This is a genomic window from Pontimicrobium sp. MEBiC06410, assembly GCF_053601615.1.
This window is the reverse complement of the sequence record NZ_JBSHNT010000153.1, coordinates 57,672-110,861: the sequence shown is the minus strand read 5'-3', so window position 1 is coordinate 110,861 and position 53,190 is coordinate 57,672. Positions and strand designations below refer to the sequence as shown.

Below are 53,190 nucleotides of genomic sequence, written 5' to 3'. Positions count from 1 at the left end.
ATCTGACCCTCCAGATCTGTAAAACTGATCGAAGTCTAGGAATAGACCAACGGCTCCAGTGGTATCAAAAACTGGTGAGGTTAGCGTTTCTATTAATTGTGTACCATTTCCATTGGCATCACTATCAACAAAAGCTCCAGCCGTACCATCAAGGTCGTTAAAACCGCCTTGTTGTCCAGAGGCCCAAGAGTCTCCTGTGGCTGCCCCTTCATCTGTAATGGTCCAAGAAGCAGGGATTTCTGTATCAAAATTTTCTTGCAAGTAAGTTTGCGCGCTAAGCGAAAAGCTAAATGAAAGTAAAATTAACAGTAAGGTAATCTTTTTCATTATATTAAGGTTTATTTTGGTTTTTAATGTTCTAAAACTAAAAAAAAACCCATGGCTAAACAGTTAAATGTTTTAATTATAGATTAAATACATTTTTTAACGACAAAAGGACGTGTAATTAATTAAAATACCTAACAATTGTTAGTTTAATGTAAATTTATTACTCCTATCTGTTAAATAGGGATATGTTAAGGTGCAGGATTAGGTTTATTTTGGTGTATTGTATTTATTTTTTCTAGAAGGTTATTGGTTAACTCGATATTAATACTATCTATGTTTTCTTTTAATTGCGCTATCGAGGTTGCTCCTATTATATTACTGGTAATAAAAGGTCTCTGATTTACAAAGGCTAATGCCATTTGTGCTAAAGATAAATTATTGTCTTCTGCTAATTGTAAATACTGTTTTGTAGCTTTTGTGGCTTGCTCACTACTATATCTAGCAAATCTTGGAAACAATTTTAAACGTGCATTGTCGCTAGCTGTATTATTTATATACTTACCAGATAATACGCCAAAAGCCATAGGAGAATAGGCTAGTAAACCAATATTCTCCCTAATGGCAATTTCTGCCATATCTCCTTCAAAAACTCTATTAAGTAATGAATAAGCATTTTGTATGGTAATTGGTCTAGCTAACTTATTGTATTTAGACTCTTCTAAATAACGCATTGTACCCCATGCTTTTTCATTAGATAGCCCTATGTTACGTATTTTTCCTGTTTTAATAGCATTATCTAAGGTGTGCAGTACTTCGTTAAAATTATCTTGCCAAGCATCATTAGGGTTATGGTTGTAGTCTCTAACACCAAAGGTGTTAGTTTGACGTTCTGGCCAATGCAACTGATATAAATCTATATAGTCTGTTTGTAGTCTTTTTAATTCTAAATCTATAGCTTCATTAATTGCAGAAGGGCTAAATCCTGTTGTACGAATATGTGCTGTGTAATCTCCAGGGCCAGCTATTTTTGATGCTATTACGACTTTATCTCTGTGTCCTGTTTTTTTTAACCAAGTTCCAATAATTTTACTTGTACGCCCAGAGGTTTCTGCTGTTGCTGGAACAGGATATAACTCCGCTGTGTCTATAAAGTTAACACCATTGTTAAAAGCATAATCTAATTGTTCATGTCCTTCGGCTTCTGTATTCTGGTTACCCCATGTCATAGAGCCTAAGCATATTTTGCTAACTTTTATATCTGTGTTTGGTAGTGTTGTATATTTCATTATTGAGGTAAAATTATTTAACTTGTGTTAGTTCTATTACATCTTATTTAAAAGCTTAGAAAGCTCATCTAATTTTGGTGTTAAAATAACTTCAATTCTTCTGTTTTTTGCTTTTCCTTCTGGTGTGTCATTAGAGGCGATAGGGGCAAATTCTCCTCTTCCTGCTGCGGTTAAATTATCGGCATTTATTTTAGCGTTTTCTTGTAAAATTTTAACAATAGCTGTTGCTCGTTTAGTAGATAAATCCCAGTTTCCAGAGAGCTGTCCAGAGCCTTTAAAAGGAGCATTATCGGTATGCCCTTCAATTAAAACTGCTATTTCTGGGTTCTCCGCTAGTACGGTTCCTAATTGCTTAACTGCTTTTTTACCTTCTGTACCAACAGCCCAACTACCAGAATTAAATAATAATTTATTTTCCATAGAAACGTATACTTTTCCATTGCGTTGCTCTACAGTAAGGCCTTTGCCTTCAAAATCTGTTAATGCTTTAGAGATTGCATTTTTTAAATCTGTCATTGCAGCATCTTTAGACGCGATAACACTTTCTAGTTCTGCAACGCGCTGCGAACGGTCTTCTAATTGTTTCTTTAAAGCTTCTAATCTAGAATTTTCTGCTGCTAGTGCTTGTTCTTTTGCTTCTAATTGTGCTAATAATTCTCTGTTCTTTTTTGTGTTAGCTGCAATTGCAGAAGAACTATTAGATTCTAAAGCATCATAAGAGGCTTTAAGGTTCTCTAATTTAGATTTTGTAGCATTGTAATCGTTTTGTAATTGATCTCGTTTTGCTACCGCATTTGCATACTCTTGTTTAAGCTTGGCTAATTCGTTTTCTGTTTCGTTTTTAGCTTGTAATAAAGCTTCGTTTTCGTCTTGTAAATTTCTATTTTCCTTTTTTAAATCTACATATTTATCTTCTAATTCTTTATAAACTTTAGGAGATACACATGCGGTTAAACTAGTTATAACTAATGCTATGGCAAGTATTTTTTTCATTTGTATATTTTTTTCTATTTGGGGTTTAATCTTCTAGTTCTAGTAATATAGGGCAATGATCACTATGTTTAGCTTCTGTTAATATTACTGCTCGTTTTATTTTATCTTGTAATGGTTTTGTAACCATGGCATAATCTAAGCGCCATCCTTTGTTATTGGCTCTAGCATTGGCACGATAACTCCACCAGCTATACTCTACGCGTTCTGGGTTTAAATACCTGAAAGAATCAATTAATCCACTGTTTATAAAATTTCCAAGCCATTCACGCTCTTCTGGTAAAAAACCAGATACGCCTTTCATTTTTGGATTGTGAATGTCTATAGCTTCATGACAAATATTATAATCTCCACAAACAACTAAGTTGGGTATTTCTTCTCTTAAATTGTTTACATAGTCTAGTATTTGGTCCATGTAATTAAACTTAAAGGTTAGTCTGTCTAAGTTTGTTCCAGAAGGTAAATACATACTCATTATAGAGACCCCATTAAAATCGGCACGAATATTTCTGCCTTCAAAATCCATGGTTTCTATTCCTGTTCCGTATTCTACATGGTTGGGCTCTATTTTACTTAAAATAGCCACGCCGCTATATCCTTTTTTTTGTGCACTATACCAATAGTTGTATTTGTAACCAGCAGCTTCAAAAAGAGACAAGTCTAATTGTTCTTTCATTGCCTTGGTTTCTTGCAAACAAATAACATCTGGGTTAGCGCCTTTTAGCCACTCTATAAAACCCTTTTTTAATGCAGCTCGTATACCATTTACGTTGTATGAGATTATTTTCATGTTAGTTTTGAAGTAATTTTAGCTAAAATAAATAATGCTTTACATTTACACTATTAAATTAAAACAGTTTTAACGAAAACTATTAACAAAATATATTTGAAAGTTTTTAGTTAACCATAGTATATTACATGCTTTATTGTATTTAATGAAAGAGAATTATCATCCTAATTAAAGTAGAAAAGGATGAAAATAAAGACTTAAGAGTCCTAAATGAAATTTATAATTACACTTTTTATATTGCTTATAAGTGTTTCTGTTTTTGCTCAAGAACAAGATTCTAATTATAAGCGTAAAACAGTTGCAGTATCTTCTAGTATTGTTATAGACAGTGTAAGTATAAACCCTAATAATTTTTCTATAGAACGTAAAGATAAAACTGTTATAGATTCTACATTTTACACTGTAGATTTTGCAAAAGCAATAGTTTCTTTTAAGAAGTCCATTGCAACAGATTCTATTGTTATAAACTATTTAAAGTACCCTAAATTTCTTACTAAAACCTATCAGCAATTTGATGAAGCAGTTATTGTTGAAAACAATGATAAGCTTAATAAAATATATAAAATATCCAGACCAAATGTAGAAAAAGAGTTCGCTCCTTTTGATGGATTAACGACTTCTGGTAGTATTTCTAGAGGAGTAACCATTGGTAATAATCAAAATTCGGTATTAAATAGTGAGCTCGATTTACAAATTACGGGGCAATTAAATGATAAAGTTTCGCTTAGGGCTTCTATACAAGATGCTAATATTCCTTTGCAAGAGAGTGGTTATTCTCAAAAACTAGATGAATTCGATCAAGTGTTTATTGAGGTATTTAGCGATAAATGGAATATTAGAGCAGGAGATATAGATTTAGAAAACAAGAATTCTTACTTTGCTAGTTTTTCTAAACGTGTACAAGGATTGTCATTACGTGCTAATTTAGGTGATGAAGATGCTAGTACTAATTTATTTGCTTCAGGAGCGTTAGTAAGAGGGCAGTTTACCACGAGTCAATTTACAGCACAAGAAGGTAACCAAGGCCCGTATAAATTACAAGGAACAAATGGAGAATTGTTCGTGTTAATTGTTTCTGGTAGTGAAACAGTTTATGTAAACGGTATTGTTTTAGAACGAGGTGAAAGTGAAGATTATATAATAGATTATAATGCTGGTGAGATTATTTTTAATTCAACATTTCCTATCACCTCCGAAATGCGTATTACTGTAGATTATCAATTTAGTGATAGAAATTACTCTAGATTAGTAGCTTATGGAGGAGGAAATTATACGAGTGATAAACTAAAAATTGGAGCTACAGTATATTCTGAAAATGATGCGAAAAACAATCCGTTACAACAAAACTTATCTACGGAACAAGTTGAAATATTAAGTAATGCCGGAGACGATACTACACAAATGGTAGGAGATTCTAGTGTAGAAGAAACCTTTAATGAAAACAGAATTTTATACAAAAAGGAAATTATTAATGGCGTTGAAGCATTTGTGTTTTCTAACAATCCTGATGATACTTTATTTAGTGTGCGTTTTACCAAAGTGGGAGATAATGTAGGAGATTATGTTTTAAGTAGTATAAATGCAATTAATAACATATACGAATATGTACCACCAATTGCTGGCGTACCTCAGGGAAACTTTGCGCCCATAGTACAACTAGTAGCACCAACCAAATTGCAAATAGCTGTTGTTAATGGAAGCTATACACCTACTGAAAAAACAGCTATTAACTTTGAAATAGCTGGGAGTAAAAATGATTTAAACCTATTTTCAGATTTAAATGATGATGATAACGATGGTTACGCCATAAAACTTAATGCAGAACAAGCACTTATTAAAAAAGATAGTCTTTGGAATTTGAGCACTTTCGTAGATGGCGATTATATAAATAGAGATTTTAGAAATATTGAAGGACTTTATAATCCTGAATTTAATAGAGATTGGAATTTAGAGCCACCAGTAAGTGGTACTCAAATTGTTGAAAACTTAGGAGATCAAGCATTGTTAACCTCTGGCGTTAAACTATTTCATGCTAAAAAAGGTATTGCAAGTTATAAATTTGAACATTTAAATTATTCTGAAGGGTTTAACGGTAATAAACATAATGTTTTGGCAAATTTGTTATTTAATAAGTTTGTTGTTCGTTCGCAATCAAGTTACTTAAAAGCTAATTCTACATTAAATACATCTACGTTTTTACGTTCGTCTAACACTGCAATATATAATTTAAGTAAAAGCTGGGTAGGTGCTAGGTTTGCTACAGAAAATAATGAACAAAAGGAAAAAACAACAGGAGATTTAACAGCATTATCACAAAAATTTAATGCGTACGAAGGGTTTTTTGGAGTAGGGGATAGTACCAAAATATTTGGTGAAGTTGGTTATAAATATCGCGTAAACGATAGTGTAAGAAATAACCAATTACAACGAGTAAACACTTCTAACACATATTATTTAAAATCTAGATTAATTAAAAATGACCGTTCTAACTTAGCGTTATATGTTAACTATAGAACTTTAGATAATGCTATTGAAGAAGAAACAGATGAGCAGTCACTTAATTCTAGACTACAATACAATCAGCGTTTTTTTAAGAATTTTATACAATGGAATACCGTATACGAAACTAATTCTGGAACTTTGCCACAACAAGACTTTACATACGTAGAAGTCGAGCCAGGACAAGGTGCCTATGTTTGGTTTGACTATAATGGAAATGGAATACAAGAAATTGAAGAATTTGAAATTGCACAGTTTCAAGATCAAGGAAGTTATATACGTGTTTTACTACCTAATCAAGTATTTATAAAAACACATCAAAACAGACTAAGCCAAACATTAACCCTTAATCCATCGGATTGGATTAATTCTAATAGTAAAAGTAAGCGCTTTTGGTCTCATTTTTACAACCAAAGCTCGTATTTAATAGATAGGAAGATAAAAAGAGAAGGCAATACGTTTAATATAAACCCTTTTGAAAAAGATGAAGAAAACCAATTAGGGCTTCAGCTTAATTTTAGAAATGTGCTCTTTTTTAATAGAGGGAAACAGCATTACACTACGTCTTATACATATTTAAACAACGAATCTAGAAATGTACTCACTGTTGGTTTTATTGCAAACGCTTTAAAAAGTCACCAATTAAACTTTAATCATAAATTAGGAGCAAGTTGGTTGGTAAATATGCTTGCCAATTTAGACCAAAATAAAAGTGAGAGTGAAAATTTTTCTACTAAAAACTTTAAAATAAACGAGCAAAGTTTAAACCCTAAGCTATCTTATTTATTAAATGATAATACACGTTTTGATATCTTTTATCAATACACAAATAAAACCAATACCATTGGAGGCTTAGAAACCTTAAAGCAACAAAAATACGGTACATCTTTTGCTTTTTCAAAAAATCAAAAAACGGCAATATCTGGAGAGTTTAATGTGTTTTCTAATACATTTACAGGCAATGCAAATTCACCTGTAGGTTACCAAATGTTAGAAGGGTTACAGTCTGGTAAAAACCTAACTTGGAGTTTGTTAGCACAGAAAAAGCTGACTAAATTTTTAGACCTTAACTTAAATTACCAAGGAAGAAAAACAGAAACTAGTAAAACCATACATACAGGAAACGTACAGCTTAAAGCATATTTCTAACTTTTTTATGAATTTTTAACGCAACCTTTTTCAAGTTAATGTATCTTTATTTAGAATAATTCTTAATAATTAAAATAAAATCAACTTATGAAAAAATATTCATTAGTGTTTATTGTAGCACTTTTATCATTATTTAGTGCTACGGCTCAAGACACTAAAACTGAACCAGAAACAATAACTATAACAGACAAAAAGCACGAAGTAAGGCTAGGTGCTATTAAACTTCTAGCAGGACCAATTTTTGAAGGTGTTTACGAATATGTTCAAGACAGTAATAGAGGTTTTGGTGCAGCTATCCTTTTAAATTTAAATTCAGATAACGAATACCCTGAGAATTATTCTTTAACTCCTTTCTATAGAATGTATTTTCAAACTAAAGAAGATTACGGAGCAAAAGGCTTTTTTGTAGAAGGATTCACTTCATTTTTTGGAGGAAAAAATTATCAGGTTGATTATATTGAAGACGATAGCGGTAGTTTTAGAGAAAAAGACGAGAGTTTTTTCGATATTTCTATAGGGTTAGCATTAGGTAAAAAATGGATTAATTCTGCAGGCTTTGTTTTTGAAATTAAGTTAGGAGGCGGTAGAAACCTATTAAATGGTAGTGAATTTGAAGCTATTGTTAAAGGTGATTTTTACATAGGATATCGTTTTTAATTAAGTAACGAATACTTATATAAAGCAAAAAACGCCTAAACAATTATTGTTTAGGCGTTTTTTTAAGTTATTTGATTTCGTTACCATTTTTGTCAAAAAAATGATATTCTAAATATGTGTAAGCATCTCTAGGTATAATTTTGACCCATTTTTTGTGTTCAAAAAACCATTTTGAACGTATAGATGGAAAACCTTTTGTTAAAAAGGCTGCTATAAAAGGGTGCGTGTTTAAAGATATCTTTTTATAGTCTTTTTTAAATAATTGTTCGAGCTGTTGAGTAATTTTTTCTACCAATACAATTGGTGCTTCAACCTCACTTCCATTTTCTCCATTAGGGTTTTCCTCACGGGTTTTAATGTTCATTTCAGGTCTTACTCTTTGTCTCGTAATTTGAATCAATCCAAACTTACTTGGAGGTAATATTTTGTGTTTGGCTCTATCATCTTTCATTTCTTCACGAAGATGATTAAAGAGTTTTTTTCTATTTTCAGCATTAGTTAAATCTATAAAATCTACTACTATAATACCGCCCATATCTCTAAGGCGAAGCTGTCTTGCGACTTCTGTAGCAGAAATTAAATTAACTTCCATAGCTGTATCTTCTTGCGAGTTAGATTTATTAGACCTATTCCCACTATTTACATCAATAACATGTAGTGCTTCAGTATGCTCTATTACTAAATAGGCACCTTTTGCCATAGAAACAGTTTTTCCAAAAGCTGTTTTTATTTGTCTTTCTATTCCAAATTTTTCAAAAAGCGGAATTTTAGATTGATGTAGTTTTACTATTGACTCTTTCTTTGGTGCAATATTTTGCACATACTCTTTAATTTGAATATAAAGCTCTTCATCGTTTACGTGAATACCAGTAAACGAGTCGTTAAAAATATCTCTTAATATAGAAGAGGCTTTATTTAATTCACCTAAAACTTTTGTAGGGTGATGAGCTTTATGCAATTTTTTACACATTGCGGTCCAACGACCTAGCAAATTTTGTAAATCTTTGTCTAACTCAGCAACTTTTTTGCCTTTGGCTACTGTTCGTATAATTACGCCGAAACCTTTTGGTGTAATGCTTTTTACTAAAAGCTTTAGTCTGTCTTTTTCAGCTCTATCTTCTATTTTTTGTGAAACAGAAATACGGTCTGAAAAAGGAACTAATACAATATATCTACCAGCTATAGAAAGCTCAGAGCTTATTCTAGGGCCTTTGGTAGAAATAGGTTCCTTTACAATTTGTACTAACATTGATTGATTTGATTTTAAGATATCGGCAATTTTGCCATCTTTATCAATATCTTTTTCAAATGGGTAGTCTTTTAAAGAAAAGTCATTTAATTTACCTGTGCTTACACGTTTTGTGAATTTTAAAAGAGTCGATATTTTTGGTCCTAAATCGTGATAATGCAAAAATGCATCCTTCTCGTAACCTACATTAACAAATGCAGCATTTAGGCCAGGAACCGCTTTTCTAATTTTGGCAATAAACACATCACCAACAGAAAAGTTGTTACTATCTTCATCCTTATGCAATTCAATAAGTTTTCCATCTTTTAATAAGGCAAAATCAACAGCTTGTGAACTAGATCGAATAATTAATTCTCTATCCATTTCGTTAATTTTTATCCATACAATTAAGTACAGATGGATTATACATTATTTTTTATCTACTAATTGCATCGCAATTACCAGATAGAATACCTTAATTAACCTTGGTAGTTTAAGATTAACTTTTTACTAAGGTATTTCACAGGATTTTCTAAATCCGGTGAGCTTAACAAATACGCAAGGTTTTACGTATTAATACATTAAACTCAATTTCAAAGAACATTGTTTTTAACAAACCAAAAAAGTAGTTTAAAAAACTACTTTTTTGAATTATTTTTTCTTTTTGTGACGATTAGCGCGTCTTCTCTTTTTACGCTTATGCGTTGCAACCTTGTGTCTCTTTCTTTTTTTACCACTTGGCATAAGATGTCGGTTTTTAAATTAATAATTCGTTTTAATACTTTTTACTTTACGTCTACATTGGTTTTTACACCTTCTACAAATACTTTTGCAGGTTTAAATGCAGGGATATTGTGTGCTGGGATCTTAATTGTTGTGTTTTTAGAAATATTTCTACCAGTCTTTTCGGCTCTAGTTTTAATTATAAAACTACCAAAACCTCTTAGATATACATTGTCTCCGCTCTCTAAAGATGTTTTTACTTCTTCCATGAACGTTTCAACCGTTGCTTGCACATCTCCTTTTTCAATTCCTAATTTCTCAGAAATTTTTGACACTAAATCAGCTTTAGTCATTCTCTTTACCTTTTATTTGTGTTACTATTAATTTTAAGGGTGGGCAAATATAGGAATTTAATATTCAATATTTCAAACCTAATTCATTAAAATTTAATACAATAAACGATTACTTTTGTTATTCGTATTTTTTTTAAAAATGAATTTATCTAAAACTTTAACAAGCTGGTATTCAGTTAATAAGCGAGATTTGCCTTGGCGAAATACGCAAAACCCTTATTATATTTGGCTTTCAGAAATCATTTTACAACAAACTCAAGTTAAACAAGGACTGCCATATTACAACGCATTTACCGCTAAATTTCCAACAATTTACGATTTAGCTAACGCAGATGAAAGTGTTGTTTTAAAATTATGGCAAGGTCTAGGTTATTACTCTAGAGCTAGAAATTTACATGCCTCAGCAAAATATATTGTTTTTGAGTTAGGAGGTGTGTTTCCTAATACTTATAGTGAGATTATAAAATTAAAAGGAGTAGGTGATTATACGGCGAGTGCAATTGCATCCATTTGTTTTAATGAAGCTACAGCAGTTGTAGATGGTAATGTGTACAGAGGTTTGTCTCGTTATTATGGTATAGAAACACCCATTAATACAGGAAAAGGTTTTAAAGAGTTTAAAGCTATAGCTCAAGATTTAATAGATAAAGAAAACCCTGCAGTGTTTAACCAGGCTATTATGGAGTTTGGTGCAAGACAGTGTAAGCCTAAAAATCCAGATTGTACTGTATGCCCAATAAATAAAGGGTGTGTTGCGTTTAGAGAAAATAAAATAGGTGTTTTACCTGTTAAGCTAAAAACAGTAAAAGTAAAAAAGAAGTATTTTAACTTTATAGTAATCATTTCTAAAAATAAAAAAACAGTAGTAGAGCAAAGAGAAGGAAAAGGTATCTGGCAAAACTTATACCAGTTTCCTCTAATAGAAACAGCTGTATCATGTGCAGATATAACCCCAAAACTAAAAGATTTAGAGGTTTTAAGTAATAAAAGCTATGAGGTGTCTTTATATAATGAGCAAGATATAGTACATAAATTATCTCATCAACATTTATATACTAAATTCTGGATAGTTTCTGTAAATGAAGATGTTAAAGAAGGCGTTTTATATAAGGATATTAGAGAGTATCCTGTCCCTATTTTAATAGGCGATTTTATTGAAAGCTTTAATTTTTAAAAGGAGTATGGTTAAACAATACTTTTTTTTTATTAAATTTAAAATTATGAATTGCAAAAGTATAGCTTTGCAAAGCTTAAACAAAAACGAATAATTTATGTCAGGAACATTAAATAAAGTAATGCTTATTGGGCATTTAGGAGATGAAGTAAAAATGCATTATTTTGAAGGAGGAGGTTGTGTAGGTCGTTTCCCTCTAGCAACAAATGAAACATATACAAACAAACAAACTAATGAACGTATTACTAATACAGAATGGCATAATATAGTATTAAGAAATAAAGCTGCCGAAATTTGTGAAAAGTATTTAAGCAAAGGCGATAAAGTTTATATAGAAGGACGTTTAAAAACAAGAAAATGGCAAGACGATTCAGGTAACGATCGTTATTCTACAGAAATCCAAGCAACAGATTTTACGTTTTTAACTACTAAAAAAGAGAGTGGAGCAATGCCCGTTACTCCAGAGCAAAAAACAGAGACACCTAAAGTAGATAATGCAAATGCTTCTACAGAAAATGATGATTTACCCTTTTAATATAATTAATAATTAAAATAGAATTCCTTGGATCCTGAACCCGCCAGCTTAACACTATTAATTTTATCTATAGATGTGTCTGTAGTTTCATGTTTTGCATTACTTATAGTGCTGCTTATTTGTTCTGCATTAATATCTGGAGCAGAAGTTGCTTTATTCTCTTTAACACGAACCGATTTAGAAGATGAGACATTAGAAGGGTCTAAAAAAATTGAAATTATATCTAAACTACTAGAGCGACCTAAAAAATTATTGGCAACCATTTTAGTAGCTAATAATTTTATAAATGTTGGCATTGTTATTCTCTTTGCCTATATAGGAAATATTATTTTCGAGAAGATTACTACAGCATGGGTAAAGTTTACCTTAGAAGTTGTAGTTGTTACTTTTTTAATATTACTTTTTGGAGAAATCTTACCAAAAATATATGCTAGTAGAAATAATATAAAGTTTGCTATGCTAATGGCATATCCATTAAAGATTTTAGATGTTGTTTTTTCGCCAATAAGTCTACCTATGCGCAAAATAACGTTAGGTATTCATAATAAACTAGGAAAGCAAAAATCTAATTTAAGCGTAGATCAACTCTCTCAAGCTTTAGAGCTAACAAGTGAAGAAGATACAACACAAGAAGAACAAAAAATTTTAAAAAGTATCGTGTCTTTTGGTAATACAGATACCAAGCAAGTTATGCGACCTCGCCTAGATATTTTTGCATTAAACATAGAACAAAAATATTCCGAAATAATAAAAGAGATAACAACCAAGGGCTATTCTAGAATACCAGTATACCAAGATAATATAGATACTATAAAAGGTATTTTGTACGTTAAAGACGTATTGCCACATATAGATAAGAAAAATATGGATTGGACAACACTGTTACGTGCGCCATTTTTTGTTCCAGAAAATAAAAAGCTAGATGATTTAATGGCTGAGTTTCAGGAGAAAAAAGTACACTTGGCAGTAGTAGTAGATGAATATGGAGGAACATCTGGAATAGTGTCTTTAGAAGACGTTATAGAAGAAATTGTTGGAGATATAAGTGATGAGTTCGATGATGAAGATGTTGTTTATTCTAAATTAGATAATAAAAATTATGTTTTTGAAGGAAAAACAACATTAAAAGATTTTTATAGAGTTATTGAGTTAGAAGAAGATAGTGTTTTTGAAGACAATAAAGGAGAAGCAGAGACATTAGCTGGATTTGTTTTAGAAATATCTGGAAGTTTCCCTAAGGCTAATAGCAAAGTAAATTTTGAAAACTATGTTTTTACAATAGAAGCTTTAGATAAAAGAAGAATAAAACGACTAAAGATAACTTTGCCTTAATTGTGTAAATTATAATTTGCATAGAAAATTAAAAACAGGTTTAAAATTTTTACAAATACAGAATATATTTTATGATTAAAAAAAGTAGTGTTATATCTATAGGTTTAATTGCAATGTTGTTACTGTTTAGTAGCTGTAATGAAGAGACAACACCTAAACCTAATGCATATTTAAGATTAGAATATCCTGAGGCAAAATACAAAACAGAGGATATTGCTAAAATGCCATTTACTTTCGATCGTAATACCCTTGGAGAAAATTTAAGAACAAAAACATTAAAAGCAGCAACTACAAGTTACGGTGTAACCGTAGAATACCCTAAATTAAAAGGCTCTATATATTTAACCTATAAAGCTGTAGAAAATAATCCAGAGCATTTAAGAACGTTTTTAAGAGACGCTCAAAACTTTACGCAAGAGCACACACAAAAAGCAGATGAAATAGTAGAGCAGCCCTATGAAAATACCGAACGAAAAGTGTTTGGTATGTTTTACGAAGTAGGCGGTAACGCAGCTTCGCAATCGCAATTTTATGTTACCGATAGTATTAATCATTTTTTGGTAGGTTCTTTATACTTCTATGCAAAACCAAATTACGATTCTATTTTGCCAGCTGCAGATTATTTACAGAAGGATATAAAGCAGATTATGGAGTCTATAAAGTGGAAGAATTTATCTACTTCTAACTAAGCAATACAGGTTATTAAAAGATTAAAATTAAATGTTCCCTTTTAGGTGTATATAAGTAGTTTTTATGTCTTTATAATCTGTTAATCTGTAATTGCAAGTTAACTATATATCACCTCTAAAGGCACTAATAATGCATAAACGATATATTATATAAGAGTTATAATAATTGCTATTATTTCTTTTAAAACATGCGTATATACATTTTTGTTTAAATCCCTCATTAGTTACAAATTATAAGCGCTTATGCCTTATAATTTCTATAATTATTATAACTTGCGTGTATGCACTAGTTACCTGCAAGCGAACCCAGCCGCACAGTCAAGCACATTTCATTTTGCTCGTGCCTCACAAAATAAAAAGAGCTTGTCTTTTCCCAACGCTTAATCTGAATAAAAAACAAAATTAAATTAGGAATTATAAAATATGTCCGTAAATTTGTCCGTGTACGTAAAAACGTCCGTGAATAATTATGGCAACAATTAATTTTTATTTAGACAAGGCTGACAAAAAAGGGTTCGCACCAATTCATCTACGAATCAACTGCAACGGAAGTCAAGTTAAAATTTCAACTGGACAAAAAATAAAACCGAAAAACTTCGATAAATCAAAACAAAAAGCAATTGGATTATCTGTAGAATCACACGAAATCAATCATTATTTGGATTTTTTAAAAGAACGAGCTGACGAACTTCTGCACCATTCCAACAAAAAGACTTTTATTCAAGACGAAGTTAAAAGTGTCTTAAATGAACACATAGAAAATTATAAAGAAAATAGCAATGTAAATATCGTAAAAGAACAGGTTTCGCTTTACGGAAAACCATTCACTTTTGTTGATTTATTTGCAGGAGCTGGTGGTTTTAGTGAGGGATTTTTACAAGCTGAACATAATAACAAATTCTTTGATTTTGTAGTAGCTAACGATATAAACGAAAACTGCGAACTCACTCACGTTGTTCGTTACAATCATCAATTGGGTTTAGATGCCAAATTTCTCAAACAAGATATTACTGAACCAGACTTTTTAGACAATTTATTGGAAAAAATAGATGGTCGAAAAATAGACGTTGTTTGTGGTGGTCCACCTTGTCAAAGTTTTAGCCTTGCAGGAAAAAGAAAGAAATTCGACAAAAAAGACGACTTATTTTCTCATTATTTAGAAGTCATTAAGGTTTTACAGCCGAAATACTTCATAATGGAAAATGTAAAAGGCATTTTAACAAAAGAAAGCGGTAAGATTAAAGAACTTATAATAAAAGAGATAAACTCTATTGTTGACATCAAAGAGATTCCTTCACTTACATCATTTATAAAAAAGGTGCGAGATGAATCAAATTCTTTTCTATTTGACAGCATTATAAAACGTGTTGAACTTGAAAAGTTACTCGAAAAAGATAAAGAAAGCGGAAAAGCTGATTTTATCAATTTTGTAGAAAGTAGATTTAGAAAACTAACACCAAAAATTGCAGATTACAAAACCAGTAAAACGGACGAGAACATAAATACTATTCGCCACGGCTTTAACCTTTTAGCGCGAGCGAAAGAATGGGGAAAACTGAAACGTGACATTATAAAAGAAAAAGACTTTTGCAATATTGATAGTGATAATTTTGAAAATGCTTTTACTGATTTCCTAACAGAAATCAGTTCAGAAAATGTTATATCGAAAATTGAAAATGCTTTCAAAATTTTAAAAGTTCCAAATACTTATAAAAAAGATTGTGATGATATCATTACTGCGTTAAAAATCTATACAACTTCTTTTGATGAGTCAATAGAGATATTAAAATCGCATTGCAACAAATCACAGAAAAAGGAATTAGAAACTATTCTTGAAAGTATTAGACTTTATAAAATAGAAAAACCTTTTGTAGCTAACGCCTCAAATTATGGTGTTCCACAAAATAGAGAAAGAGTGCTTTTCATTGGTTGTCGTAAAGACCAAAAATATATTTCTGAAATTCCTGCAACCGTTTCTGAAGAAGAAAAGGTTACCATTTTTGAAGCTTTGTATGATTTAGATTTTATTGGTAACAATCAAGAAGCTCACCGATACGAATTAGTTGATATTTCAACTCAATACAATGGAACCGCAAAGAAAATGGCTAAACTTTTAAAGAAAAGAAAAATTGATGGTAAGCCAATTTCTAAAGGTGGAAAATCTTTTGCAGAATGGTCAAGAAAAGGTAGATTAATTGAACGTTTCAAACCTCAAACAAAGCCTTTTTACGTAAGGAATACAGAAGCACTTGAAAATGGAGAAAAGTATTTCGACATACTCAATAATCACAAAACAAGTAATCAAAACGAAACTGTTGTTGAAAGACTTGGAGTTATTTTAAAAAATGGAGATTATAAAAAAGCGCAACCAGAATTAGAAAAATTAGGTCTTTCGACAAACAAGCGAAATTATAATGTTTTAAAACCAGATGAACAAAGTTCTACAATAATGACCATCGCAGATGATTATATTCATTACAATTCGCCAAGGTCTTTAACAGTTAGAGAAATGGCACGTTTACAGTCTTTTGACGACTCTTTTGTATTTCAAGGGAAACGTTCAACAGGAGGAAATAATAGAAAAACGGAAGTGCCACAATACACTTTAGTTGGTAACGCTGTTCCACCTTTATTAGCAAGAGCAGTCGCAAGTGAAATTTTAAAACATATCAAGTGAGAAAACTTACAGACGAAGAACAAGAAAAAATAAAATTACTGACCAAAAACCAAGTTTCTCTTACTTTAATTGAGCCAACCGAAACCGGATTGAAAAAATCCATTATGGATGCGACTGGTTCTGTTCGTAGTTATTTGAAAAGTGAGAACATTCACGATTATGAATTGCAGAATCAAGGTACAGAGAGCAAAGTAATGATTCCAGCAATTATTCATACTGGTTTTAAGACTGTAAAATCAAAAGCATCTCTATATCGTCCTTCAACTAAAAATGGAGACCCAAGAATTTGGTTTTATGGTTTAACAAAAGTTTCCGACCCAAACGATATTATTGCAATCACATATTATAATGATAGTTTTCAAGTTTTTAACTTGACAAAATTGAATGTGACTGAATTAATAAATTCACCCATAATTAATCCATTCCAAGAATTGATTTCTTCTATAAATTTCGAAGAAAGCGAAATTTCGATTGAGTTGCTGAACAAACTTAAAATCATATCAAAGAAAGGGTTTGTGAAGTCCGAAGTAAATTCTGATACGGGAATTGGAAGAACTATAGAATCATTACTTGGTATTGAAATGAATTCGTCCAAAGCGCCTGACTATAAAGGAATTGAATTAAAATCTTTTAGAGATAAAAGAAATAACAGGAAAGGTTTATTTGGTAAAACCCCAAATTGGAATTTAAGTAAATTTAAATCAAGAGTTGAAATATTGGATACTTTTGGGTATTGGGAAAGCGGAATTTTTCGTCTCTATAATACTATGAGAGGAACTGGAAGAAATGCCCAAGGTCTTATGTTGAGAATAGAATATAATAAGGACTGGTTATTGGAAAACTCTGATAGACCAGAGATAGGAGATTTTCTGGTATGGGAACTTGAAACACTTCGTAAAGCATTATTGAAAAAACATAAAGAAACTTTTTGGATAAAAGCGGAAAGTAAAATTGAAAACAATAATGAATATTTCCATTTTAAAGAGGTTGAACATACTAAAAATCCTATGGTGGATAAATTTGAAATCCTCGTTGAGACTGGAGCAATAACAATGGATTACCCTATTAAAAGAATGCCTGATGGTAAAGTTATTGATAAAGGTTGTAATTTTAAGCTTAATTCGAATTGTTTGGACTTATTATTTCCGCCAAGTGCAAACTATGACTTGACAGCATAATGGAATTGCCAACGCTAGCAAGTTTGCGGAAAAACGCCAGCCAGGTAACAATGTGTATAAAACATAGCTAGTAAAGGCTTTACCAAAGGTTTGTGCTTCTTTACTAAGTCCGCCAAATTTTTAATTTGGTTATATTTAGAAAAAAATAAACATAAAAATTAAAAATTCGGCTCTGTGTTAATCCGAAAAGTTAGTGTCGTTTTATACGCTAGGTTTCATACACTAGACCGTTACCTACAATATGAAAAAAACATTGCTATTCATCATACTAATCGGAATTACGAATTCTGTTTTCGCTCAATCAAGTGAGGAAAAAGTGGAAGAATTTTTTGAATTAATACAATGCAAAACACTTTTAGAACAAGGATTTAATGGAATTGAAAGTGCAATAAACGAAAACAAAGAAATTTTATTCAAGGAATATGAACTTGATTTTGAAAATAAAGAGGATGTTCTAGAATTTGACAACTTTTTAAATGAAGTTATTGAATTAATAAAAGGCGAAACCTATGTTTATATTTCAGATAAATACACGAGAAATTACTCAAATAAACAAGTACAGAATTTTATCAATTTAGCTAAAGACAAAAAGTCAGAAAAAAATATTTTGGTCGAGTCAAATTTTAAAATAGAACTTGATTCTATCCTTCAACATCAAGGAGTTAATTTGCAAAATGATATTCATCTAACACTAACAAAAATAAGAGCTAAATACAGACCTCTAATTCTAAAAATTATTGAAAACGGAACAGAAAAAAATATTTCAGAATTAGAATTGGATTTTTTATTGAACACTAATGATTTACAAAAACCTAATGTTTCAATCTTAAGCAAATCCAGCGCAGAAATAAGTTTACCTAAAAACTTTGACTTTGACTCTGTGATTTCACTAACAATTAAGTTAGATGACGAAATTTATATAATTGATAGATATAATATGAATTTACCTGAAATTGTACGGGAAGTTTCAAGTCCATTGACAAAGGCTGGATTTGAAGATTTGGAATTTTGGACTTTAACTATCGACGAAAATAATATTAGTCTAAAAATCAAAGCTGAAGTGAATATCGGGAGATAAATACTGTAGGTAACATTGTATATAAAAAATAGCGCGAGCCATTGCTAACACAAAGGTTCGGGCATTTTTGGAAAGTCGCCAAATTTTTAAATTTGACGATTTCCAAGTAAAAAGATAAATAGTAAAATTTAAAAATTCGGCTTGTGTTTCATCCGAAAAGTTATTGCTTATTTTCAGCGCTACTTTTCATATACGGAGCCGTTGGCAATAATTTGAGAAATGACGAAATACATTCAAATTTTATTAACCCTATTGACATTATCTGCTTGCGGACAAAATGCAACTGAAATGAAAACACCAGAAAATGCGAATGAAAAATTTTCGGAATTCATTGCAAAGAAAAAGTTTGTTGAACAACCATATCCGAGTTTCTATTCTGGAATTGCAGACGAAAAAATGCGACCAATTTTCACGGAAAAAATAAACAAAGTTGCGATTGATTTTAAGAATGTTGCAGAATCTGAAAAACCGACTGATAAAAAGTATCAAGAAAAAATCGGAATTGGACTTTCGAGGTTTGCGGATATTTATCTGGAATTAGATAGAGAGGATAGAGAGAGAGTTTGTCTGTATTTTGAGGAATTAATGGATATTGTTGGACTGGAAAATTCGAATGGTCAACTCAATAAATTTATGTACGGTTTTGACCCAATGGAAAAGCCAAAAGAAAAAAAGTGGACTGATTCGCACGGAAACGCCTTTATCGAAAAAGGAACTGAAATTTCAATAATACCAGCGAAGTGCAATAAAACAGGAAAAAAATATAAGGTTTTTCTTTACAACAAAACCACGGAAAATATTGGAATTATAAAAGACTTAATTATTAAACCAAGGGAATTTAAAGTATTCAACGTTTTAGATACAGATACTCTTAAATTAGATAATGGAGTTAAGTTCATGTTCGGAGAAACATATGGGCTTGAAGTTGAGGACAAAAAATCGCAAGTTAGTGGACTTGGAGGAAAATATTTGACTGATTATGGCGTGCCGAATGAAATTGATTTTGCTTTTGTCATAGTTCCAGTCGGAAAAGGAGATTAAAAATAAAAACTATTGCCGACACCGTATATAATTTATAGCTAGTTCTAGCCAGCTTACGAAAATCCTTGCAGATTTTCTATTCGGTTTGTATTTGCTAAATTAGGTGCTTAAAACACGCACAAACCATATACAAATACATTGGCAATAATTAAAAAGAATGACAAATAATAGACATAAAATTGCTTTAATAGGTTTTTTAATAATGTTTCTAAATGTTTTTGGACAAGAAACTGAATTAGGATATAAAACAGAAAACCATAAAATATCTTCACAAGATAAAGATGAATATATACTAAAAGTAACTTTTCCAAGAAATTACAGTTCAGATAAAAAGTACAAAACACTTTACTATTTGGATGCGTATTGGCTAACCGAAATTACTCTTGGCTCATATACTATACTAGATTTTTGTGATTATGTTGAAAATGTTGTTTTTGTGGGAATTTCATTAAATGGTAATGAAAAAGATTGGCATAAACAAAGAGATATGGACTTTACCCCTTCACCATTTAAAAATTTAGGACTTTTAGAAGATTTAAAAAAATCAAACCCAGAAAACAACATTAAAATTACTCTCAAAACAGGAGGTGGGCATCAACTAACTGAAGAAAATACAGGAGGAGCAAATTTATTTTTGAACTTTCTAGAAAATGAAGTAATTGAATTTATAGAAAAAAAATATCCTAATTTGAATAAGCGAAGAGGGTTACTTGGGCATTCTTTCGGAGGGCTTTTTGGGTTTTATGCTTTACAAAATCGTCCCGAATTATTCCAAGACTTACTATTAATATCTGCATCACTATCATGGAATTCGTTCGAATTAGTTGATAAAGGAAATTTTTCAAAATTGGAAAAATCAAAAAGTGAAATAAAACTTTATCATAGTTATGGTGGAGAAGAAATAAATGGAATAAAAACCTCAAACAATAATTTAAGTAAAATTATTACAAAATTAGAGCTTGAAAACTTGAATTATAAATTTGATCCAATTAAAAATACTAATCATCACTCAGTTTTATCAAGAGCAATTTATGATGGATTATTGTATTTATATCGAAAATAACTATTACCAACAATTTGTATAGTTAATTGTTCGTTTTCTTTCGCTAACTTAGTTCTAGCAATGTAACTAACCGTATAGGAACACGTTTTGTGTTATTCAAAAAAAACACTTAATCTATCTATGAACTATCAAACATTCCAACCCAATACAGATTTAGAATCTCTTGTAAGTTGTTATTGGACTTTGGAAGTTCCTGCCGAAAACGATTCGAAAAGACAACGAATTATACCCGATGGTTGTATAGAAATGGCATTTATTTTAGGAGACGATATAAAGCGTTATACTTCGCAAAATAGATTTATACTGCAACCCCGAGCAATGGTTCTTGGACAAACGATTGAGCCATTTTATATAGAACCAACAGGCTATGTAAACACTTTTGCAATTAGTTTTTATCCTTATGGTTTTGCCAATTTTGTTACTATGCCTATTAAAAATTTAGCAAATAAAGAAACACCGTTAGAATTATTGTTTGGAGTGCATACCGCAAACCAATTGGAGGAAAAAATTATTGAGGCAGCTAATACTAGCGAGCGAATAGAAATAATTGAAAATTTTCTTTTAGATAAGTTAAATGAAAAAACGACAATAGATAATATTGTAAAAGCTACTATTGATGCCCTTTTAGCAACAAAAGGCAGTGCTTCTATAAGCGAAATTCTTAAAGAAGATTTATCAAAGCGGAGGCAACTAGAAAGAAATTTTAAAAAACAAATTGGTGTTAGTCCAAAACAGTTGGGTAAAGTAATCCGATTACAAACTGCATTAAAAATGTTGCTGAACAAAAAGGCGGATAATCTGACCCAAATTGCATACCAAAGTAAATATTTTGACCAAGCCCATTTTATAAAAGACTTTAAGGAGTTTACTGGTATTAACCCAAAAGACTTTATAGGTAATGAAAATATGACGCTTTCTACTCTTTTCTATAGATAGCCTTTTGTGTCGCATTTTTACAATTTTGGTATTTGATCGTAATCTAAATTTGTCTTGTCAATACAAACAGGACAATAATGAAAAAATCCATATTTTGTACAGCCTTAATTCTTTCTCTTAGCATTACAGCTTGTAATAACCAAAACAAATCTAAAACCGATACTATTTCGGTAGAATCCAATATTAATCAAAAAACAAAAGAAATGAAAAGTCATATTTCAATTTTTGAAATTCCTGCAACAGATATTTCAAGCGCAGTAAATTTTTATGAAGCAATTTTGGACATTAACATTGAGAAAATGACAATGCCTGAAATGGAAATGGGAATATTTCCTTATGAAGAACAGGTAGTTACAGGAGTTATTATTAGAGCAGAAGGCTATAAACCTTCATCTAACGGTGTTACTATATATTTAAACGGTGGAGCTAACCTTCAAATTATTCTTGATAAAGTTGAGAAAAATGGAGGGAAAATAATTGTTCCAAAGTCACTTCACGCAGATGAAAGTGGTTATTACGCACTATTTATTGACTCAGAAGGGAATAAAATTGGGCTGCATTCTCCAAACTAAACAGAGAAAAGAACGAACGCATAACAACGTATGTAATTCATAGCTAGTTAGTTGTTTAATTGTAATTAAGACATATTTAGAAAGTCGCCAAATTTAAAAACCTGGCTTGTGGCAAATCCGAAAATAATTTTCTAATTTACACGTTACAAGCCATATATAAGGCTGTTGGCATACATTACAATAAAAGAATCATATTTTTTAAGAATGAATTATTCATACTTAAAAACATCTAGAAATACAACGTAAGTTTTAAGGAAGATCTACGGAAATTTTTCCATTTAAAACATCACCATTTCTTAGAACAGTATTACAGAATATTATAGTAAGGATTTGGTTATTATTCTCAACAAACACCTCGGTTTCAGGTGTAGAACTGTTTCCAATCAATACTTGATTTGTAGATTTTGTTAACTCTCTTTCTAAGTAAGAAATGTCAAACATGTAATCTACACCAAAATATTGAGCTGTAATCGGGTTTCCATTATCCAACTCATTAAAACTCACTTCAAATATATTTGGCCAATTTCCAAATCTAATCCCTACATTTCCTTCATCACAGCAAATTGGTTCTAATAATTCTGGATTAGATGCGGTATACCACGTACCATTAATACTGTAATAATTATCCTGTACATATGAACAAGGAAAACTAGAAGTAGTAAATTCTTCCCAATCATCTTCTTTACTATCACCATTTCTTGTAAATGCCGTATAATAATAAGTAGTATTTGGCTCTAATCCATCCATGAAGTGGTTAAAATTATAGAATCCATTATAATAATCAACTTCACCTTCAAGTTCAATTATTTGATCATTACTTGAATCATTTGGATCTCCAGTTCTGAGAATAAAACCTACTTTGTAAGTATCAGGTTCAGAGAAAGTTACTTGAGAATGATCAATAAATCCATTCATAGTTATGGAGTTCGTTGTTCTATAAGTTGCATAAGATCTTACATTAGGAGCATCATAAACTTGGGTATCCTGAGTATCATCATTTGACGAATCAGAACTGTCATCACTACATGAACAAAAAGCAAAAGCGATAAATAAAAAGGAAAATATTTTATTCATTTTAAAAGATTAAAATTAGTGTTGTCAAATCTAAATAAATTAAAAAACATATGCCAACAGTGTGTATAATTAATTTTGGTCGTTGCCTATTTTGAAAATTCCTTCGGAATTTTCTCGCATTCGTTTTTGTTTACTAAATTAGTTGTTGAAACACGCAACTAACTATACATAATAGCCCTCGTCGGGTTGGCTTTTATTAAGACAAAGATGAATGAAAAATAAATTAAGGAAAATTAAAGTGAATGATGAAACTTATTTATGAAAACGAGGACATCATCATTTAACTGAATTTAAACACTCTGAATGTGTTGAAAAGGTGACTATATATCTTGAAGGATTCAAAAAATCACCGCTTCTGTTATCATTTAGAGAAGAAGATAATATAATCGTAGAAACTGATATTGAAAAAGAGAAATGGTATGTTGGATATCCTGATGAAGGTGTGACTTGGCTATCTAAGCCCAGAGCTGATAAGAAACCACAAACTGAACACATTGAAGTTAATTTGAATCGACCTGCGGTAATAGCTGAACTCATTAGATATTTTAATTTGAATGGATGAAAGTCCAAAGAAAGTTCTAAACCATTTGTTGAAGAAAATGCTCTGAAAATTCTTGAAACAATAGATTTACCTCAGGGAATTAATTAAAAATAACGAAAAGCTAACAATGGTTATAATTAATACGGGTTTTGGTGCTTATCCCAAAGTTTAGTGCTTTTAAACCAAATCCGCCAAATCTTTTGATTTGGCTTTAAAATGAAAAAGATAAAACAAAATAAAAAGTTTTGGCTAAGTGCTTATTTGAAAATTTAGTTTATTCAAACCCCGTACTACGCATAGCCAAACCGTTACCTGTAAACTGAAAAACTATGTTCCAAAATCATATAACAGTTAAAAACCGACACAAGAAGTTTATAAAAACAGTATGTGAAACCGAAACAGTTTACGTACTGAAAAATAAAAAAGGATTTGCAACTTCAAGTTCAGTCCATTATGATGACGAAGATGGAGAGCCTGTTGGAATGATTTGTTTTTGGGCTGAAAAGGCAAGAGCAAAGTCTTGCGTAAAAGGCAGGTGGAAAAATTATGAGTCGACTGAAATATCTCTATCTGAATTTATGGAAAACTGGTGTGTTAGAATGGAAAATGACGGACTTTTAATTGGAACACAATTTGACCAAAATATGTTCGGATTTGAAGCAGAACCTTTGGAATTAATAGTAGACTTATCGACTGAATTAAAATCAATCGGAAAGGATTTGAATTTTCGAAAGTTTAATGGGATTGAGGACTTAGAAACTCAAGTCAAAGAAATAATGGAATGATAAAAAGCCAGCAGATAATACTGGTAACCGTTGTACATGTCTATAATTTTCTACAAGTCTCTTTTAAGAGAATTCTGTCTTTTTTAAAGTACATTAAGTTAAATTTTAGATTCTTTAAAAGATGCTTATACGCTGTAAAAACAAGTTGTTTTGTTTAATAATTTGGAACTTGTAACAAAATACAGGACAAAAGAAAAGACATAGGGCACAATTACAACAAAAAAAGGATTCGTTTTTCGAATCCTTTTTTGTTCACAAAGTATATTTTTAATTAAGCCTTTTCAACTTTAGTACAACATGCTTTTTTGCAATCTTTAGCACATGCTTTTTTCTCTGCTTCCGTTTTGTTTTTACAACATTCTTTTTTGCAATCGGTTTTACATTCTTTTTTAGAAAAAGCATCTACAGTTTTCATGTCCTTTACTTTATAAGTGTCTGCAACACTAGTAACAGTTTTTTCCAAAGAAACAGGTGTTACTTTTGCGTTGTCATACTCGACCATTGCTAGTTGTCTGTCGAAATCTACAACCGCAGACTTTACACCTTCCATTTTAGCCATTTTCTTTTCAATAGTCTTAGCGCACCCCATAGCGCACGTCATACCTTCAATTTTAAATTCGGCTTTAGCATAAGTTGCATTAGGGTCTAAAGTTGCTTTTTTAGTTTCTACCTTAACGTTAGTTTCAACAGTTTTAACTTCAGGTTGAGTTGCTTCATTTTTACAGTTAAAAGTAACTAAAGTTAATATTGCAATGGCTAATATGTTTTTTAATGCTTTCATAAATTATTGTTTTTATTCTATAGTATGGTTACAATAGAATTTAATTATTAAAATATAGATTACAAAATTAATAATTATATCTATTTATTGCGTTAATAATTCCATTTTTGCATAACTAAACGAGTCATCATGCCTAACAAAAATTATAAATGGGGGTATTTACTGTTGCTTTCGCTAATTTGGGGAACTTCTTTTATACTCATAAAAAAATCTTTATTAGGTTTAACTGCATATCAATTAGGAGCCTTAAGAGTAATAATAACTGGGTTGTTTTTGTTAGTTATTGGTTATAGACGAATTAAAACAATTAGTAAAAAAGATTGGAAATGGATTACTATTTCTGGTTTTATAGCTTCTTTTTTTCCTGCTTTTTTCTTTGCTATTGCCGAAACCGAAATAGATAGCGCTATAGCCTCTATTTTAAACTCGTTAGTACCGTTAAACACAATATTAATGGGGCTTGCTATCTTTAAAATAGGGACAAGTAAACGGCAGATATTAGGAGTTATTATTGGTTTTATTGGTACTGCTATTTTAATATTAAAAGGCGCAAATTTAAATCCTAATCAAAATTATTTATATGCTGGTTTTGTTATAGTTTCTACATTAATGTATGCTATTAATGTAAATATTATTAAGCGTTATTTACAAGATGTAAAACCATTAACTATAGCAGTTGGTAATTTTATGCCTATTATGGTTCCTGCATTTATAGTATTAATATTTACTGGTTTTTTTACTGAAGTAACCCTTGGTAATGAGAATTTAAAAATAGCGTTATTATATGTTACTATTTTATCTTTGTTTGGTACAGCTTTAGCAAAAGTATTATTTAATAGGTTGGTGCAAATTTCTACACCTGTATTTGCTTCTTCTGTAACTTACATAATGCCTGTTGTAGCTTTAGGTTGGGGGCTTATAGATGGAGAAGAATTTAGTGTATTACAAGGTTTTGCAACGCTAATTATTTTAATAGGTGTGTATTTAGCTAATAAAAAGTAAAAGATAAAAAAAACCGAAGTGATAAACTTCGGTTTTTTTATAGATATAAATTTATTTATAGATTAATTAAAATCTTCTTCGGTTACACCTTCGTTGATTTTAACATCGGTAGATTGTAAAGTAATAACTTGTGGACCTACTGTTATTTTTTGAGTGTAAGGAAATTTAATGCCATCTACAGATTTGTAATCGGATACATTTTCTATAGTAGTCATGGATTGTCCTTGTGCCTCTGATGTAGACTCAGATTGTACTAATAAACCATTTTCTACACTGTAGTATCTATAAGATACATCCTCTCCTTCTGTTACTTTTATTTTGTATACATCAACACCATCAATAGTAGTTGAACTTTCTAATGAAATGTTAGACTCATTATAATATAATTCTGGAAATAACCCTTTTGTAGATTTTTGTTTATCTAATTCTTTTTCACTCATTGGTACTTTACGTCCCATTTGTTCTTGGTATCCATTAGCGCCATCAAACTTACGCTTCATTAATGTGCCCATACCTTCGGCAACCATTTCCATAGAAATTTTATTTGGTGCCATAGCTTTAATTATTGCTTTTGGAGAGAATGGTGCGCCTGCAATTGTAACGTCTGCATTTGTTAATACTGTTTTAACAGTTTTTAATTTCGCTTCTCCACCTACAGCTTTAATATAGTCACTTATTACAGTTTGTGCAGTTACTCCTTTAGGAATAGGTTTAGAATATACAGGTTTGTCTACAGGCTTAGCGTATTTGTCGTAGTATTTAATTGGAATTCCTGTTTTTTCAAGGTTTTCTAATACATCACTACCTTTACCAACTACAACTATTCTTGCATTTTCTGAGGTAAAGTATTTATTTGCAGCACGTTTTACATCGTCTGCAGTTACTGCATTAACCTTTTTAAGATAAGTTGTATAGAAATCCTCAGGTAAATTATTCTTTTTAATATTTAAAGCGTAGCGAGCTATTGTTTCTGGGCGCTCTAGTGCTAACACAAAGCTACCAACATATTTTGCTTTTGCGTTATTAAGATCTTTTACTGAAACAGTTTCAGTTTTAATTCTGTTAACTTCTTTTAATATTTCAACAACTGCACTGTCTGTTACGGTATTTCTTACTTTAGCAAAAGCATTAAATCTTGCTGCTCCATATTTGTCTGTACCTAAACTAGAATAAGATCCGTAAGTATAGGCTTTGTCTTCACGAAGGTTTAAAAATAAATAACCTTCACCACCACCACCTAAAATATAGTTAGCAATTTTTGCTCCAAAAAAATCTTCATCATTCATTTTTAAGGGCACATTGTTTGTTAAGGATATATTAGATTGTACCGCATTTGGCATGTCTACAAAATTAATTTGCGTGTATTTTACATTTGCTTTTGGAGGTAAAACAGTTGTTTGTACTTCTACCATAGTATCCCAGCTAGCAAAATATTTTTTTATTTGCTTTTTAACAGTTCTAAAATCTACATCACCTACAACAACCAAATAAGCATTTTTAGGAGTAAAATATCTTCTGTAATAGCTTACAACATCTTTTAATGTAATATTTTGTAATGTCTCTTCTGTTACGAATTCACCATTTGCATGTTTAACTCCAAATGATAATGCTCTTCCAACTCTACCAGCTACAACATCTGAACTTTTAGCGCTAGATTTAATGTTTTCTAAAACTTTATCTTTTTCTTTTTGAAACTCTTCTTCAGTTAATAATGGGTTTATTGCGGCATCAGCCATAAGCTCTAAAATACGCTCAGAGTATTTAGTTAGAGAAGAAGCAGAAGCACTTTGCGAACTAAATCCTAGTCTAGCACCTAAAAAGTCAATTTCTTCATTAAATTCATCTTTAGAAATATTAGTAGTTCCATTCCCTAGCATGGCTCCTAGAATACTGGAAACTCCAGCGATATCTCCTTCTACAATTGGTTTATTATCTATAGTAAGGCTGTAAGAAACTCGAGGTAATTTATGATTTTCTACAACTAATACCTTAAGTCCGTTTTTAAGTTCGAATTCTCCTGGCTTTTCTAAGGTAATTGTTGGTGCTGGTCCAGGTTTAGGTTGTTTTGACCTATCAACTTGTGCCGAGGCAGAAATTGATAATAAAAACAATACTATTACTGCAGTTATTTTAGTCTTCATTTGTACGTTTTTAATATTTTTAATTTTCATCTTTTTTAGGTAAATATTCTAAAATAAGACGTTGATTTGGATTTAAATACTTTTTAGCAACTGCTTGCATTTCTTCTCTTGTAATAGATCTGTAAATGTCAATTTGATTGTTAATTAAGTTTACATCTCCATATAACATATAGTAACGTGCTAATGAATTAGCAATGCCTTCAATACTAGAATTAGAGTTCACGAATTGGTTTTCAAACTTGTTTTGAAGTTTTTGATAGTCTTTTTCAGAAATTAATTCATTTTGAACTTTAACTACTTCTTCGTCCATTTCTTTAACTAAATCATCTAAACTAACCTCTCCATGAGGTAAAGCAAATAATGCATAAGTACCATAATCTTCTTGGCTAAGATTAACAGCGGCTACTTGTAAAGCCATTTTTTTATCATCTACTAGTTTTTTATACAGTTTAGAGGTTTTACCATCACTTAAATAACTAGATATCATGTCTAAAACATAAGCATCTCGTTCTTTAAAAGAGGGTGTTCTATATGCAGCTATAACTGCTGGGATTTGAATATTATTATCATAAGCTTTTGCTCTAATAGGTTCTGTAATTGGGTCTTCTTTTGGGAAATTTCTAACAATATCTTTTCCTCTAGGAATTGGCCCAAAATAATCTTTAATCATTTTTTTAACAGCAGGAACATCAATATCTCCAGCAACTACAAGAACAGCATTATTTGGAACGTAGAATTTTTTGTTAAATGCCTGGAATTCTTCTAATGTAGCAGCATCTAAGTGTTCCATTTTACCAATTGTAGTGCCTTTATATGGATGCTTCTTAAACATGTATTGCTTAATTTCGGCTATAATATTACCGTAAGGTCTATTATCTACATTTTGGCGTTTTTCTTCTTTTACAACTTCATTTTGAGTGTCTACACCAATTTGATTGATAATTGGGTGCATTAATCGTTCTGATTCTAACCATAGCCCTAATTCTACATTATTAGAAGGAAATACTTCGTAATAATAAGTTCTATCATCTGTAGTATTCGCATTGTTATTTCCTCCATTAGAGGATACTATAGAAAACCATTTACCGCGTTCTATGTTTTTTGTGCCTTCAAACAATAAGTGCTCAAAAAAGTGAGCAAAGCCTGTGCGTTCTGGGTTTTCATCTTTAGCGCCAACGTGATACATTACCGAGGTTGTTACAACTGGAGCTGAATTATCCTGATGCAAAATAACGTGCATACCGTTATCTAAATCATACTCTTCAAACTTAACTTCTTGCGCAGTAGCTGTAAATCCAGCCAATAGCAAAGCCGCTAATGAGAATAAATTTTTTTTCATTTTGAGATTGTTTTTTATGATCATATTTCAAGTATGTCTGTAATAGTTATAAAATGTTACAGACTTAAGTAACAAAAATAACAATCACAAACGGTTTTATGCTAGTTAATACGCTAAAAATTAACATAAAATTACGGGTTTTACACAATTTTTTTCCGATATTTAAGTGAATTACTAACCTTTTAAAAATATTCATTATGAAGAAGTTAGCGCTTCCCATTAGGTTGGGGATAGTAATAAGTGGGTGTTTAATAGCCTTCTTTTTAATATTATCATTATTTGGTTTACATACCAAGCCTGTTTTTAGTTTGTTTAATGGTATTATTGTAGGTTTTGGAATTTACGAAGCCATTAGATATAATAAATTAGAGCTAGGCGATAAATTTTCGTACTCTGCTGGTTTTACAACAGGCATTGTTTCAGGCTTTTTAGCTACTTTAATTTTTACAGTTTTCTTTTTGTTTTATGCAACCGAAGTTGAGCCTTCATTTTTGTCTAACTTGTTAGTTGTTTTTAAGGGAGATTATAATGTAGGTATAGGTTTAGTTACTTTTGTAGTGGCTATTATGGGCTTTGCAACTACAGTTGTTTTAACCCTTAATAGTATGCAACTTTTAAAAAAGAGCAGAAATATTGCTCAAAAAGCATAAAACGTTTGTAGATTAATTAATTAGCAGTATATTTGCACTCATTTTTTGAACAAAATTAATTAACAAACATTACGCTATGTACGCAATTGTAGAGATAGCAGGGCATCAATTTAAAGTTGAAAAAGACCAAAAAGTTTTTGTTAATCGTTTAGCAACAGAAGAAGGAAAGGCAGTATCTTTTGATAATGTACTTTTAGTTGCAGATGGTAGCAATGTAACTGTAGGCGCCCCAGCTATAGACGGAGCACAAGTAAGTGCTAAAGTCTTAAAGCACCTTAAAGGTGATAAAGTTATCGTTTTCAAAAAGAAAAGAAGAAAAGGTTACCGTGTTAAAAACGGTCACAGACAAGCCTTAACTGAAATCGTAATTGAAAGCATCGTAGCTTCAGGAGCAAAGCCAGCAAAAGCTGCTCCAAAGAAAGAAACTAAAAAAGCAGAGCCAAAAGCTGAAACTAAGAAGGCTGCTAAGAAAGCAACAGGAAAAACTGACGATTTAAAGAAAATTGAAGGTATTGGACCAAAAATTGCATCAACATTAGTAGAAGCTGGTATAGCAACATTTGCTGATTTAGCAAAAACTGATGCCGCAAAGATTTCTGAAATCATTGCAGATGTTCGTGGAAACCACGTAACTGATACTTGGCCAGCACAAGCTCAACTAGCTGCTGATGGTAAGTGGGATGAGTTAAAGAAATGGCAAGACGAATTAGATGGCGGAAAAGCTTAATTAGCAAAACCGTTTAAGTTTAACAATATAAAACCTTAAGACAATGGCTCATAAAAAAGGAGTAGGTAGTTCTAAGAATGGTAGAGAATCAGAATCGAAACGTTTAGGTGTTAAGATTTTTGGTGGACAAGCTGCTATTGCTGGGAACATCATCATAAGACAAAGAGGTAATACACACCACCCAGGTGAAAATGTATACCAAGGGAAAGATCATACTTTACATGCTAAAGTTGACGGTCTAGTAAAATTTACAAAGAAAAAAGATAATAAATCTTACGTTTCTATAGAGCCTTTCGAAGCTTAGAAATAATTTCTTTTTAGATATTAAAACCCTCATTCCAAATTTGGAATGGGGGTTTGTTTTTACAATAAACTTTAATTGTCTTCGTTGTGTTTAAATGAAAAAACTCATACTGCTATACATTCTACTTAATGTAAATACAACCTTTAGTCAAGATAAGAGTAATATAAAAACCATTCACGTTTTTGTCGCGCTTTGTGATAATGCAAATCAAGGGATTGTTCCAGTACCTAAAAAGTTAGGTAATGGACAGAATGCAAATAATAATTTGTATTGGGGCGCTTTATATGGGGTTAAAAGCTATTTTAAACGCAGTATAGATTGGACTTTAGTTTCATCGCAGTTAAACCCTGAAACTTATATTTTAGAACGCTTATTGTTTAAACATAATAATTCTAATACGTATTTGTTGGCAGATGCTTACGATGGTAAATTTATAAAACATACAATAACAAGCTTCTTAGAGGCTAATGCAGGGCATAATACAATTACAATAGCATATAACAACCAAAAATTACTGTTTGGTGGTAGTTCTAACCTTTTAGCTTATGTAGGTCATGATGGTTTAATGGAATTTAGTGTAGAGGGTAATTTTAAACCATTAAATACAAATAAAAGAGAAGCTATAATTCTAGCTTGCATTAGTAAAACTTATTTTAAGCCATACTTAGAGCAAACAAAATCTAAGCCTTTGGTATGGACAACTGGTTTAATGGCTCCAGAAGCCTATACGCTTAAAGCAGCAATAGAGGGTTGGGTTTTAAATGAAACCGATAATGAAATTAGAGCGCGCGCTGCCCAAGCTTATAATAAATACCAAAAATGTGGTATTAGAGGGGCTAGAGGCCTGTTAGTAACTGGATATAATTAAAAAACCCTTACATTTCTGTAAGGGCTTATAACACTTATTTTAATTTATGATTTTTCTATGCTAATAGAAAAACAGAAACCAATTTATTAGTATCTGTAATGTTCTGGCTTGTAAGGTCCTTCAACCGTTACACCAATATATTCTGCTTGCTCTTCACGAAGTTCTGTTAATTCAACTCCTATTTTAGCTAAGTGTAATTTTGCTACTTTTTCATCTAAATGCTTTGGTAACATGTATACTTCATTTTTATAGTTTTCAACATTGTTCCAAAGTTCTATTTGTGCTAACGTTTGGTTAGTGAATGAGTTACTCATTACAAAACTAGGGTGTCCTGTTGCACAGCCTAAGTTTACTAAACGTCCTTCAGCTAGAATAATAATATCATTACCGTTAACATTATATTTATCAACTTGTGGCTTAATAGTATCTTTAGTATCACCAAAGTTACCGTTTAACCAAGCCATATCTATTTCGTTATCAAAGTGACCAATGTTACAAACAATAGTTTTATCTTTCATAGCCTCAAAATGACGACCTTGTACAATATCTTTATTACCAGTAGTAGTAATAATAATATCAGAGTTACCAACAACAGTTTCTAAACGTTTTACTTCAAAACCATCCATAGCTGCTTGTAAAGCACAAATAGGATCAATTTCTGTAACAGTTACAATACTTCCTGCACCTTTAAAAGAAGCGGCAGTACCTTTACCAACATCTCCATAACCACAAACTGTTACACGCTTTCCTGCTAACATAATATCTGTTGCACGACGAATAGCATCTACAGCACTTTCTTTACAACCGTATTTGTTATCGAATTTAGATTTAGTAACACTATCGTTTACATTAATGGCTGGCATTGGTAATGTTCCATTTTTTACACGCTCGTATAATCTATGTACACCAGTCGTTGTTTCTTCAGATAAACCATTAATTCCTGCTGCTAATTCTGGATACTTATCTAAAACCATATTAGTTAAATCACCTCCATCATCTAAAATCATGTTTAAAGGCTTACGGTCTTCTCCAAAAAATAAGGTTTGTTCAATACACCAGTCAAACTCTTCTTCTGTCATGTCTTTCCATGCATACACAGCAGTTCCAGCAGCAGCAATAGCAGCAGCAGCTTGATCTTGTGTAGAGAAAATATTACAAGAACTCCATGTAACTTCTGCACCTAAAGCTTGTAACGTTTCTATTAAAACAGCAGTTTGTATTGTCATATGTAAACATCCTGCAATACGTGCACCTTTTAAAGGTTGAGAGTCTTTATACTCTTCACGTAAACTCATTAACCCAGGCATTTCTGCTTCAGCTAAATTAATTTCCTTTCTACCCCATGCCGCTAGAGACATATCTTTTACCTTATTAGGTACGTAAGCAATAGTTTTTGTACTCATTTTTAAATTTTTATTCGTTTTTACAATTATGTTATTATGTAGTTTTTAAATTATTGTCTTTAAAACCAACATTGCTTATAGTTCATAATTGTATATTTGTTTTCAATTTAAGAGTGCAAAGATAATCAATAACTATCAGAATATTAAATGCCTGTTTACAAAACCCTGCATCCTAATTCACAAACTACTGTTAAAATCTGGAAGATTACAGAGACTTACAAGGAACTCCTTACACCATTAACTTTAAAACCAGAAAGTGAAGCACGCGTTTTAGGAATGAAAAGCGAATTGCATCAGCGCGGTTTTTTAAGTGTAAGGCATTTATTGGCAGAATTTGGTTATACAGACACCGATTTATTTTACGATAAAAATGGTAAGCCACATTTAAAAGATGGCAAACACATTTCTATAACACATTCTTTTACGTTTTCTGGAGTTATAATTAGTGATAATGAAGTTGGTATTGATATTGAAAAACAGAGAGATAAAATAGCCATTATTGCTAAGAAGTTTATAATATACGAATTTGAATATTTAAAAGATACAGACCCAGAATACATAAATAAATTAACTGTAATTTGGGGCATAAAAGAATCGTTATACAAACTATTTGCTACCCCTGGCATGTTATTTAAAGAGAATTTTCTTGTAATTCCCTTTACAATAGAAGAAGGCAAAACGGTAGCCTGGATAGACTATAAAGGAGCAAAAAAACGTTATGATACTGAGTTTTTAGAGTTTGAAGGATTTACCTGTGCGTATGCTCTAGGCTAATATATTGTAAAGGTGTAAATGAAAGACGTTCTTCAAAATATAAAAGAAACCGCAAAAAAAAGAAAGTTACTTGCTGTATTAATAGATCCAGATAAAATGGAGGTAAATGCCTTGCCTAAATTTATAAAGAAAGTTAATGCCTCTATTGCAACTCATATTTTTGTTGGAGGTAGTACGGTTAAAGATCAAGTTACTCAGGTTTTTGTAAAGGAACTAAAACCTTTAACAAGTTTACCAATTGTTTTATTCCCTGGTGATGTTACTCAAATATCTAAAGATGCAAATGCTCTTTTATTTTTGTCTCTGTTATCTGGAGATAACCCAGAGTATTTAATAGGGAAGCATGTAAAAGCCGTTTCTAAATTAAAAGAAATAGATTTAGAAATTATACCTACAGGTTATCTATTAATAGAAGGAGGTGTAGAAACAGCGGTACAACGTGTAACCTTAACAAAGCCATTACCTAGAGGAAATACGCAGTTAATAATAGATACTGCAAAAGCTGGAGAATTATTAGGGATGCAGCTAATATATTTAGAAGCTGGTAGTGGAGCAAAAAAAGCAGTACCATTAGAGGTTATAAAATCAACTAAAGAAGTATTAAGTATCCCATTAATAGTAGGTGGAGGTATTAGAACTAAAGAACAATTAAAAGCAACATATAATGCTGGAGCCGATGTAGTAGTAATAGGAACTGCTTTTGAGGAAGATGAAGCATTTTTTGAAGTTTTAAAGGCGTAATAAAAGTAAATATGAATGTTATAATTTTTGGTCCGCCTTTAGCAGGTAAAGGCACGCAAAGCAAAAGAATTATTAAGGATTTCGGATTAACTCACTTGTCTACTGGAGATGTTTTAAGAGCAGAAAAAGAGGCGAAAACAGAATTAGGTATAAAAGCTTCAGAGTATAGTAGTAAAGGACTTCTTGCTCCAGATGATTTAGTAGCAAAAATTGTAGAAAAATTTTATCATAATCATAAATTGGACAAAGGTATTTTATTTGATGGTTATCCAAGAAATATCGAACAGGCAAAGCATCTTATAAATGTAATAGAAAAAGATGGAGGCGTTTTAGATAAAATAGTTTTTTTAAAAGTACCTAAAGAAGAACTTTTAAAACGAGCGATAATACGGGCAAAAGAAGAAAATAGGAAAGACGATAAGGATAGTAATACAGTAATGACAAGAATTAATGAGTTTGAAAACTCAACCATTCCTGCTGTTAATTATATTAAAAATAAAGGGATTAAAACAATAGAATTAGATGGGAATAAATCTATTGATGAGATATACCAAATTATAAAAAGAGAGTTAATCGATTAAAAAATGAACATTTCAGTAGATTTAACATTATCACCGTTACAAAACGATTACGAACACCACATAATAGAATTTATAAAAGCATTACGAGACTCTAAATTTACAGTATTGGAGAATCCATTAAGTACACAGATTTTTGGAGATTATAACGAGTTAATGCCTTTTTTAAATCAAGCCATTAAAACCTCGTTTATAAACCAAGATATATGTGTGTTAACTATGAAGGTTGTAAAAACAGACCGTAGCGATTATGAACCACATTTTTGATTTCTTTTTTGGTCAGTATTACGAATATGCAACCATAGATATTGTGCTAGAAATAGTAGCAGTAATTTTTGGTTTTATGTCTGTATGGTACTCTAAACAAAATAAAATATGGGTATTTCCAACTGGTATGATAAGTACAGTAATATTTGTGTATTTATTACTAAAATGGACCCTTTTAGGGGATATGATGATTAATGCTTATTATTTTATAATGAGTGTTTATGGATGGTATGTATGGACACGTAAAGTAGATGATACTTCGGTTACGCCAATTTCTGTAGCAACACCAAAAGAGAAAAAAATAAGTATAGTAATATTTTTTGCTACATTATTATTTGTATTTGCCGTTTACAATATGTTTAATAAATGGTCGGGGTGGACGGCATATATTGATACTATAACTACAGCTATATTTTTTGTAGGGATGTGGTTAATGGCAAGACGTAAAATAGAAAATTGGTTCTTTTGGATTATAGGAGATATTATATCTGTACCACTATATTTTTATAAAGGATTTACATTTACAAGTTTTCAATATTTAGGATTTACAGTAATCGCTATATTTGGCTATTTAGCATGGAAGAAAAATATAAACAAGAACCTGCAAACTGCATAAAAGTAGTTTTGTTTGGACCAGAATCTACAGGGAAAACAACATTATCTAGACAGTTGGCAAGACACTATAACTCGGTGTGGGTAAGAGAGTATGCTCGTGTATATTTACAAGAAAAATGGAATAATGAGCGTAAAACATGCGAACCTAAAGATTTGTTACCTATTGCTGAAGGCCAAATGCGAATGGAGAATGACTATGCGAAAAAAACAAATTCTGTTTTAATTTGCGATACAGATTTACTTGAAACAAAGGTTTATTCTGAGGCCTACTATTTAGGATCTTGCGATCCTGTACTAGAAAAATTTGCACTAGAAAACACATACGATTTATATTTTTTAACTTATATTGATACACCTTGGGAAGCAGACGATTTAAGAGACAAACCTGAGCAAAGAGAAGAAATGTTTAGAGCGTTTCAAAACACTTTAATAAAGTATAAAAGGCCTTATGTTTTATTGAAGGGAGATAAAAAGGAACGATTAGAAACAGCAATAAAGTATATAGATAATCTACTAAAAAAAGAGAAGTGAATTTCACTGCGAAACATATAAAACAAATAGAAAATAAAGGTATTACTGTTGAAAAAATAGAGCAACAATTAGCACTTTTTAAATCTGGATTACCGCATGTAAATCTAAAATCTGCTGCGAGCTTAGGAGATGGTATTTATAAGTTTTCTAATGAAGAGAATAATTTTTTTATAGACTACTATAATTCTAGAAAAGAAGCATTACATATCATGAAATTTATACCAGCTTCTGGTGCAGCAACAAGAATGTTTCGGTTTTTGTTTCAGTTTTTGGAATGTTACAATTCAGAAAAAGAAACTGTTAACTCTTATATAAATAGAAATAAGACTTCAGAATTGCCTCTATTTATAGTTGGATTGGATAAATTTCCATTCTATAATACGGTTTTAGAAACAGCAAAAAATGAGGTTGCCAATTATAATGCGCTGTCCAATGATGAAAAAATGATACTTTTTATTAAAACATTGCTGGAAAAAGATAAGCTTAATTATAGTTTTTACCCTAAAGGGGTTTTACCATTTCATAAATATAAAGACCATTTAGCTACTGCTTTCGAGGAACATTTATTTGAAAGTGCTCTATATGCCTCATCAAACAACGTTGCGAATCTTCATTTTACAATTTCAGAAAAACATCATACTAGTTTTAATGAAGAGTTTAAACGCATTCAAAATATAGTTGAGCAAAAAACGAATACTAAATTTAATATTACGTTTTCATACCAAGACAAATCTACAGATACTATTGCAGTAACCTTAGATAATGAACCCGTTATTAATAAGGATGGAAGTTTATATTTTAGACCTTCTGGACATGGTGCTTTACTATCTAATCTAAACAATCTAGATGCAGATGTTATCTTTATAAAAAATATAGATAATGTTGTTGTGCATGAATATGAGAAAGAAGTTGCTAAACATAAAAAAATATTAGCAGGAGTATTATTAAAAACACAAGAGAAAGTCTTTAAGTCTTTAAAGGATTTAGAAAGTGAAAATAATAGTGAAGCAGATTTAGTAGAAATCGCTCAGTTTTTAAGAACATCGTTAAATGTTGTAATATCTCCAGAGTTTGAAAAATATTCACTTAAATACCAAATAGAATATTTAAAAACAAAACTAAATAGACCAATTCGAGTATGCGGCATGGTTAAAAATGAAGGAGAGCCGGGAGGAGGCCCATTTTGGGTAAAAGATGAAAGTGGTAACACTTCGTTACAAATTGTAGAATCTGCACAGATAGATAAAAGCAATAAATACCAAAAAAGTATTTTAAAACATGCAACACATTTTAACCCTGTAGACTTAGTTTGTGGGATTAAAGATTATAAAGGTAATGTGTTTTGTTTAGAAAAATTTGTAGACCCACAAACAGCATTTATTACTAAAAAAACAATTGAAGGTAAGGAGATAAAAGCTATGGAGTTACCTGGGCTTTGGAATGGTAGCATGGCTAACTGGAATACTATTTTTGTAGAAGTCCCTTTAGTTACCTTTAATCCTGTAAAAACAGTAATAGACTTGCTTAAACCAGCACACCAAGTCTCTTAATATGTTTTCTGTTGAAGCATTAGTACAAGAATTTAACTTTAAAGCTATAAGAAGTTCGGGTAGTGGAGGACAACATGTAAATAAAGTATCGTCTAAAGTTGAATTATCCTTTTCTGTTATAGAATCAACAATACTAAACGAATTTCAAAAAGAAATTATCATTAAAAAGTTGGCACACAGGCTAACCAAAGATTCTGTTTTAGTATTGCAATGCGATGAAAAAAGAAGTCAGCATAACAATAAAGCTATTGTAATAAAACGTGGGATAGCTATTTTAAAAGCAGCATTAATAATTCGTAAAAAACGGATACCAACGAAAATTCCTAAATCGGTAATAAAAAAACGATTAAAAAATAAACGCATACAATCTGAAAGAAAAACCAATAGAAAAAAGCCAGATTTAGATTAAGGGAACAAACTTCACAAAAAACAAGAAAAGCAAATCTTAAATTAAAAAAACTACGCTATCTTTGCACCGATTTCAAAAAAGGGGTGCCTATATCGGCTGAGATCATACCCATAGAACCTAGAACAGGTAATGCTGTTTAGGAAACGAGAGTTATAAATGTCTAATAGATGTTTTAGTATGAGTAGATGTAAAACTAATGTTTTGCAAAAAATAAATTTAAAAATTTAATAAAGAATAATAGCCTCTTTTTATTCGACAATATATCGTTTCGAATGAAAAATATATTTACTTTTTTAACACTATTCGTGTTTACAGTATGTGCAAGTGCACAAGAACAAACTCAAGATTCTATCCCTACAAATACCTTAGATGAAGTTTTGGTAAAGTCGGTACGTGTATCTGCAGATTCTCCAATTACACACTCTAATGTAGATAAAGAAGCATTAGAGAAGCGCAATTTAGGACAAGATTTACCAATTTTATTAAACTATTTACCATCCGTTGTAACAACGAGCGATGCAGGAGCAGGAGTTGGTTATACAGGTATTCGTGTACGTGGTGTAAGTGCACAATCTACAAATGTTACTATTAATGGAATACCGTATAACGATGCAGAAAGTTTAGGAACTTTTTGGGTAGATTTACCAGATTTCTCTTCTTCGGTAGAAAGTTTGCAATTACAAAGAGGTGTTGGTACTTCTACAAATGGATCTGGAGCTTTTGGAGCTAGTGTAAATATTTTAACCGATGCTGTTGCAGATAAAGCTAATGGAGAAATTTCTAATACTTTTGGAAGCTTTAATACAAGAAAACATAACGTAAAATACAGCACAGGGTTATTAAATGATCATTTTGAAATTGCAGGTCGTTTATCTCAAATAAATTCTGATGGATATATAGACCGAGCAGAGTCCGATTTAAAATCATATTTCTTACAAGGTACTTATGTAGATAGTAACCGATTAATAAAAGCTTTGGCTTTTGGAGGGCATGAAGTAACATACCAAGCCTGGTTTGGGTTTGATCCAGCTACAATAGCAGCAATAGGAGAAAACCCTAATCTAGATGATAATAGAACATTTAATTTAGGAGGGATAAAGTTTGATGATAATGGTAATTTTGAAGGCTTTTATGATAATCAAGTAGATAATTATAAACAAGACCATTTTCAATTGCATTGGAACGAACGTTTTAATAACAATTGGTCTACTAATCTAGGGCTTAATTATACATATGGACGAGGTTTTTTTGAAGAGTACGTTGATAATTATCTCTATTCTAATATCTATTTTGAATCTGATGCTCAATTTTCATTCATAGGTTTGGATCCTATAGAAGTTAATGGGGTAAATATATCTTCTCAAGATTATGTAAGAAGACGATGGTTAGATAACGACTTCTATGTTCTTAATGCAAATGTAAATTATAAAGACTCTAAACTTAATTTAACCACAGGACTGTCTTACAGCTCTTACGATGGGGATAATTTTGGAGAAATTATTTGGGCACAATATGCAAGTAATAGTAATATAAGAGACCGTTATTATGATGGAAACTCTAATAAATACGATTTTAGTGTATTTGCTAAAGCAACGTATAAATTAAATGATAAATTAAGTTTATATGGAGATTTACAAGTACGTAAGGTAGATTACGATACTAGCGGAACAAATTCAGATAATGTTTTATTTGAAATTGATAAAAGTTATTCATTCTTTAATCCAAAAGCTGGATTATCGTATAATTTAGATGATAAAAATAACCTGTATTTTTCTTATGCAAGAGCAAATAGAGAAGCTAACAGAAGTGATTTTGAAAGTGACCCTAATATTAAACCAGAACAATTAAATGATTTTGAATTAGGATGGAGGCATACGAGTTCTAAATTTAGGTTTAATGCCAATGCCTATTATATGCTATACAATGAGCAGTTAGTATTAACAGGAGCTTTAGACAATTCTGGAGCACCAATTAGAGGGAACGCTGGAGAAAGCTTTAGATTAGGGTTAGAATTAGAAGCGGCAGTACAATTAACAGACAAGCTGGCAATACAGCCAAATGTGACAGTAAGTTCTAATAAAAATAAAGAAACATTTGCATCTATAGATGGAGAATTGGTAAACTTAGGAAAAACAAATATTTCATTCTCTCCAGAATTAATAGCTGCAAATGCTATAGTATTTCAACCAACAAAAGAGCTACAATTATCCTTTTTAAGTAAATATGTTGGCGAGCAGTTTATGGGGAATACAGACTCCGATGTTTCAAAATTAGAAAGCTATTTTGTGAACGATCTTAATATTACCTACGAGATAAAAACGAAAAAAATATTTAAGTCTATTCTGTTGTCAGGTTTAGTAAATAATATATTTGGAGAAAAGTATGTGTCTAATGGGTATTATTATACTTTCGATGACGATTTTTCTGTACCAGGTGAAATAAAAACGATAGAAGGTGCTGGATATTATCCACAAGCAACAACTAACTTTTTAGTAGGAGCAACTTTAAAGTTCTAATAAAAGAATAATCTGTGTTGTCCTAAAATAGGTTGACAGATTTAAAATAAATTAAGCCAGAGCATTATATGTCTCTGGCTTTTTTTGTATAATAAATTATTAATTATTAAAAACGCGTATAATGTTTCCATTAACTTCCACTGGGTAAGGTACTAGAGAGAATTGCCCGTTAGTACCAGTTTGAGGTAAACCATTTCCAGGAACTAAATAAGAGTTGCCGTCATCACAATTGCAAACAGCATTTGTACCATCCATTGTTAGTCTAGAGCACGAGTTTAATTGGTGGTTAGGGTCACTTAATTCATAAGCTTTGTAATTAGTTCCCCCAACATAATACACTACAATACCATTAATGCCATAATTATCATTCAAGGTAATAAAATTACCAGGAAATAATAAGTTGTTAAACTGTGGTAAACTAGTATTAATTAAACCTCCAGTATCAAAAGCAGCATTAGGAATGTTCTGATTTCGGGTTACATCATCATCATCTTTTTTACAAGATAGTAGTACCATGCATAGTAAAACAAATACTAAATAAATCTTTTTCATTTTTTCTAACATATTTTAAGACTTGCAATTTACAACAAAATGAATACTGAAATAAATATTTTGTATATTTGCAGTACAATCTCGTGAAAACGAGATTTTTTGTGTTTATACACTTTGCAATCAAAGCGCAAGTTTAAGTAAAACGAAAAAATTATGAGTAAAGTATCATACTATACACCAGAAGGATTAAAAAAACTAAGAGAGGAGCTAAGACAATTAAAAGATGTGGAGCGTGTAAAAGCATCTAAAGCAATAGCCGAAGCTAGAGATAAAGGTGATTTAAGTGAAAATGCAGAATACGACGCAGCAAAAGAAGCGCAAGGAATGTTAGAAATGCGTATTTCTAAATTAGAAGACCAATTAGCTGGAGCCCGCGTTATAGATGAATCTCAATTAGATATGTCTAAAGTTTTAGTGCTTTCTATTGTTAAAATAAAAAACCAGACTAATGGAATGGAGATGACTTATACCTTAGTTGCAGATGGAGAAGCCGATTTAGCAGCAGGTAAAATCTCTGTAAATTCGCCTATAGGACAAGGTTTATTAGGTAAATCTGTTGGGGATGTCGCAGAAATTAAAGTACCAAGTGGAATCATGAAATTTGATATAATAGAAATTTCAAGATAAACTTATAACATAAACATATAAAAGATTCCTGTTTTAGTAATAAAGCAGGAATCTTTTTTTATCTTTAATTTTCAATCTAACACTTTAAAAAATAATGGCATCAATTTTTACTAAAATCGTTAATGGAGAAATCCCTTGTTATAAGGTTGCAGAAACTGAAGATTTCTTGGCTTTTTTAGATGTAAATCCTAATGCTAAAGGCCATACACTTTGTATTCCCAAAAAAGAAGTCGATAAGCTATTCGATTTAGATGAGGCAACATATAACGGTTTAATGCAATTTTCTAGAAAAGTAGCCCTTGCTATAGAGAAAACGATACCATGTAAACGTGTTGGGGTTTCTGTTATTGGGTTAGAGGTGCCTCATGTACACGTACATTTAATTCCCCTTAACACTATGGAAGATGCCCGTTTTATAAATAAAGTAGTATTAACTCAAGAAGAGTTTAATATTACTGCACAAACGATACAAAAAGCATTATAAATTTTTCATTGTTAAAAGTGTAATAACTGTAGCTATAATAACCAATATTACAGTTAGTAATATCCAAAAAAGCTTTTTATATTTTTTAGATGTTTTTTTAGGTGTAAAGGCTTTAAATTGATAGTCGTAAACACGCTCTATGTCTTCTGTCCAACGCTCAGGGTAAATAGCAGTATCACAAACATCGCAATGCATTTCTGTTCGAGCTTCTTGAGTTACAGATTTCGAAAAAGCAGTTTCAATAAACTGTTGTTTAAATGTTAACTGTAAGCCTTCTTTACTAAAACATTCAGGGCAATTATTATTCAATGAAACTTTTTTAACTGTAATATATTTTTTCGTAGTCATGTAAAAATCAATTATAGTTTTTTTAATGCAATTTGTAATGTTGTACCTTTTCCTATTTCAGATTGTAATACCTTTATTTTTCCGTCATGGAATTCTTCAATAATACGTTTTGCTAGAGATAAACCAAGTCCCCAACCTCTTTTTTTACTAGTATAACCAGGCTCGAAAATAGTATTAAACTGGCTTTTAGCAATGCCTTTTCCTGTGTCTATAATTTTAATACTAACATATTTCTCTAAAGCAACCATTTCTATAGTTAAATCACCTTTACCTTTCATAGCATCAATAGCATTTTTTACAAGATTTTCTATAGTCCAACTGTAAAGTTGCTTGTTTAAGTTAACATATACAGGGGTCATTGGGAGTTTCAAACTAAAATTAATTAGTTTAGAAGAACGTGTTTTTAAATAGCCGAAAGACGTTTTGGTTTCTTCAACAATATCAGCTTTTTCAAGCACTGGAATAGATCCTATTTTACTAAAACGATCGGTGATTGTTTTTAAACGATCGATATCTTTTTCAATTTCTAATATATAATCTGGATCTACATTTTCGGTTTTTAATATCTCTGTCCATCCAATTAAAGAAGATAATGGTGTGCCTATTTGGTGTGCCGTTTCTTTGGCCATGCCAGTCCATAACTTATTTTGTATAGCATTTTTATTGCTTTTATAGAACAAATAAACAACCGTACCAAACAAAACAATAATTAGTAGTAAAGCCAAAGGATAATATTTTAGCTTATTTAATAGAGGCGCATTCCCATAATAGAGCGTGCCTATATCTATTGTTTTATTTTTTAATTTGTAACTTAAAGGTATAGGTTGATTTTGTTCTTGAAAACGGGTTTTTAATTTATTTATATAACGCTTTACATCTTTAATATTTGAAGTGTCAATATTGTTAGTATTATTAAGTTCTCCATCTTTAGTAAATACTAGCATAGGAGTTGTTATTGTTGTATCTGTAATAATATGTGTAGTTAGGGGATTAACATTGGCATTTATATCAATAACACTTTGGGCTAAGTCTGCATGAGCATAAGACCAAGTTTTCATTTTAGCACGCTCTTCTTCTTTAAACTTCTGAAAAAACACATAAGTATTCCATAGAATAAGAGAGACAATAGCAAAAGAAGCTGCAACAATAACCCAACGAAAAAGTTGTCTGTGTTTAGTAAAAAACATCTAGTTTAGATTTTAAGATGTTAATATAATGCAAATCTGTTAATAATATTGTGTAAGCATAATGACAAATCATTTTTAGTTCATTATCAAAATAGGTACATTTGCCAAAATTATAATTAATTAATGGCTACATTTAATCCTAAAGAACTGAAAACTGGAAAGTTGCATAGTTATTTGCTTAGCGCTGTTGCACCAAGGCCAATAGCTTTTGCAAGTACAATAGATGCTAAAGGAAATCCTAATTTATCTCCGTTTAGTTTCTTTAATGTATTTAGTGCAAATCCGCCAATACTTATTTTTTCACCAGCGCGTCGTGTAAGAAATAATACAACAAAACACACATTGGAAAACGCACAAGCAACTAAAGAAGTGGTTATTAATGTAGTTAATTATAATATTGTACAGCAAATGTCTTTAAGTAGTACAGAGTATGCTGAAGGCGTAAATGAATTTGAAAAAGCGGGTTTAACAATGCTAGAAAGTGATATTGTAAAGCCATTTCGTGTAGCAGAGTCTCCTGTACAATTAGAGTGTAAAGTAAACGAAATAGTTGCATTAGGTACAGAAGGTGGTGCAGGTAATTTAGTAATATGCGAAGTTGTTAAATTACATATAGACGATGCTGTTTTAGACGATAACGGAAGTATAGATCAAGTAAAACTAGATTTAGTATCTAGAGCAGGAGGAAGTTATTATAGTAGAGCAAAATCTGGTTTTTTTGAAATACCAAAACCATTATCAACTCTAGGGATTGGTGTGGATGCTTTACCAGAAGCTATTAGAAACAGTACTATTTTAACAGGAAACGATTTAGGAGTTTTGGCTAATGTGGAAATATTACCAAGCAAAAATGACGCTTATATAATAGAACATAATTTACAAAGTTTAACGACAGAAGAAAAACATAAAAAAGCACACGATTTATTAAGTTACGGAAACTTAGAAGAGGCTTGGAATGTATTATTATCTTAAGCAATAAAATAAAGACGAATATTTAAATAATTATATAGAGTAATGGAAGTACAAGGAAAAGTAAAGCTAGTAGGGCAAGAACAAACTTTTGGAAGTAACGGATTTAGAAAAAGAGAACTAGTAGTTACTACAGATGAGCAATACCCACAGCATATTTTAGTAGAATTTGTTCAAGATAAGTGCGATTTATTAAACAACTACCAAGTTGGACAAGATGTAAAAGTTAGCATCAATTTAAGAGGAAGAGAGTGGGTTAATCCACAAGGAGAAACTAAATACTTTAACTCAATTCAAGGGTGGAGAATAGAAAGCTTACAAGCATCTGCACCAGCAGGTATGCCAGAAGTGCCACCAGCACAAGCGTTTGAACCAGCTACAGATTTAAAAGAAGAAGATCACGACGATTTACCATTCTAAGCGATTTTACTTAACTAATATATTAAACGACAATGTTTGTAATAAACATTGTCGTTTTTTTGTTTTAAATAATTGCATTATTTTTCGTCTATGAATATTACCAAAGCAATAGAAACTATTTTTAAAAGATATTTACCATCTCCTTTTACCATTGCAGTTATACTAACCTTAGTAACAATACTATTAGCGTTTTTATTTACAGAAGCCCCAAAAGAAGAGCACCATTTATTATCTATATTAAGTTTTTGGGAAGCTGGTATTTGGAGTAAAGGCTTGCTAGTTTTTGCTTACCAAATGATGCTTATTTTAGTATTAGGTCATGTTCTTGTTTTAAGTAAACCTGTAAACAGATTAATTACCGATTTATCTAAAAATGTAACAAATACCACTACTGCAGTTATACTAGTAAGCGTAACAACAATGATTGCTGCATTTTGTAATTGGGGATTAGGGCTTATTTTTGGAGCCATATTAGCTAGAAAAGTTGGGGAGTATGCACAAGAAAACAATATTCCATTAAACTATCCATTGGTAGGAGCTTCTGGCTACGTTGGTTTAATGGTTTGGCATGGAGGAATAAGTGGTTCTGCACCAATAAAAGTTGCAGAACAAAACCATATTCGCGAATTTATGGGAGATATCTCTTCTACAAACCTTATTAATCAAATTCCAGAAAGTATAACATTTAACGCCACTATTTTTAGCTGGTGGAATTTACTATTATTTGGTGTTTTGTTAATAACTGTTCCTTTTGTATTAACCAGAATAGCAAAAGTAACAAAGCCAACAACCATACAATTAGAAACATATAATTTTAAGGATTCTAATGTAAAAGATGTCGAGGGAGCCGAAAAATTAGATTACTCTAAAATATTTGGAGTAGGTTTTGGTGTCGTTTTGCTTATCACTTTTTTTTATCAGTATTGGGGAGCATTAACCAAATTGGCGATAACACCAAACATGTTAAACTTTTTTATGTTAGGCTTAGCTATTGTGTTGCATAAAAATTTTAGTAATTTTTTAAAAGCAGTAGAAGAAGCTATAAAAGGAACCTCTGGTATTTTAATTCAGTTTCCATTGTATTTTGGTATTATGGGCATAATGAAAAGTACAGGTATAGTAGTTTCTATTTCAGATTTTTTTGTTTCTGTAGCCAACGAAACAACATTACCAATATTTACTTTTATAAGCGCAGGAATTGTTAATGTGTTTGTGCCAAGTGGTGGAGGGCAATGGGCAATACAAGGCCCAATAGTAGTAGAGTCGGCATTAAAATTAGGAGTGCCTTTGCCTAAAGCTATCATGGCTTTGGCTTATGGAGACCAAATAACAAATATGTTACAACCGTTTTGGGCGTTACCATTATTAGGGATAACAAAACTAAAAGCCAAAGAAATACTGCCATACACACTTATTTTAATGAGTGTAGGTATAGCAGTTTACATACTAGGGCTTTTATTATTTTAAACTGAAATATGCATCTTTTAGATTATAATATAGTATTTCCAGATGTTTCTGAAGCCGATGAAGAAGGCTTATTGGCGGTTGGAGGTGATTTATCTGCAGAGCGTTTAATATTAGCCTATAAAAGCGGAATTTTCCCTTGGTTTGATGAAGATGAGGTAATATTATGGTGGGCTCCAGACCCTAGGTTTGTATTATTTCCTTCAGAATTAAAAGTATCAAAAAGTATGAAACAGTTTATGCGAAACTGCGATTACGAAGTAACAGTAAATAAAAATTTCTCTTCTGTTATTAGAGAATGTGCTTTGGCTAAACGAGAAGGACAATCTGGAACTTGGATTACCAAAAATATGATTTTGGCTTATACTAAGCTACACGAATTAGGTTATGCAAAATCTGTTGAGGTTTGGAAAGGAGAACAACTAGTTGGAGGACTCTATGGAATCGATTTAGGAAACGGTATATTCTGCGGCGAAAGTATGTTTGCTAAAGAAAGTAATGCCAGTAAAACCGCATTTATAACCTTTATACAGCATACTAATTATAAGCTAATAGATTGTCAGGTATATACAAATCATTTAGAAAGCTTGGGCGCAAAGGATATTTCTAGAGCGGATTTTATGGGGTTTTTATAGTGATAATTTAAACGATTTATTTTAACGGTTTGTGTAAAATGCGTTTTAATACATTTTTACATATAGTTGTAGTGTCGTTTTAGTATTTTAAGCTATCAAGCTCATGTTTAAAAAATGTTTCAAATTCCCCTTTAATAGTTAATCTATTTTGCTTGATTGAATCAAAAATTAAGTCTTTAATTGTTAATACTCTAGTATCGATTTTTGGTTCTTCATTTAAATGAAACAAAAAATGTAAACTCAATTTCTTTCTCTTACTAACTGGCATAGGAAGCTGATTTTTTATCGCTTTATAAATTTTAAGTCTGTCCGTTTGGTTAAATTTTTTGTCCAAAAACGACTCACTGGATAATTCGTTTTCAAATAGATTTTGCCTTTTCAGTGAATTTAAGATTCTGTATTTGAAAAATACGTATGCAATATCATTACGTAAAATAATATTATTATGAATAAGCTCTAATTTTTTGTTATCTAAAGGGAGACTAAAACTGTGTTTTTTTTCTAGTTCTTCAGTATTTTCTGGATAAGTTCTCATCTATTATAATCTTCTTAGCATCTTATTTTAAATGCAATACAACTAACCACTAACTAGACCTCATTATATCTAAAACACCCCACTTCATGATCATTAACCATACCAGTAGCTTGCATGTGTGCATAAACTACTGTGCTACCAGCAAACTTAAAACCGCGTTTTTTTAAGTCTTTACTTAAGGCATCGCTTAAAGGTGTATTAGCAGGAGCGTCTTTATAATGTTTCAGTTTGTTTTTAATAGGTTTACCATCTACAAAATCCCAAATGTATTTACTAAAACTACCAAACTCTTCTTGTACTTTAATAAAAGCCTGTGCATTGGTTATGGTAGCTTTTACTTTTAATTTGTTTCTTATAATACCTGCATTTTGTAGTAACTCATCAATTTTATCTTGATTGTATTGCGCTATTTTTTTGTAATCGAAATTATCGAAAGCATCCCTGAAGTTTTCACGTTTTCGCAATACAGTTATCCAACTCAAGCCAGCCTGAAACGTCTCAAGAATTAAAAATTCAAATAACTGGTGGTCGTCGTAAATAGGTACACCCCATTCTAAGTCGTGGTAGGCTTCGTATAAATCGTCACCAACACACCAGCCACATCTATGTTTTGCCATATAACTGTTGTTTTAAAGATTCTATTTCTTTGTCTTTTGCTTTAATAATGAGTTTGTTTTCTATAATTGAAGTCACGATAAAAACAATTAGAAACCCAATTTTAAAGTACTTAAATATAGTACTTTCTTCTGTAGGAAGCCCTTCGGAATAATGAAACCTTTCTGTAATAAACATAATAATAAAACTAATTTTAGAAATCCATCGTATTCTATTAAAATGTTTGATACTATTCATAGCTGTAAGGAATTTTATAATGTAACTACTAATGTAAGAACTGTACTTTAAAATAAGAAAAGTTATAGTATTTTTATAATATGGAAACAAAACAACAAACAGATTTAAGTAAAATAATAAACGATAGTTTAACAAAAAGTATAAGCTATCAGGAATATAGAGAATTAGTAAAAGAATTAGTTGCTAAAAACGGGACTACAGGAGAAACACAAAGCGAAGCTTTAGCAAACTACACTATGCTAAACGATCGTAGAATGAAACGCTGGGATAAAACGATAAAAGTGTCTGATGAGGTTAAGACTGAAGTGGCGGCTGTAGATAGAGATATGACTTGGATTGTACTAACTGAAAGTTGGTGCGGAGACGCAGCACATTTAATGCCAGTAATGAATAAAGTTGCGGACTTAAATGATGGTATTGATTTTAGAGTCGTGCTTAGAGACGAAAATGAAGCTTTAATGAATCAGTTTTTAACTAACGGAGGGAAATCTATTCCTAAATTAATAATGTTAGACAATACTACTGGAGATATTGTAAATACTTTTGGACCAAGACCAAACGAAGCTACCAAGTTAGTAAACGATTATAAAGCCGAGCATGGTAAATTAACACCAGAGTTTAAAGAAGATTTACAACAATGGTATAATAAAGATAAAGGCCAAAATGCAATTAAAGATTTAGTTGCACTGTTAAGATAATAGAATTAGTTAGCAAAAATTAAATTGCACTCAAGCGTGGTTAAAATACTAGAAATAGTTTTTGGCTACGCTTTTTACTTTTATGGCAGTTAGAAAGAAGGGAACGATATTATTTTCCTTTAAAATTAAAAGTTATCGAGCCAATTTGTGAAGCTTTGGAAGCAGCATCGAATCTAGCTTTCTTTGCATATTCTATTGCACGTTCTCTTAAACAGGCATTAGTAGAGGTAGAAGCATTATTTACATAAGCTTCAATAACTTTTCCGTTATTGTTTACAGTAATGTTTACTATAATTTTTCCATTAGCTTGGCATAAATATACAGGAGGAGGTAAATACTCGTCTGTTCTTCCTTTTAGAGAATAGGTAACAGTACTGTTTAAATTAGCTGAAGCTTTTGCTGTTACAGAAGTCTTTGTATTAGATTGTTTATTTAAAAGACTATTAACGCTATTAAACGCAGTTAACTCTTCGCGTTTTATATTAGAATTAGCTGTGTTTTTTTCTGCAGTTTTGGTTTCTGTAGGTTTATAGTTTCTAGCATTAAATTTAGAATAATCATAATCTTTTGGTGGAGCAATAGGTTTATAAGCTTGAGCAAAGTGCTTATATTTTTTAGTCTCGTTAAACCCTTTATTTGTTTGTTTAGAATTATCGTTTAAAGTAGGTTTATTTTCTTCTTTTAGTTCTTCTTCAATAATTTCAATAGGAATAGTTAATTCTGCAATTTCAGAATTTAATTCGTAAACGCTTAAATTAAAGATACTTAATAGTAACGTTCCTGTAAGTAGAAGCGTTATAACAAAGGCTTTATGTGAATTGTTAAATTTCAAATACGATATAAAGATAATAATTAGATAGTGCGTTAGTACTATTATATACGATGAAAGCAAGTAAAAAGATTAGAAAAACTGAAACTCTAAAAAAACTGAAACGCTAGAAATAGCATCTAACTGCCTAAAACCAAAGCGTTTTCTTGTGAAATCTATACCAATTAAAAAAGAATTTCTGTAATCTCCATCAAAAATTTGATAACCAGCACCTAATTTATATAAGTTACCCGATTCGAAAGACCGATCTATATTTAATAACTTACCGTAGCCACCCCTTAAAAAAACATTATCATCATTTTTAATAATATTATACCTAAAACTTAAGTAGGCAGGAAAAAATAAAAGTGCTTCTCTTCTATGATTTGCATATTCAAAATTTAACCCAATTGAGGTTCTGGAATCAAATTGATAACCAATACCAGTATTAAAAAAGAGTGCATTAAATTCAAAAATATTATCATTATACTCATCAGATAAATCAATGTCTTCGTTGGTAGTTAAAGTGCCTGCAATAGAAAGTTTGAAGAAAACACCTTCTGTTATTTCTGGTTTTAAATCTTGTGTAAATACCGATAATGAAATACTAAAAAGTAAAATAGAAAATAAATAGCGCATTGTAATCTAGTTTAGGTTAATGCACTATCATCAATAATTATTCCGTTAGTAAAAATGATTAATAAGTTTCTCAAGTTTTTCTATGAAACCCATCTTATTTCATATTTAACAATGATCCATTTGTTATTGATTTTTTCTAGAAAAAATAGCCCTCCACTTCCACACAATCCTCCACAAATATACATACCATAAACAATAGCTTTTTTTTCGTTAACAGAAATTAAGGGAAAAGAAATAAAGGCAATCGGTCTTTTTTTTCTACTATATTTAGTTTTATAGAATGGATAAATTTTTCTTTTGTTCTTTTTTTCTAATTGATTGAAATTAGAGAAGAAGTTAATTTTAATATTTTCAATTTTAACAGTAACCGAATCACTATAAATTTCATCAACTATTCTATCATAATATTCATTGAGTTTTTTTGAATCTTTCGGCTTTTCATATTTGTGATATAAATCTTGAGTTTTTAATGTCCTAATCCTTTCTAATTCTTTTAATAACCTATTATTATTATTATTATTAAATCGTTTGTATATTTTTATAGAATCGGATTTATAGGTTGATACTACAACTTTAATTATTTCAGAATAATCACTTTTATTTTGAGAAAATGATATCCCAATTACAAATAATAGTGGTATAAATAATATGTGTTTTTTCATTGTTTTTTTCAAAACTACATTATGTACAGATACCTCAAAATATGCAATGAGTGAATTGTCTTTCTCATTTAGTTAAGAAGATATAACAGGATTTAAAAGAAGAAAGTATCTTATTTATTCAATTCAGCAATAAACCCTTCAATAGAAAGCGCATTATCCACATTGAAATCTCCAATTTTTGTACGGCGTAAAGCAGATAAGTGCCCTCCAGATTGTAGCGCTTTACCAAAGTCGTTAGCTAAAGAGCGTATATAAGTCCCTTTACTGCAAACCACTCTAAAATCAATACCATTACCGTTAATATTGGTGATTTCGAAAGCTTCAATAGTAATTTTTCTAGATTTAACTTCTACAGCTTCACCAGCTCTTGCATATTCATAAAGGCGCTTACCATCTTTCTTTAATGCAGAAAATACAGGTGGAAATTGGTTGATTTCTCCAATAAACTGTTTAGTTGTTTTGTGTATTAAGTCTTCGGTAATATGATTGGTAGGGAA

General features: G+C 31.0%; 56 protein-coding genes (1 of these 56 cut by a window edge). 35 read left to right on the top strand and 21 right to left on the bottom strand.

The window, feature by feature from the left end; translation table 11 throughout:
- The 4 genes from ACVC08_RS10575 to ACVC08_RS10560 form a co-directional block, all read right to left on the bottom strand.
- The coding region (locus ACVC08_RS10575; RefSeq protein WP_452602007.1) for a choice-of-anchor J domain-containing protein at positions 1 to 327 on the bottom strand (327 nt) is incomplete at its 3' end.
- 188 nt (positions 328 to 515) lie between these two features.
- Positions 516 to 1,553, bottom strand: a complete 1,038-nt coding sequence (locus ACVC08_RS10570) for an aldo/keto reductase (protein WP_452602006.1) — start codon at positions 1,551 to 1,553, stop codon at positions 516 to 518.
- Between the two features lie 36 nt (positions 1,554 to 1,589).
- The gene (locus tag ACVC08_RS10565; protein WP_452599388.1) at positions 1,590 to 2,546 is read right to left on the bottom strand and encodes an OmpA family protein; all 957 of its coding nucleotides are present in this window, start codon (positions 2,544 to 2,546) and stop codon (positions 1,590 to 1,592) included.
- Between the two features lie 25 nt (positions 2,547 to 2,571).
- Positions 2,572 to 3,333, bottom strand: a complete 762-nt coding sequence (locus ACVC08_RS10560) for an exodeoxyribonuclease III (protein ID WP_452602005.1) — start codon at positions 3,331 to 3,333, stop codon at positions 2,572 to 2,574.
- A 210-nt stretch (positions 3,334 to 3,543) separates the two neighbouring features.
- Here ACVC08_RS10560 and ACVC08_RS10555 point away from each other — a divergent pair, with 210 nt between their 5' ends.
- Together ACVC08_RS10555 and ACVC08_RS10550 are read left to right on the top strand one after the other, a co-directional pair.
- Positions 3,544 to 6,981, top strand: coding sequence for a hypothetical protein (locus tag ACVC08_RS10555; protein WP_452602004.1), 3,438 nt, complete (start codon positions 3,544 to 3,546; stop codon positions 6,979 to 6,981).
- An 87-nt stretch (positions 6,982 to 7,068) separates the two neighbouring features.
- On the top strand, positions 7,069 to 7,638 hold the full coding sequence (locus ACVC08_RS10550) for a hypothetical protein (protein WP_452602003.1): 570 nt from the start codon (positions 7,069 to 7,071) through the stop codon (positions 7,636 to 7,638).
- 67 nt (positions 7,639 to 7,705) lie between these two features.
- Here the strand turns inward: ACVC08_RS10550 and ACVC08_RS10545 are convergent, their stop codons facing one another.
- The gene (locus ACVC08_RS10545) at positions 7,706 to 9,250 is read right to left on the bottom strand and encodes an Rne/Rng family ribonuclease (protein ID WP_452599392.1); all 1,545 of its coding nucleotides are present in this window, start codon (positions 9,248 to 9,250) and stop codon (positions 7,706 to 7,708) included.
- A gap of 401 nt (positions 9,251 to 9,651) precedes the next feature.
- The gene (locus ACVC08_RS10540) at positions 9,652 to 9,942 is read right to left on the bottom strand and encodes an HU family DNA-binding protein (RefSeq protein ID WP_452599393.1); all 291 of its coding nucleotides are present in this window, start codon (positions 9,940 to 9,942) and stop codon (positions 9,652 to 9,654) included.
- A 139-nt stretch (positions 9,943 to 10,081) separates the two neighbouring features.
- On the opposite strand from ACVC08_RS10540, the gene mutY reads away from it, so the two are divergent.
- The 11 genes from mutY (at position 10,082) to ACVC08_RS10485 (ending at position 22,217) form a co-directional block, all read left to right on the top strand.
- Positions 10,082 to 11,116: an A/G-specific adenine glycosylase gene (gene mutY / locus ACVC08_RS10535; protein WP_452602002.1), complete on the top strand. Its 1,035-nt coding sequence runs from the start codon at positions 10,082 to 10,084 to the stop codon at positions 11,114 to 11,116.
- A gap of 97 nt (positions 11,117 to 11,213) precedes the next feature.
- Positions 11,214 to 11,651 carry a single-stranded DNA-binding protein gene (locus ACVC08_RS10530; protein ID WP_452597889.1) on the top strand — a complete coding sequence of 146 codons (438 nt, stop codon included), beginning with the start codon at positions 11,214 to 11,216 and terminating at the stop codon, positions 11,649 to 11,651.
- Between the two features lie 27 nt (positions 11,652 to 11,678).
- The gene (locus ACVC08_RS10525; protein ID WP_452602001.1) at positions 11,679 to 12,983 is read left to right on the top strand and encodes a gliding motility-associated protein GldE; all 1,305 of its coding nucleotides are present in this window, start codon (positions 11,679 to 11,681) and stop codon (positions 12,981 to 12,983) included.
- A 71-nt stretch (positions 12,984 to 13,054) separates the two neighbouring features.
- On the top strand, positions 13,055 to 13,672 hold the full coding sequence (gene gldD, locus ACVC08_RS10520) for a gliding motility lipoprotein GldD (RefSeq protein WP_452602000.1): 618 nt from the start codon (positions 13,055 to 13,057) through the stop codon (positions 13,670 to 13,672).
- 469 nt (positions 13,673 to 14,141) lie between these two features.
- A complete protein-coding gene (gene dcm / locus ACVC08_RS10515) occupies positions 14,142 to 16,349 on the top strand; it encodes a DNA (cytosine-5-)-methyltransferase (RefSeq protein ID WP_452601999.1) in 2,208 nt (735 codons plus the stop codon).
- Entirely contained in the window at positions 16,346 to 17,527 is a 1,182-nt protein-coding gene (locus ACVC08_RS10510) for an MvaI/BcnI family restriction endonuclease (RefSeq protein ID WP_452601998.1), read from the top strand. Before dcm ends, ACVC08_RS10510 begins: the two co-directional genes overlap by 4 nt.
- A gap of 241 nt (positions 17,528 to 17,768) precedes the next feature.
- Positions 17,769 to 18,605, top strand: a complete 837-nt coding sequence (locus ACVC08_RS10505) for a hypothetical protein (RefSeq protein WP_452601997.1) — start codon at positions 17,769 to 17,771, stop codon at positions 18,603 to 18,605.
- Positions 18,606 to 18,893: 288 nt separating this feature from the next.
- Positions 18,894 to 19,646, top strand: coding sequence for a DUF4844 domain-containing protein (locus ACVC08_RS10500; RefSeq protein ID WP_452601996.1), 753 nt, complete (start codon positions 18,894 to 18,896; stop codon positions 19,644 to 19,646).
- A 157-nt stretch (positions 19,647 to 19,803) separates the two neighbouring features.
- Positions 19,804 to 20,709 carry an alpha/beta hydrolase gene (locus tag ACVC08_RS10495; RefSeq protein WP_452601995.1) on the top strand — a complete coding sequence of 302 codons (906 nt, stop codon included), beginning with the start codon at positions 19,804 to 19,806 and terminating at the stop codon, positions 20,707 to 20,709.
- A gap of 120 nt (positions 20,710 to 20,829) precedes the next feature.
- Complete coding sequence (locus tag ACVC08_RS10490) at positions 20,830 to 21,645, top strand: AraC family transcriptional regulator (RefSeq protein WP_452601994.1); 816 nt, start codon at positions 20,830 to 20,832, stop codon at positions 21,643 to 21,645.
- Positions 21,646 to 21,722: 77 nt separating this feature from the next.
- Positions 21,723 to 22,217 (top strand): VOC family protein, encoded by a 495-nt coding sequence (locus tag ACVC08_RS10485; RefSeq protein WP_452601993.1) that lies wholly within the window; start codon positions 21,723 to 21,725, stop codon positions 22,215 to 22,217.
- A gap of 249 nt (positions 22,218 to 22,466) precedes the next feature.
- On the opposite strand, the gene ACVC08_RS10480 is transcribed toward ACVC08_RS10485, so the two are convergent.
- Positions 22,467 to 23,291: a fibronectin type III domain-containing protein gene (locus tag ACVC08_RS10480; protein ID WP_452601992.1), complete on the bottom strand. Its 825-nt coding sequence runs from the start codon at positions 23,289 to 23,291 to the stop codon at positions 22,467 to 22,469.
- Positions 23,292 to 24,161: 870 nt separating this feature from the next.
- Between ACVC08_RS10480 and ACVC08_RS10475 the strand changes: the two genes are divergently transcribed.
- A complete protein-coding gene (locus ACVC08_RS10475; RefSeq protein WP_452601991.1) occupies positions 24,162 to 24,617 on the top strand; it encodes a DUF2750 domain-containing protein in 456 nt (151 codons plus the stop codon).
- 271 nt (positions 24,618 to 24,888) lie between these two features.
- Here ACVC08_RS10475 and ACVC08_RS10470 read toward each other — a convergent pair whose 3' ends face one another.
- Entirely contained in the window at positions 24,889 to 25,398 is a 510-nt protein-coding gene (locus ACVC08_RS10470; RefSeq protein WP_452597266.1) for a cation transporter, read from the bottom strand.
- 129 nt (positions 25,399 to 25,527) lie between these two features.
- Between ACVC08_RS10470 and ACVC08_RS10465 the strand changes: the two genes are divergently transcribed.
- Positions 25,528 to 26,400 (top strand): DMT family transporter, encoded by an 873-nt coding sequence (locus ACVC08_RS10465; RefSeq protein WP_452601990.1) that lies wholly within the window; start codon positions 25,528 to 25,530, stop codon positions 26,398 to 26,400.
- A gap of 62 nt (positions 26,401 to 26,462) precedes the next feature.
- On the opposite strand, the gene ACVC08_RS10460 is transcribed toward ACVC08_RS10465, so the two are convergent.
- Together ACVC08_RS10460 and ACVC08_RS10455 are read right to left on the bottom strand one after the other, a co-directional pair.
- Positions 26,463 to 28,541 carry an insulinase family protein gene (locus ACVC08_RS10460; protein ID WP_452601989.1) on the bottom strand — a complete coding sequence of 693 codons (2,079 nt, stop codon included), beginning with the start codon at positions 28,539 to 28,541 and terminating at the stop codon, positions 26,463 to 26,465.
- Positions 28,542 to 28,560: 19 nt separating this feature from the next.
- The gene (locus ACVC08_RS10455; protein ID WP_452597794.1) at positions 28,561 to 29,880 is read right to left on the bottom strand and encodes a M16 family metallopeptidase; all 1,320 of its coding nucleotides are present in this window, start codon (positions 29,878 to 29,880) and stop codon (positions 28,561 to 28,563) included.
- Positions 29,881 to 30,077: 197 nt separating this feature from the next.
- On the opposite strand from ACVC08_RS10455, the gene ACVC08_RS10450 reads away from it, so the two are divergent.
- The 4 genes from ACVC08_RS10450 (at position 30,078) to ACVC08_RS10435 (ending at position 32,429) form a co-directional block, all read left to right on the top strand.
- A complete protein-coding gene (locus ACVC08_RS10450; protein ID WP_452597793.1) occupies positions 30,078 to 30,530 on the top strand; it encodes a DUF4199 domain-containing protein in 453 nt (150 codons plus the stop codon).
- Positions 30,531 to 30,606: 76 nt separating this feature from the next.
- Positions 30,607 to 31,257 (top strand): 50S ribosomal protein L21, encoded by a 651-nt coding sequence (rplU, locus tag ACVC08_RS10445; protein ID WP_452601988.1) that lies wholly within the window; start codon positions 30,607 to 30,609, stop codon positions 31,255 to 31,257.
- A 43-nt stretch (positions 31,258 to 31,300) separates the two neighbouring features.
- Positions 31,301 to 31,561, top strand: a complete 261-nt coding sequence (gene rpmA, locus ACVC08_RS10440) for a 50S ribosomal protein L27 (RefSeq protein WP_013869859.1) — start codon at positions 31,301 to 31,303, stop codon at positions 31,559 to 31,561.
- A gap of 94 nt (positions 31,562 to 31,655) precedes the next feature.
- Positions 31,656 to 32,429 (top strand): hypothetical protein, encoded by a 774-nt coding sequence (locus ACVC08_RS10435; protein WP_452601987.1) that lies wholly within the window; start codon positions 31,656 to 31,658, stop codon positions 32,427 to 32,429.
- Positions 32,430 to 32,515: 86 nt separating this feature from the next.
- On the opposite strand, the gene ahcY is transcribed toward ACVC08_RS10435, so the two are convergent.
- Positions 32,516 to 33,832 (bottom strand): adenosylhomocysteinase, encoded by a 1,317-nt coding sequence (gene ahcY / locus ACVC08_RS10430; protein WP_452601986.1) that lies wholly within the window; start codon positions 33,830 to 33,832, stop codon positions 32,516 to 32,518.
- Between the two features lie 147 nt (positions 33,833 to 33,979).
- Here ahcY and ACVC08_RS10425 point away from each other — a divergent pair, with 147 nt between their 5' ends.
- The 9 genes from ACVC08_RS10425 to ACVC08_RS10385 all read left to right on the top strand — a co-directional run bounded on the left by ACVC08_RS10425 (position 33,980) and on the right by ACVC08_RS10385 (position 41,813).
- Positions 33,980 to 34,606 (top strand): 4'-phosphopantetheinyl transferase family protein, encoded by a 627-nt coding sequence (locus ACVC08_RS10425; RefSeq protein ID WP_452601985.1) that lies wholly within the window; start codon positions 33,980 to 33,982, stop codon positions 34,604 to 34,606.
- An 18-nt stretch (positions 34,607 to 34,624) separates the two neighbouring features.
- Positions 34,625 to 35,347 carry a geranylgeranylglyceryl/heptaprenylglyceryl phosphate synthase gene (locus ACVC08_RS10420; protein WP_452597788.1) on the top strand — a complete coding sequence of 241 codons (723 nt, stop codon included), beginning with the start codon at positions 34,625 to 34,627 and terminating at the stop codon, positions 35,345 to 35,347.
- A gap of 11 nt (positions 35,348 to 35,358) precedes the next feature.
- Positions 35,359 to 35,928, top strand: coding sequence for an adenylate kinase family protein (locus ACVC08_RS10415; protein WP_452601984.1), 570 nt, complete (start codon positions 35,359 to 35,361; stop codon positions 35,926 to 35,928).
- 3 nt (positions 35,929 to 35,931) lie between these two features.
- Positions 35,932 to 36,192 carry a hypothetical protein gene (locus ACVC08_RS10410; protein ID WP_452597786.1) on the top strand — a complete coding sequence of 87 codons (261 nt, stop codon included), beginning with the start codon at positions 35,932 to 35,934 and terminating at the stop codon, positions 36,190 to 36,192.
- A complete protein-coding gene (pnuC, locus tag ACVC08_RS10405; RefSeq protein ID WP_452597785.1) occupies positions 36,176 to 36,808 on the top strand; it encodes a nicotinamide riboside transporter PnuC in 633 nt (210 codons plus the stop codon). Before ACVC08_RS10410 ends, pnuC begins: the two co-directional genes overlap by 17 nt.
- On the top strand, positions 36,769 to 37,338 hold the full coding sequence (locus ACVC08_RS10400) for an AAA family ATPase (RefSeq protein ID WP_452597784.1): 570 nt from the start codon (positions 36,769 to 36,771) through the stop codon (positions 37,336 to 37,338). Before pnuC ends, ACVC08_RS10400 begins: the two co-directional genes overlap by 40 nt.
- Complete coding sequence (locus ACVC08_RS10395) at positions 37,335 to 38,888, top strand: DUF4301 family protein (protein ID WP_452601983.1); 1,554 nt, start codon at positions 37,335 to 37,337, stop codon at positions 38,886 to 38,888. Before ACVC08_RS10400 ends, ACVC08_RS10395 begins: the two co-directional genes overlap by 4 nt.
- A 1-nt stretch (position 38,889) precedes the next feature.
- The gene (gene arfB / locus ACVC08_RS10390; RefSeq protein ID WP_452601982.1) at positions 38,890 to 39,297 is read left to right on the top strand and encodes an alternative ribosome rescue aminoacyl-tRNA hydrolase ArfB; all 408 of its coding nucleotides are present in this window, start codon (positions 38,890 to 38,892) and stop codon (positions 39,295 to 39,297) included.
- 272 nt (positions 39,298 to 39,569) lie between these two features.
- Positions 39,570 to 41,813, top strand: coding sequence for a TonB-dependent receptor (locus ACVC08_RS10385; protein WP_452601981.1), 2,244 nt, complete (start codon positions 39,570 to 39,572; stop codon positions 41,811 to 41,813).
- A gap of 99 nt (positions 41,814 to 41,912) precedes the next feature.
- Here ACVC08_RS10385 and ACVC08_RS10380 read toward each other — a convergent pair whose 3' ends face one another.
- The gene (locus tag ACVC08_RS10380) at positions 41,913 to 42,365 is read right to left on the bottom strand and encodes a hypothetical protein (RefSeq protein ID WP_452597780.1); all 453 of its coding nucleotides are present in this window, start codon (positions 42,363 to 42,365) and stop codon (positions 41,913 to 41,915) included.
- Between the two features lie 153 nt (positions 42,366 to 42,518).
- Here ACVC08_RS10380 and greA point away from each other — a divergent pair, with 153 nt between their 5' ends.
- A complete protein-coding gene (gene greA / locus ACVC08_RS10375) occupies positions 42,519 to 42,992 on the top strand; it encodes a transcription elongation factor GreA (protein WP_452597779.1) in 474 nt (157 codons plus the stop codon).
- Between the two features lie 94 nt (positions 42,993 to 43,086).
- Entirely contained in the window at positions 43,087 to 43,476 is a 390-nt protein-coding gene (locus tag ACVC08_RS10370; protein WP_452597778.1) for an HIT family protein, read from the top strand.
- Here the strand turns inward: ACVC08_RS10370 and ACVC08_RS10365 are convergent.
- Together ACVC08_RS10365 and ACVC08_RS10360 are read right to left on the bottom strand one after the other, a co-directional pair.
- On the bottom strand, positions 43,471 to 43,824 hold the full coding sequence (locus ACVC08_RS10365) for a hypothetical protein (protein ID WP_452597777.1): 354 nt from the start codon (positions 43,822 to 43,824) through the stop codon (positions 43,471 to 43,473). The two genes, ACVC08_RS10370 and ACVC08_RS10365, sit on opposite strands and share 6 nt — an antisense overlap.
- Before the next feature lie 11 nt (positions 43,825 to 43,835).
- A complete protein-coding gene (locus ACVC08_RS10360) occupies positions 43,836 to 45,011 on the bottom strand; it encodes a sensor histidine kinase (protein ID WP_452601980.1) in 1,176 nt (391 codons plus the stop codon).
- Between the two features lie 123 nt (positions 45,012 to 45,134).
- Between ACVC08_RS10360 and ACVC08_RS10355 the strand changes: the two genes are divergently transcribed.
- The 4 genes from ACVC08_RS10355 to aat all read left to right on the top strand — a co-directional run bounded on the left by ACVC08_RS10355 (position 45,135) and on the right by aat (position 48,499).
- Complete coding sequence (locus ACVC08_RS10355; RefSeq protein ID WP_452601979.1) at positions 45,135 to 45,983, top strand: flavin reductase family protein; 849 nt, start codon at positions 45,135 to 45,137, stop codon at positions 45,981 to 45,983.
- Between the two features lie 42 nt (positions 45,984 to 46,025).
- A complete protein-coding gene (locus ACVC08_RS10350; RefSeq protein ID WP_452601978.1) occupies positions 46,026 to 46,400 on the top strand; it encodes a DUF3127 domain-containing protein in 375 nt (124 codons plus the stop codon).
- A gap of 90 nt (positions 46,401 to 46,490) precedes the next feature.
- The gene (locus ACVC08_RS10345) at positions 46,491 to 47,867 is read left to right on the top strand and encodes a short-chain fatty acid transporter (protein WP_452601977.1); all 1,377 of its coding nucleotides are present in this window, start codon (positions 46,491 to 46,493) and stop codon (positions 47,865 to 47,867) included.
- Between the two features lie 8 nt (positions 47,868 to 47,875).
- Entirely contained in the window at positions 47,876 to 48,499 is a 624-nt protein-coding gene (gene aat, locus ACVC08_RS10340) for a leucyl/phenylalanyl-tRNA--protein transferase (RefSeq protein ID WP_452601976.1), read from the top strand.
- A 79-nt stretch (positions 48,500 to 48,578) separates the two neighbouring features.
- Here aat and ACVC08_RS10335 read toward each other — a convergent pair whose 3' ends face one another.
- The 3 genes from ACVC08_RS10335 to ACVC08_RS10325 are packed head-to-tail and all read right to left on the bottom strand — an operon-like array spanning position 48,579 to position 49,886.
- Positions 48,579 to 49,034: a hypothetical protein gene (locus ACVC08_RS10335; RefSeq protein ID WP_452601975.1), complete on the bottom strand. Its 456-nt coding sequence runs from the start codon at positions 49,032 to 49,034 to the stop codon at positions 48,579 to 48,581.
- Positions 49,035 to 49,087: 53 nt separating this feature from the next.
- On the bottom strand, positions 49,088 to 49,651 hold the full coding sequence (locus ACVC08_RS10330) for a DNA-3-methyladenine glycosylase I (protein WP_452601974.1): 564 nt from the start codon (positions 49,649 to 49,651) through the stop codon (positions 49,088 to 49,090).
- Positions 49,638 to 49,886 (bottom strand): hypothetical protein, encoded by a 249-nt coding sequence (locus ACVC08_RS10325; protein WP_452597769.1) that lies wholly within the window; start codon positions 49,884 to 49,886, stop codon positions 49,638 to 49,640. The genes ACVC08_RS10330 and ACVC08_RS10325 overlap by 14 nt, the downstream gene beginning before the upstream one ends.
- An 80-nt stretch (positions 49,887 to 49,966) precedes the next feature.
- Here ACVC08_RS10325 and ACVC08_RS10320 point away from each other — a divergent pair, with 80 nt between their 5' ends.
- On the top strand, positions 49,967 to 50,584 hold the full coding sequence (locus ACVC08_RS10320) for a thioredoxin family protein (protein WP_452601973.1): 618 nt from the start codon (positions 49,967 to 49,969) through the stop codon (positions 50,582 to 50,584).
- Positions 50,585 to 50,693: 109 nt separating this feature from the next.
- On the opposite strand, the gene ACVC08_RS10315 is transcribed toward ACVC08_RS10320, so the two are convergent.
- From ACVC08_RS10315 to truB, 4 genes are all read right to left on the bottom strand, one after another.
- Entirely contained in the window at positions 50,694 to 51,416 is a 723-nt protein-coding gene (locus ACVC08_RS10315) for an energy transducer TonB family protein (RefSeq protein WP_452601972.1), read from the bottom strand.
- A 69-nt stretch (positions 51,417 to 51,485) separates the two neighbouring features.
- Positions 51,486 to 52,031, bottom strand: a complete 546-nt coding sequence (locus ACVC08_RS10310; RefSeq protein WP_452601971.1) for a hypothetical protein — start codon at positions 52,029 to 52,031, stop codon at positions 51,486 to 51,488.
- An 80-nt stretch (positions 52,032 to 52,111) separates the two neighbouring features.
- Positions 52,112 to 52,693 carry a hypothetical protein gene (locus tag ACVC08_RS10305; protein WP_452601970.1) on the bottom strand — a complete coding sequence of 194 codons (582 nt, stop codon included), beginning with the start codon at positions 52,691 to 52,693 and terminating at the stop codon, positions 52,112 to 52,114.
- Between the two features lie 110 nt (positions 52,694 to 52,803).
- Positions 52,804 to 53,190: the 3' portion of a tRNA pseudouridine(55) synthase TruB gene (gene truB, locus ACVC08_RS10300; RefSeq protein WP_452601969.1), read on the bottom strand. The gene runs 312 nt beyond the window's last position; the window shows 387 of its 699 coding nt (coding positions 313-699); its start codon lies off the right edge, out of view — the gene reads right to left on this strand; the stop codon is at positions 52,804 to 52,806.

Bases quoted from the DNA above. Each gene is read 5' to 3' on its own strand.
- ACVC08_RS10570 (WP_452602006.1), bottom strand. From the start codon at position 1,553: ATGAAATATACAACACTACCAAACACAGATATAAAAGTTAGCAAAATA.
- ACVC08_RS10565 (WP_452599388.1), bottom strand. From the start codon at position 2,546: ATGAAAAAAATACTTGCCATAGCATTAGTTATAACTAGTTTAACCGCA.
- ACVC08_RS10560 (WP_452602005.1), bottom strand. From the start codon at position 3,333: ATGAAAATAATCTCATACAACGTAAATGGTATACGAGCTGCATTAAAA.
- ACVC08_RS10555 (WP_452602004.1), top strand. From the start codon at position 3,544: ATGAAATTTATAATTACACTTTTTATATTGCTTATAAGTGTTTCTGTT.
- ACVC08_RS10550 (WP_452602003.1), top strand. From the start codon at position 7,069: ATGAAAAAATATTCATTAGTGTTTATTGTAGCACTTTTATCATTATTT.
- ACVC08_RS10545 (WP_452599392.1), bottom strand. From the start codon at position 9,250: ATGGATAGAGAATTAATTATTCGATCTAGTTCACAAGCTGTTGATTTT.
- ACVC08_RS10540 (WP_452599393.1), bottom strand. From the start codon at position 9,942: ATGACTAAAGCTGATTTAGTGTCAAAAATTTCTGAGAAATTAGGAATT.
- mutY (WP_452602002.1), top strand. From the start codon at position 10,082: ATGAATTTATCTAAAACTTTAACAAGCTGGTATTCAGTTAATAAGCGA.
- ACVC08_RS10530 (WP_452597889.1), top strand. From the start codon at position 11,214: ATGTCAGGAACATTAAATAAAGTAATGCTTATTGGGCATTTAGGAGAT.
- gldD (WP_452602000.1), top strand. From the start codon at position 13,055: ATGATTAAAAAAAGTAGTGTTATATCTATAGGTTTAATTGCAATGTTG.
- dcm (WP_452601999.1), top strand. From the start codon at position 14,142: ATGGCAACAATTAATTTTTATTTAGACAAGGCTGACAAAAAAGGGTTC.
- ACVC08_RS10505 (WP_452601997.1), top strand. From the start codon at position 17,769: ATGAAAAAAACATTGCTATTCATCATACTAATCGGAATTACGAATTCT.
- ACVC08_RS10500 (WP_452601996.1), top strand. From the start codon at position 18,894: ATGAAAACACCAGAAAATGCGAATGAAAAATTTTCGGAATTCATTGCA.
- ACVC08_RS10495 (WP_452601995.1), top strand. From the start codon at position 19,804: ATGACAAATAATAGACATAAAATTGCTTTAATAGGTTTTTTAATAATG.
- ACVC08_RS10490 (WP_452601994.1), top strand. From the start codon at position 20,830: ATGAACTATCAAACATTCCAACCCAATACAGATTTAGAATCTCTTGTA.
- ACVC08_RS10485 (WP_452601993.1), top strand. From the start codon at position 21,723: ATGAAAAAATCCATATTTTGTACAGCCTTAATTCTTTCTCTTAGCATT.
- ACVC08_RS10480 (WP_452601992.1), bottom strand. From the start codon at position 23,291: ATGAATAAAATATTTTCCTTTTTATTTATCGCTTTTGCTTTTTGTTCA.
- ACVC08_RS10475 (WP_452601991.1), top strand. From the start codon at position 24,162: ATGTTCCAAAATCATATAACAGTTAAAAACCGACACAAGAAGTTTATA.
- ACVC08_RS10470 (WP_452597266.1), bottom strand. From the start codon at position 25,398: ATGAAAGCATTAAAAAACATATTAGCCATTGCAATATTAACTTTAGTT.
- ACVC08_RS10465 (WP_452601990.1), top strand. From the start codon at position 25,528: ATGCCTAACAAAAATTATAAATGGGGGTATTTACTGTTGCTTTCGCTA.
- ACVC08_RS10460 (WP_452601989.1), bottom strand. From the start codon at position 28,541: ATGAAGACTAAAATAACTGCAGTAATAGTATTGTTTTTATTATCAATT.
- ACVC08_RS10455 (WP_452597794.1), bottom strand. From the start codon at position 29,880: ATGAAAAAAAATTTATTCTCATTAGCGGCTTTGCTATTGGCTGGATTT.
- ACVC08_RS10450 (WP_452597793.1), top strand. From the start codon at position 30,078: ATGAAGAAGTTAGCGCTTCCCATTAGGTTGGGGATAGTAATAAGTGGG.
- rplU (WP_452601988.1), top strand. From the start codon at position 30,607: ATGTACGCAATTGTAGAGATAGCAGGGCATCAATTTAAAGTTGAAAAA.
- rpmA (WP_013869859.1), top strand. From the start codon at position 31,301: ATGGCTCATAAAAAAGGAGTAGGTAGTTCTAAGAATGGTAGAGAATCA.
- ACVC08_RS10435 (WP_452601987.1), top strand. From the start codon at position 31,656: ATGAAAAAACTCATACTGCTATACATTCTACTTAATGTAAATACAACC.
- ahcY (WP_452601986.1), bottom strand. From the start codon at position 33,832: ATGAGTACAAAAACTATTGCTTACGTACCTAATAAGGTAAAAGATATG.
- ACVC08_RS10425 (WP_452601985.1), top strand. From the start codon at position 33,980: ATGCCTGTTTACAAAACCCTGCATCCTAATTCACAAACTACTGTTAAA.
- ACVC08_RS10420 (WP_452597788.1), top strand. From the start codon at position 34,625: ATGAAAGACGTTCTTCAAAATATAAAAGAAACCGCAAAAAAAAGAAAG.
- ACVC08_RS10415 (WP_452601984.1), top strand. From the start codon at position 35,359: ATGAATGTTATAATTTTTGGTCCGCCTTTAGCAGGTAAAGGCACGCAA.
- ACVC08_RS10410 (WP_452597786.1), top strand. From the start codon at position 35,932: ATGAACATTTCAGTAGATTTAACATTATCACCGTTACAAAACGATTAC.
- pnuC (WP_452597785.1), top strand. From the start codon at position 36,176: ATGAACCACATTTTTGATTTCTTTTTTGGTCAGTATTACGAATATGCA.
- ACVC08_RS10400 (WP_452597784.1), top strand. From the start codon at position 36,769: ATGGAAGAAAAATATAAACAAGAACCTGCAAACTGCATAAAAGTAGTT.
- arfB (WP_452601982.1), top strand. From the start codon at position 38,890: ATGTTTTCTGTTGAAGCATTAGTACAAGAATTTAACTTTAAAGCTATA.
- ACVC08_RS10385 (WP_452601981.1), top strand. From the start codon at position 39,570: ATGAAAAATATATTTACTTTTTTAACACTATTCGTGTTTACAGTATGT.
- ACVC08_RS10380 (WP_452597780.1), bottom strand. From the start codon at position 42,365: ATGAAAAAGATTTATTTAGTATTTGTTTTACTATGCATGGTACTACTA.
- greA (WP_452597779.1), top strand. From the start codon at position 42,519: ATGAGTAAAGTATCATACTATACACCAGAAGGATTAAAAAAACTAAGA.
- ACVC08_RS10370 (WP_452597778.1), top strand. From the start codon at position 43,087: ATGGCATCAATTTTTACTAAAATCGTTAATGGAGAAATCCCTTGTTAT.
- ACVC08_RS10365 (WP_452597777.1), bottom strand. From the start codon at position 43,824: ATGACTACGAAAAAATATATTACAGTTAAAAAAGTTTCATTGAATAAT.
- ACVC08_RS10360 (WP_452601980.1), bottom strand. From the start codon at position 45,011: ATGTTTTTTACTAAACACAGACAACTTTTTCGTTGGGTTATTGTTGCA.
- ACVC08_RS10355 (WP_452601979.1), top strand. From the start codon at position 45,135: ATGGCTACATTTAATCCTAAAGAACTGAAAACTGGAAAGTTGCATAGT.
- ACVC08_RS10350 (WP_452601978.1), top strand. From the start codon at position 46,026: ATGGAAGTACAAGGAAAAGTAAAGCTAGTAGGGCAAGAACAAACTTTT.
- ACVC08_RS10345 (WP_452601977.1), top strand. From the start codon at position 46,491: ATGAATATTACCAAAGCAATAGAAACTATTTTTAAAAGATATTTACCA.
- aat (WP_452601976.1), top strand. From the start codon at position 47,876: ATGCATCTTTTAGATTATAATATAGTATTTCCAGATGTTTCTGAAGCC.
- ACVC08_RS10335 (WP_452601975.1), bottom strand. From the start codon at position 49,034: ATGAGAACTTATCCAGAAAATACTGAAGAACTAGAAAAAAAACACAGT.
- ACVC08_RS10330 (WP_452601974.1), bottom strand. From the start codon at position 49,651: ATGGCAAAACATAGATGTGGCTGGTGTGTTGGTGACGATTTATACGAA.
- ACVC08_RS10325 (WP_452597769.1), bottom strand. From the start codon at position 49,886: ATGAATAGTATCAAACATTTTAATAGAATACGATGGATTTCTAAAATT.
- ACVC08_RS10320 (WP_452601973.1), top strand. From the start codon at position 49,967: ATGGAAACAAAACAACAAACAGATTTAAGTAAAATAATAAACGATAGT.
- ACVC08_RS10310 (WP_452601971.1), bottom strand. From the start codon at position 52,031: ATGCGCTATTTATTTTCTATTTTACTTTTTAGTATTTCATTATCGGTA.
- ACVC08_RS10305 (WP_452601970.1), bottom strand. From the start codon at position 52,693: ATGAAAAAACACATATTATTTATACCACTATTATTTGTAATTGGGATA.